At 60.8% G+C, this 51,828-nt stretch carries 46 protein-coding genes and 2 pseudogenes; 17 read left to right on the top strand and 31 right to left on the bottom strand.

The genetic code is table 11. The features are described 5' to 3' along the window. Nucleotides 1–217 precede the first annotated feature (217 nt). The 4 genes from pflB to A9G06_RS19135 all read right to left on the bottom strand — a co-directional run bounded on the left by pflB (nt 218) and on the right by A9G06_RS19135 (nt 6,648). Nucleotides 218–2,500, bottom strand: a complete 2,283-nt coding sequence (gene pflB / locus A9G06_RS19150; RefSeq protein ID WP_005352571.1) for a formate C-acetyltransferase — start codon at nt 2,498–2,500, stop codon at nt 218–220. 46 nt (nt 2,501–2,546) lie between these two features. Continuing rightward, nucleotides 2,547–3,395, bottom strand: coding sequence for a formate transporter FocA (gene focA / locus A9G06_RS19145; protein ID WP_005333620.1), 849 nt, complete (start codon nt 3,393–3,395; stop codon nt 2,547–2,549). Between the two features lie 381 nt (nt 3,396–3,776). Further along, on the bottom strand, nt 3,777–5,537 hold the full coding sequence (gene ycaO / locus A9G06_RS19140) for a 30S ribosomal protein S12 methylthiotransferase accessory factor YcaO (RefSeq protein ID WP_069556262.1): 1,761 nt from the start codon (nt 5,535–5,537) through the stop codon (nt 3,777–3,779). A 190-nt stretch (nt 5,538–5,727) separates the two neighbouring features. Then, complete coding sequence (locus tag A9G06_RS19135) at nt 5,728–6,648, bottom strand: LysR family transcriptional regulator (protein ID WP_069556263.1); 921 nt, start codon at nt 6,646–6,648, stop codon at nt 5,728–5,730. A 127-nt stretch (nt 6,649–6,775) separates the two neighbouring features. Here A9G06_RS19135 and A9G06_RS19130 point away from each other — a divergent pair, with 127 nt between their 5' ends. Then, nucleotides 6,776–7,534, top strand: coding sequence for an SDR family oxidoreductase (locus A9G06_RS19130; protein WP_069556261.1), 759 nt, complete (start codon nt 6,776–6,778; stop codon nt 7,532–7,534). A 90-nt stretch (nt 7,535–7,624) separates the two neighbouring features. Here the strand turns inward: A9G06_RS19130 and A9G06_RS19125 are convergent, their stop codons facing one another. After that, nucleotides 7,625–9,058 (bottom strand): glycoside hydrolase family 1 protein, encoded by a 1,434-nt coding sequence (locus tag A9G06_RS19125; protein ID WP_069556260.1) that lies wholly within the window; start codon nt 9,056–9,058, stop codon nt 7,625–7,627. A gap of 167 nt (nt 9,059–9,225) precedes the next feature. On the opposite strand from A9G06_RS19125, the gene A9G06_RS19120 reads away from it, so the two are divergent. Continuing rightward, nucleotides 9,226–10,089 carry a LysR family transcriptional regulator gene (locus tag A9G06_RS19120; RefSeq protein ID WP_069556259.1) on the top strand — a complete coding sequence of 288 codons (864 nt, stop codon included), beginning with the start codon at nt 9,226–9,228 and terminating at the stop codon, nt 10,087–10,089. Nucleotides 10,090–10,125: 36 nt separating this feature from the next. Here the strand turns inward: A9G06_RS19120 and A9G06_RS19115 are convergent, their stop codons facing one another. Both A9G06_RS19115 and metE read right to left on the bottom strand, forming a co-directional pair. Next, the gene (locus A9G06_RS19115; protein WP_069556258.1) at nt 10,126–10,875 is read right to left on the bottom strand and encodes an ABC transporter substrate-binding protein; all 750 of its coding nucleotides are present in this window, start codon (nt 10,873–10,875) and stop codon (nt 10,126–10,128) included. A 176-nt stretch (nt 10,876–11,051) separates the two neighbouring features. Then, a complete protein-coding gene (gene metE / locus A9G06_RS19110) occupies nt 11,052–13,316 on the bottom strand; it encodes a 5-methyltetrahydropteroyltriglutamate--homocysteine S-methyltransferase (RefSeq protein ID WP_069556257.1) in 2,265 nt (754 codons plus the stop codon). A gap of 276 nt (nt 13,317–13,592) precedes the next feature. Here metE and A9G06_RS19105 point away from each other — a divergent pair, with 276 nt between their 5' ends. After that, nucleotides 13,593–14,501, top strand: coding sequence for a LysR substrate-binding domain-containing protein (locus A9G06_RS19105; RefSeq protein WP_069556256.1), 909 nt, complete (start codon nt 13,593–13,595; stop codon nt 14,499–14,501). 6 nt (nt 14,502–14,507) lie between these two features. Here A9G06_RS19105 and A9G06_RS19100 read toward each other — a convergent pair whose 3' ends face one another. Next, a complete protein-coding gene (locus A9G06_RS19100; RefSeq protein ID WP_069556255.1) occupies nt 14,508–15,443 on the bottom strand; it encodes a LysR substrate-binding domain-containing protein in 936 nt (311 codons plus the stop codon). A gap of 192 nt (nt 15,444–15,635) precedes the next feature. Between A9G06_RS19100 and A9G06_RS19095 the strand changes: the two genes are divergently transcribed. The 4 genes from A9G06_RS19095 (at nt 15,636) to A9G06_RS19080 (ending at nt 19,591) form a co-directional block, all read left to right on the top strand. Beyond that, nucleotides 15,636–16,373, top strand: a complete 738-nt coding sequence (locus A9G06_RS19095) for an isochorismatase family protein (protein ID WP_069556254.1) — start codon at nt 15,636–15,638, stop codon at nt 16,371–16,373. 59 nt (nt 16,374–16,432) lie between these two features. Next, a complete protein-coding gene (locus A9G06_RS19090) occupies nt 16,433–17,332 on the top strand; it encodes a pirin-like C-terminal cupin domain-containing protein (RefSeq protein ID WP_069556253.1) in 900 nt (299 codons plus the stop codon). Beyond that, nucleotides 17,329–18,588 (top strand): CynX/NimT family MFS transporter, encoded by a 1,260-nt coding sequence (locus tag A9G06_RS19085; RefSeq protein WP_069556252.1) that lies wholly within the window; start codon nt 17,329–17,331, stop codon nt 18,586–18,588. The genes A9G06_RS19090 and A9G06_RS19085 overlap by 4 nt, the downstream gene beginning before the upstream one ends. 100 nt (nt 18,589–18,688) lie before the next feature. Continuing rightward, nucleotides 18,689–19,591 (top strand): LysR family transcriptional regulator, encoded by a 903-nt coding sequence (locus A9G06_RS19080; protein WP_069556251.1) that lies wholly within the window; start codon nt 18,689–18,691, stop codon nt 19,589–19,591. Nucleotides 19,592–19,715: 124 nt separating this feature from the next. Here A9G06_RS19080 and A9G06_RS19075 read toward each other — a convergent pair whose 3' ends face one another. Continuing rightward, on the bottom strand, nt 19,716–20,606 hold the full coding sequence (locus A9G06_RS19075) for a LysR family transcriptional regulator (protein ID WP_069556250.1): 891 nt from the start codon (nt 20,604–20,606) through the stop codon (nt 19,716–19,718). Nucleotides 20,607–20,707: 101 nt separating this feature from the next. Between A9G06_RS19075 and A9G06_RS19070 the strand changes: the two genes are divergently transcribed. Then, the gene (locus A9G06_RS19070; RefSeq protein WP_069556249.1) at nt 20,708–21,346 is read left to right on the top strand and encodes an NAD(P)-dependent oxidoreductase; all 639 of its coding nucleotides are present in this window, start codon (nt 20,708–20,710) and stop codon (nt 21,344–21,346) included. A gap of 54 nt (nt 21,347–21,400) precedes the next feature. On the opposite strand, the gene A9G06_RS19065 is transcribed toward A9G06_RS19070, so the two are convergent. Continuing rightward, nucleotides 21,401–21,634, bottom strand: a complete 234-nt coding sequence (locus tag A9G06_RS19065) for a hypothetical protein (protein ID WP_069556248.1) — start codon at nt 21,632–21,634, stop codon at nt 21,401–21,403. Nucleotides 21,635–21,776: 142 nt separating this feature from the next. On the opposite strand from A9G06_RS19065, the gene A9G06_RS19060 reads away from it, so the two are divergent. Together A9G06_RS19060 and A9G06_RS19055 are read left to right on the top strand one after the other, a co-directional pair. Further along, a complete protein-coding gene (locus A9G06_RS19060; RefSeq protein WP_069556247.1) occupies nt 21,777–22,820 on the top strand; it encodes a 2-oxoglutarate and iron-dependent oxygenase domain-containing protein in 1,044 nt (347 codons plus the stop codon). 133 nt (nt 22,821–22,953) lie between these two features. Next, nucleotides 22,954–24,117 (top strand): PLP-dependent aspartate aminotransferase family protein, encoded by a 1,164-nt coding sequence (locus A9G06_RS19055; RefSeq protein ID WP_042052882.1) that lies wholly within the window; start codon nt 22,954–22,956, stop codon nt 24,115–24,117. Between the two features lie 109 nt (nt 24,118–24,226). Here the strand turns inward: A9G06_RS19055 and A9G06_RS19050 are convergent, their stop codons facing one another. The 3 genes from A9G06_RS19050 to A9G06_RS19040 form a co-directional block, all read right to left on the bottom strand. Beyond that, entirely contained in the window at nt 24,227–25,891 is a 1,665-nt protein-coding gene (locus tag A9G06_RS19050; RefSeq protein ID WP_005333638.1) for an AMP-binding protein, read from the bottom strand. Nucleotides 25,892–25,989: 98 nt separating this feature from the next. Next, nucleotides 25,990–26,268, bottom strand: a complete 279-nt coding sequence (locus tag A9G06_RS19045) for a YfcL family protein (RefSeq protein ID WP_005333639.1) — start codon at nt 26,266–26,268, stop codon at nt 25,990–25,992. A 99-nt stretch (nt 26,269–26,367) separates the two neighbouring features. Continuing rightward, on the bottom strand, nt 26,368–27,483 hold the full coding sequence (locus A9G06_RS19040) for an ATP-NAD kinase family protein (protein WP_069556246.1): 1,116 nt from the start codon (nt 27,481–27,483) through the stop codon (nt 26,368–26,370). 120 nt (nt 27,484–27,603) lie between these two features. Here A9G06_RS19040 and A9G06_RS19035 point away from each other — a divergent pair, with 120 nt between their 5' ends. Next, complete coding sequence (locus tag A9G06_RS19035) at nt 27,604–28,341, top strand: TerC family protein (protein WP_005352619.1); 738 nt, start codon at nt 27,604–27,606, stop codon at nt 28,339–28,341. Between the two features lie 94 nt (nt 28,342–28,435). On the opposite strand, the gene A9G06_RS19030 is transcribed toward A9G06_RS19035, so the two are convergent. The 18 genes and pseudogenes from A9G06_RS19030 to pspA all read right to left on the bottom strand — a co-directional run bounded on the left by A9G06_RS19030 (nt 28,436) and on the right by pspA (nt 45,133). Beyond that, complete coding sequence (locus A9G06_RS19030) at nt 28,436–28,924, bottom strand: OmpA family protein (RefSeq protein WP_040069358.1); 489 nt, start codon at nt 28,922–28,924, stop codon at nt 28,436–28,438. 35 nt (nt 28,925–28,959) lie between these two features. Next, complete coding sequence (locus A9G06_RS19025; RefSeq protein WP_040069357.1) at nt 28,960–30,189, bottom strand: diguanylate cyclase; 1,230 nt, start codon at nt 30,187–30,189, stop codon at nt 28,960–28,962. Then, complete coding sequence (locus A9G06_RS19020; RefSeq protein WP_069556245.1) at nt 30,186–30,743, bottom strand: YfiR family protein; 558 nt, start codon at nt 30,741–30,743, stop codon at nt 30,186–30,188. The genes A9G06_RS19025 and A9G06_RS19020 overlap by 4 nt, the downstream gene beginning before the upstream one ends. A gap of 189 nt (nt 30,744–30,932) precedes the next feature. After that, nucleotides 30,933–32,480 (bottom strand): transcriptional regulator TyrR, encoded by a 1,548-nt coding sequence (gene tyrR / locus A9G06_RS19015; protein WP_069556244.1) that lies wholly within the window; start codon nt 32,478–32,480, stop codon nt 30,933–30,935. A 148-nt stretch (nt 32,481–32,628) separates the two neighbouring features. Next, nucleotides 32,629–32,745 (bottom strand): annotated as a pseudogene (locus A9G06_RS21710) (4a-hydroxytetrahydrobiopterin dehydratase); the annotation flags it as partial. Between the two features lie 42 nt (nt 32,746–32,787). After that, nucleotides 32,788–33,267 (bottom strand): annotated as a pseudogene (locus A9G06_RS19005) (4a-hydroxytetrahydrobiopterin dehydratase); the annotation flags it as partial. A gap of 52 nt (nt 33,268–33,319) precedes the next feature. After that, nucleotides 33,320–34,114 carry a phenylalanine 4-monooxygenase gene (gene phhA / locus A9G06_RS19000; RefSeq protein WP_069556242.1) on the bottom strand — a complete coding sequence of 265 codons (795 nt, stop codon included), beginning with the start codon at nt 34,112–34,114 and terminating at the stop codon, nt 33,320–33,322. 152 nt (nt 34,115–34,266) lie between these two features. Further along, nucleotides 34,267–35,697, bottom strand: coding sequence for a gamma-aminobutyraldehyde dehydrogenase (locus tag A9G06_RS18995; RefSeq protein ID WP_069556241.1), 1,431 nt, complete (start codon nt 35,695–35,697; stop codon nt 34,267–34,269). Between the two features lie 29 nt (nt 35,698–35,726). After that, on the bottom strand, nt 35,727–36,554 hold the full coding sequence (locus A9G06_RS18990; protein WP_005352644.1) for an ABC transporter permease: 828 nt from the start codon (nt 36,552–36,554) through the stop codon (nt 35,727–35,729). 35 nt (nt 36,555–36,589) lie between these two features. After that, the gene (locus tag A9G06_RS18985; protein WP_069556240.1) at nt 36,590–37,558 is read right to left on the bottom strand and encodes an ABC transporter permease; all 969 of its coding nucleotides are present in this window, start codon (nt 37,556–37,558) and stop codon (nt 36,590–36,592) included. Then, the gene (locus tag A9G06_RS18980) at nt 37,555–38,568 is read right to left on the bottom strand and encodes an ABC transporter ATP-binding protein (RefSeq protein ID WP_069556239.1); all 1,014 of its coding nucleotides are present in this window, start codon (nt 38,566–38,568) and stop codon (nt 37,555–37,557) included. The genes A9G06_RS18985 and A9G06_RS18980 overlap by 4 nt, the downstream gene beginning before the upstream one ends. Nucleotides 38,569–38,711: 143 nt before the next feature. Then, entirely contained in the window at nt 38,712–39,857 is a 1,146-nt protein-coding gene (locus A9G06_RS18975) for an ABC transporter substrate-binding protein (RefSeq protein ID WP_069556238.1), read from the bottom strand. Between the two features lie 197 nt (nt 39,858–40,054). Next, complete coding sequence (locus tag A9G06_RS18970; RefSeq protein WP_005346246.1) at nt 40,055–40,978, bottom strand: LysR family transcriptional regulator; 924 nt, start codon at nt 40,976–40,978, stop codon at nt 40,055–40,057. Nucleotides 40,979–41,168: 190 nt separating this feature from the next. Further along, a complete protein-coding gene (locus A9G06_RS18965) occupies nt 41,169–42,200 on the bottom strand; it encodes a YcjF family protein (protein ID WP_069556237.1) in 1,032 nt (343 codons plus the stop codon). A 53-nt stretch (nt 42,201–42,253) separates the two neighbouring features. Next, a complete protein-coding gene (locus A9G06_RS18960) occupies nt 42,254–43,660 on the bottom strand; it encodes a YcjX family protein (RefSeq protein ID WP_069556236.1) in 1,407 nt (468 codons plus the stop codon). Between the two features lie 145 nt (nt 43,661–43,805). Next, nucleotides 43,806–44,210: an envelope stress response membrane protein PspC gene (gene pspC / locus A9G06_RS18955; protein ID WP_069556235.1), complete on the bottom strand. Its 405-nt coding sequence runs from the start codon at nt 44,208–44,210 to the stop codon at nt 43,806–43,808. Beyond that, nucleotides 44,207–44,443 carry an envelope stress response membrane protein PspB gene (gene pspB / locus A9G06_RS18950; protein ID WP_005333672.1) on the bottom strand — a complete coding sequence of 79 codons (237 nt, stop codon included), beginning with the start codon at nt 44,441–44,443 and terminating at the stop codon, nt 44,207–44,209. Before pspB ends, pspC begins: the two co-directional genes overlap by 4 nt. A 3-nt stretch (nt 44,444–44,446) precedes the next feature. Further along, a complete protein-coding gene (pspA, locus tag A9G06_RS18945) occupies nt 44,447–45,133 on the bottom strand; it encodes a phage shock protein PspA (RefSeq protein ID WP_005361184.1) in 687 nt (228 codons plus the stop codon). A 196-nt stretch (nt 45,134–45,329) separates the two neighbouring features. On the opposite strand from pspA, the gene pspF reads away from it, so the two are divergent. The 6 genes from pspF (at nt 45,330) to A9G06_RS18915 (ending at nt 51,771) form a co-directional block, all read left to right on the top strand. Beyond that, nucleotides 45,330–46,358 carry a phage shock protein operon transcriptional activator gene (gene pspF, locus A9G06_RS18940; protein ID WP_069556234.1) on the top strand — a complete coding sequence of 343 codons (1,029 nt, stop codon included), beginning with the start codon at nt 45,330–45,332 and terminating at the stop codon, nt 46,356–46,358. Between the two features lie 108 nt (nt 46,359–46,466). Further along, entirely contained in the window at nt 46,467–48,062 is a 1,596-nt protein-coding gene (gene sapA / locus A9G06_RS18935; protein WP_069556233.1) for an ABC transporter substrate-binding protein SapA, read from the top strand. Nucleotides 48,063–48,064: 2 nt separating this feature from the next. Next, nucleotides 48,065–49,024, top strand: coding sequence for an ABC transporter permease subunit (locus A9G06_RS18930; RefSeq protein ID WP_069556232.1), 960 nt, complete (start codon nt 48,065–48,067; stop codon nt 49,022–49,024). A gap of 35 nt (nt 49,025–49,059) precedes the next feature. Beyond that, nucleotides 49,060–49,953: an ABC transporter permease subunit gene (locus A9G06_RS18925; RefSeq protein ID WP_005333677.1), complete on the top strand. Its 894-nt coding sequence runs from the start codon at nt 49,060–49,062 to the stop codon at nt 49,951–49,953. Next, nucleotides 49,953–50,951 (top strand): oligopeptide/dipeptide ABC transporter ATP-binding protein, encoded by a 999-nt coding sequence (locus A9G06_RS18920; protein ID WP_005333679.1) that lies wholly within the window; start codon nt 49,953–49,955, stop codon nt 50,949–50,951. Before A9G06_RS18925 ends, A9G06_RS18920 begins: the two co-directional genes overlap by 1 nt. A gap of 34 nt (nt 50,952–50,985) precedes the next feature. Continuing rightward, on the top strand, nt 50,986–51,771 hold the full coding sequence (locus A9G06_RS18915; RefSeq protein ID WP_005333681.1) for an ABC transporter ATP-binding protein: 786 nt from the start codon (nt 50,986–50,988) through the stop codon (nt 51,769–51,771). The last annotated feature ends 57 nt before the right edge of the window (nt 51,772–51,828 follow it).

Here is a 51,828-nt window from a genome sequence, read left to right as displayed (position 1 = left end):
AATCCCCGATGCGGTACATCGGGGGTGCTGAGTAGAGAAATGCTAGTTGAAAATGTGTAAACCTATTTCAGGACTAGACACCTCTTCGAATACCCAGTAACAACTGTTGTGGTTGCGATGGAACTAGAGGCGATTCACAGGGGATGATTACTCCCCCTGAATCGCACGCATAAAAAAACCGGCGCCTTGGCGCCGGTTTTTGCTCACTACGTCTCGATTACAGAGAAGCAGTGAAGGTACGGGTGATGACGTCTTGCTGTTGCTCTTTGGTCAAAGAGTTGAAGCGAACGGCATAACCGGATACGCGGATGGTCAACTGCGGATATTTCTCCGGGTTTTCCATGGCGTCCAGCAGCATTTCACGGTTCATCACGTTAACGTTCAGGTGCTGACCACCTTCTACGTTGGATTCGTGGTGGAAGTAACCGTCCATCAGGCCAGCCAGGTTGGCTTTCTGGGCTTCCATATCTTTACCCAGTGCGTTCGGAACGATGGAGAAGGTATAGGAGATACCATCTTTAGCGTAAGCGAACGGCAGCTTGGCTACGGAAGTCAGGGATGCAACAGCACCTTTCTGGTCACGACCGTGCATCGGGTTTGCACCCGGGCCGAACGGAGCACCGGCACGACGGCCATCCGGGGTGTTACCGGTCTTCTTGCCATATACCACGTTGGAAGTAATGGTCAGAACAGACTGGGTAGCAACAGCACCACGGTAGGTGTTGAGCTTCTGAATCTTCTTCATGAAGCGCTCAACCAGGTCACAGGCGATATCATCGACGCGAGCGTCGTTGTTACCGAACTGCGGGTATTCGCCTTCGATTTCGAAGTCGATGGCAACGCCATCTTCGTCACGAATCGGCTTGACCTTGGCGTACTTGATGGCAGACAGGGAGTCAGCGGCTACGGACAGACCAGCGATACCACACGCCATGGTGCGATATACGTCACGGTCGTGCAGCGCCATCAGAGAGGCTTCGTAGCTGTACTTGTCGTGCATGTAGTGGATGATGTTCAGCGCAGCAACGTATTGCTTGGCCAGCCAATCCATGAAGTGATCCAGACGATCCATTACGTCGTTGTAGTCGAGGTACTCGGACTTGACCATCTCGGTTTTCGGACCGACCTGGATCTTGAGCTTCTCGTCCATACCACCGTTGATTGCATACAGCATGGTCTTGGCCAGGTTGGCACGAGCACCGAAGAACTGCATTTGCTTACCAACGATCATCGGGGATACACAGCAAGCGATGGCGTAGTCATCGTTGTTGAAATCCGGACGCATCAGATCGTCGTTCTCGTACTGAACAGAAGAGGTCTCGATGGATACCTTGGCACAGTACTTCTTGAAACCGACCGGCAGCTTCTCGGACCACAGGATGGTCAGGTTCGGCTCAGGGGACGGGCCCATGGTGTACAGGGTGTTCAGCATACGGAAGCTGTTCTTGGTGACCAAGGTACGGCCGTCAACGCCCATACCAGCCAGGGTCTCGGTCGCCCACATCGGGTCGCCGGAGAACAGTGAATCGTATTCCGGAGTACGCAGGAAGCGAACCATACGCAGCTTCATGACCATGTGGTCCATCAGCTCCTGGGCTTCTTGCTCGGTGATCAGGCCTTTTTGCAGGTCACGCTCGATGTAGATATCCAGGAAGCTGGAGGTACGACCGAAGGACATGGCTGCACCGTTCTGGGACTTGACTGCCGCCAGGTAGGCGAAGTAGGTCCACTGGACAGCTTCTTTGGCGTTCTTGGCCGGTACGGAGATATCGCAACCGTACTTGGCAGCCATCACCTTCATCTGTGCCAGGGCACGGTGCTGCTCGGAGATCTCTTCGCGCAGACGGATGGTGGCTTCCAGGTTGACGCCGTTTTCCAGGTCAGCTTGCAGGGACTTGAACTGGGCCAGTTTGTCGGCCATCAGGAAGTCAACACCGTACAGAGCAACACGACGGTAGTCACCGATGATACGGCCACGGCCGTAGGCATCCGGCAGACCGGTGATAACACCAGACTTACGGCAGTTCAGGATGTCTTTGGTGTAAACGTCAAACACGCCCTGGTTGTGAGTCTTGCGGTACTCGGTGAAGATCTTCTCGACCATCGGGTCCAGTTGACGACCGTACACTTCGCAAGAAGTTTTAACCATCTTGATACCGCCGTTGGCGATGATGGCGCGCTTCAGCGGCTTGTCAGTCTGCAGACCAACGATCTGCTCCAGGCTCTGATCGATATAACCGGCATCGTGTGCGGTAATGGTGGAGGGCAGGTCAGTATCAAAATCAACCGGCGCATGAGTGCGGTTCTCGATTTTGATCCCTTCCATGACCTTGTCCCACAGCTTGGTGGTCGCTTCGGTCGCGCCAGCCAGGAAGGACTCGTCACCTTCATACGGGGTGTAGTTCTTCTGGATGAAGTCACGGGTGTTGACAGAGGTCTGCCATTCACCGGCCGCGAAGCCTTCCCATGCTTTTTGGAACTGTTCGTTAAGTTCTGCCATTTTTCATTACCTCACACGGTATTGATGTAGTATCCCGCAATCATCCTTAATGATGACGACGGAAGATAAACCAGTAAGTCAGACCAACCATCACGCCACCACCGATGATATTGCCGATGGTAACAGGGATGAGGTTGTGTAGGACGAAGTTGGATACGGTCAGGTCAGCAAAGGTTGCCGGATCCTGGCCGATGGCCTGCCAAAATTCCGGACTAGCCACGCTGTGGATAGCGATACCAACCGGAATCATAAACATGTTTGCGATGCTGTGCTCGAAACCTGAGGCAACGAACATGGCAACCGGCAGCAGCATAACCACTACCTTGTCAGTCGCACTGCGGGCACCGAATGCCATCCATGCAGCAAGACATACCATCAGGTTACAGAGGATACCCAGCGCCACCGCTTCGAAGAAGGTGTGGTGAATTTTGTGTTGGGCCACTTTGAGGGCGTTAAGGCCCCACTGACCGTCTGCTGCCGTGTACTCGGCAGAAACGATGATCAGCGCCACCATCAGCAGACCGCCAATCAGGTTACCGAAGTAGACCAGCCCCCAATTCTTGAGCAGCTGAGCCCAGCTGATGCGATTGGCAGCCTTGGCCACCAGCGTCAGGGTGGTGGAGGTGAACAGCTCGGCACCGAGCAGCACACAGAGAATAAGTCCGAGAGAGAAGCAGAGACCGCCCACCAGCTTGGCCATACCCCAAGGCATGGAGCCGGTTCCGGTCGTCACTGTGATGTAGAAGATAAATGCGATGGCGATGAAAGCGCCTGCGGTGATGGCCAGTGGAATGACCTTGTATGCCGGCTTGGTAGCCTTGGCATAGGTGATGTCTTCAGCCAGTGCAGCGATGGCTTCGGGCTTGAGACAATCGAATGGAGATTCAGCTTTCAATTATTTTCTACCTGAATGTTTTGCCTGTTGAAATCATAACAAAGGGCCAAATAGCCAAAATTGACATTGATCAAGTTTATCAGAGTGCGAATGTAATTTTACTACAACTATTTTAGTGCGATGGCTACGCCACTTTACACCAGGTATCAGCTGAAACAGAAATATCACATTTTTAATGCAATGATTTTAAAGAATTTATTCTAGAGCATGGAAATGTGGCATTGGCAAGATATCTTTGCAGATCGACAGCACATCCCCTGCCCTACCATCAACCCCCTTAGGGGTATTTTTTGTTTTTTATTTCATCTTTGAATAACAATCCCGTGCCTTGCCGCACCATAAACAGAAGGGGCCACACGGCCCCTTCCTTTACAGCAACGATCACGCCCAGTGATGGGCTCGCTTGGCCTTCTGCAGCTTCTCGTAGGCCGCCAGCAGTTTTTGGTGCAGCGGGAACTGGGAGAGCGACAGATCGGCCGCCTCCAGCCCGTGGAAGCGTGCTTCGCCAGTGGCGTTGGCCCATGCCTGTGCCAGCGTCTCTTCGCCATACATGCGAGTGAAGACGGCGCGATACTGCTCCGGATCCCGCTCCTCGTCGAGGAACAACTCGACGCAGGCACGCAAAGCGCGGTAGTAGCTGGCACGCTCGGCAGTGAACACCGACTGGTTGAACTCCATGGTCCAATCGATGAGATCGAGAGCAGTCTCCAGCTCACCGGCGGCCAGCGCCAGCATGGCTTTCAGCTCGCCAACGCGCAGGGTGTGCAGCGCGGTACCCTTGGCAGCGGCGATGCCCAGCAGCTCGCGTACACGGGTACGCTCGTCGTGCCCCTCATCATCCAGTTGATCAAACAACGCCATGTACTGCTCGGCATCCCAATCAAGTGATGGCAGCGCCAGGATCACTTCGCGCAGGTTGGCGCCCATGTTGTTGTTGGCCAGCAGCAGATCTTCGGCCGGATAGATGTCGGACATGCCCGGCACCAGAATGCGGCAGGCGTAGACACCCAGATGCTCGTAGTCGGCGATATAGACCGGCTGCTCCAGCTCATGGAAGATGCCGATCAGGTGATCGAACTCCTCCTGCGAGGTACCACGGAAGTCCCAATCGGCAAACTCGAAGTCCGCATCCTGCTTGAACAGATCCCAACTGATGAGGCCCGAGGAGTCGATGAAGTGGGTCTCGAGGTTGTGGTGATCCGCTACCTGCTCGTTGTCGAATGACGGCGGCACAAACACGTCGAGATCCTTGAGACCGCGGCCCTGCAGCAGCTCGGTGACGGTCCGCTCGAAGGCCACTTCGAAGCGCGGGTGGGCACCGAAGGAGGCAAAGCAGGTGCCGTTGCTCGGGTTGAGCAGCACCACACAGATGACCGGATAGCGGCCACCCAGTGAAGCATCGAAGCTGTAAATGGGGAAGCCTTCCGCTTCCAGCGCCGCGATGGAGGCGGCAATCCCCGGATAACGGGCAATCACCTCGTCCGGGATCAACGGCAGACTAATGGCCTCGGCGATGATCTTGTTCTTCACGTGGCGCTCGAACACTTCGGAGAGCGCCTGGGTGCGCGCTTCGGTCTTGGTGTTGCCAGCGCTCATGCCGTTGGAGACATAGAGGTTGCCGATGATGTTCATCGGGATGTAGACGGTCTCGTGATCGGACTGGCGCTCGAACGGCAGGGCGACGATACCGCGCTCCTCGTTGTTTGACTGCAGATCCACCAGCATGTCGGCGGTCACTTCACCGTCCGGGTTGTAGAACTTGCGGGTGAAGCTGTCGAGCAGACCGGCCGGGAACTGGTCACCCTCGATGGGGAACCACTTTTCGTTCGGGTAGTGAACGAAATCGCCGTTGGCGACCTGCTCGCCCAGATAGAAGTCGGCGAAGAAGTAGTTGGTGGAGAGACGCTCGAAATATTCGCCAAGGGCAGACGCGAGGGCCGCCTTCTTGCTGGCACCTTTGCCGTTGGTGAAGCAGAGGGCGCACTCTTTGTCGCGAATATGCACCGACCAGACGTTCGGCACGGGGTTGAGCCAGGAGGCCTCTTCAATATCAAAGCCCAAGGCTTGCAGCTTGGTCTGGAAGCGTTCGATGGAGTCTTCCAGCGCCGCGTCCTTGCCGGGAATAAAAGTGTGGTCAGTCATCACGATATCCTGATTTTTATTGGCTCATGTTCGGCCGCAGATAATAGCAGGGGTCGCCGACTTTGGCAGGACAAAATCGAGTCAATGAGTTCTCCAGAAAAATGAAGTCATCGCGTGAATGACAACGACCACCGAGATCCTGCCGGCACCTTGCATCGCAGACAAAACTGATCCAGTGATCCACACTGGCTCACAAAACCTCCATCGAGCCCTCGTCGATCGCCGTATTTAGCACGCCTCCCAACCAGTGAATGAACGCCAGAACCCTAGGTGAGAGCTGGCGACGATGCGCATAGAGCGCATGAACGGGCAAGGGAGGTGCCTGCCACTGGGGCAGCACCATGACCAGTTTTCCACTGGCGAGCAGCTCTTCTACCCCGATTCGCGGCATCTGGATGATCCCTAACCCCGCCAGTGCAGCTGCCAGATAGGTTTCACTGTCGTTTACCGTGAGCGCTCCGGTCATCGCCAGTACGGCGCGGGAACCATCGCTCTGCTGGTACTCAAAACCGGCTTCGCGGCCACCTGACACGGAGCCATAGTGGATCAACCGGTGCCCAGCCAGATCGGTCAACGTTTCTGGTACACCATAACGAGTCAGGTAAGCCGCGCTGGCACAATTGATTTGACGATACTGGCCCAGTAGACGAGCTACCAGGCTGGAGGATTCCAGCGCCCCCATCCGCACCACACAGTCGAAGCCTTCGCGCACCAGATCGACCCGCCGATCTGTACTGCTCAGCATCAGCTGCAAGTCAGGGTGGTCCGCCAGAAAAGCAGGCAATGCCGGTATGACCAAATGGCGTGCCATCCGGCTCGGCATATCCACCCGCAGCTGGCCACTCAGCCGTCCCCCGTGCCGAAACAGCCCATGAAACTCCTCCATATCGGCCAGCAACTCCTGACAACGGGCATAACAGAGCTGCCCATCAGTGGTCAGTTGTACCCGCCTGGTAGTGCGATGGAGCAAACGAGTTCCCATCTGTTCCTCCAACCGCCGAATCGCTGCGGAAAGCGTTGCCTTGGGGATACCCAGTTGCTCGGCGCTGCGGGTGAAGCTCTCAAGCTCAGCCACCCGTATAAACAATCTCATCGCATCAAGTTGATCCATGGCGTCATTGTCAATATAAACGGAACAGTGCATTCATTATTACCAGCTTTATCCATCACACAAGCACTAATAGAGTGATAACACATGCTCAGACCGAGCCCTCCCCACTCTTGATAGGAGTTGAACCATGACCCTTCCCATCGCTCTCATTACTGGTGCCAGCCGCGGCCTCGGTAAGCACTCGGCACTGGCCCTCGCAGCCAAAGGCGTCGACCTCATTCTCACTTACCGCAGTCAGGCTGAAGAGGCGGCAGCCGTGGTGGCACAAGCCAATGCACTCGGCGTAAAGGCTCATGCCCTACCGCTCGATGTGGCCGACTGTGCCTCCTTTGCAGCCTTCGCCGTTGAAGTACATCAACTGTTGCAACGGGAGTGGCAACGCGAACAGTTCGATTTTCTGGTCAACAATGCCGGGATCGGCATCCACGCCAGCTTTGATCAGACCACTGAGGAGCAGTTCGATACCCTTGTGAACATTCAGCTTAAGGGTACTTTCTTTGTAACCCAGCAGCTGTTACCTCTGATCCGCGATGGTGGCCGGATCATCAATATTTCAACCGGCCTAACCCGTTTTGCCCTACCGGGCTACGCCGCTTACGCGGCCATGAAGGGAGGAGTAGAAGTGCTGACCCGCTATCTGGCCAAGGAGCTTGGTCCACGGAGGATCGCCGTCAACGTGGTGGCCCCTGGTGCTATCGAGACCGATTTTGGCGGCGGTGTAGTGCGGGACAATCAGGCAGTCAACGACTTCATTGCCAGCCAAACAGCACTTGGACGAGTCGGCCAGCCCGATGACATCGGCGGGGTGATTGCAGCCCTGCTCTCGGATGACAATCGTTGGATCAATGCCCAGCGCATTGAAGCTTCGGGAGGAATGTTCCTCTAGCATCCCACGGCCAGTGCAGGTCAAAACATGCCATGCAAAAGGCCCTGACAGGAGCCAGGGCCTTTTCGTATGACAAGCCAAGGAGATATGTTAAAGCACCTTGCCGCCTGAAGTGATGACCGCCTGATACCAGTGGAAACTCGCCTTCTTGATCCGGCGAAGGGAGCCCCCCTGCTCGTCACGATCCACATAGACGAAGCCGTAGCGCTTCTGATAGCCATTGAGCCAGCTCAGGATGTCGGTGAACGACCAGGCGCAGTAGCCAAGCAACTCCACCCCATCCTGCATCGCCTCCTGGCACGCCTTGACGTGGCTGCGCAGGTAATCGATGCGATACTCATCGTTCACCTTGTCGCCCGCTTCCAGCTTGTCGAACTCGCCAAGACCGTTCTCGGTGATCATCAGCGGCAGACCATAGCGGGAAGAGAGGCGACGCAGGGCGATACGCATCCCGGTCGGGTCGATGGCCCAGTCCCAGTTGCTGGTCTCAAGGTGCGGATTGGGCGCCGTCTTGTAGAGGCCGGGGATGCCGCTCGATGGCGTAGTCCCCTTCTTGCCGGTGGTGTTGATCCGCTGCAGGGTCTGACCGCCCAAGGGGTTATCGGTGTAGGTCAGGGTGTAGTAGTAGTTGACGCCGATGTAGTCGGGCGTCCCCTCGCGCAGCAACTCCATATCGCCCGGCAGGATCTCCGGCGCCTCGCCGTTTTCTCGCAAGTAAGCGAGCGCCGCCTGCGGATAGCGGCCAAAGCAGTAGGCATCCAGCCACCAGAGGTTGTTGAACTCCTCGGCGTTCTCATAGGCCAGCATATCTTTCGGATCGCACGACGCTGGATAGGCAGGGGAGTAGGCAAAGCTCGGACCAATCAAGCCATTTGGCACATGCTGGCGAAACGCCTTGATCACTCGGGCATTGGCCAGAAACGCGATGTGGTTGGCGGCAAAGAAGCGCTTGCGATCCTGCACTGCGGGCGGATGGGTGCCGAGCTGATAGGCATTGGTCAGGTTGTAGTTCTGCTCGTTAAGCGACACCCAGTACTTCACCTTGCCGGCAAAGCGCTGATAGAGGGTCACGCAGTAGCGCTCGAAATCCTCGATGATACGTCGATCTTCCCAACCACCGTATTCATCTTGTAGCGCCTGCGGCAGATCCCAGTGATAGAGGGTCAGTACCGGCTCGATCTTGTGGGTCAAGAGGGTGTCAATCAGCTTCTCGTAAAAAGCCAGACCCGCCTCGTTCACCTCCCCCCGCCCGGTGGGATAAATGCGCGGCCAGCTCACCGAGAAGCGGTAAGCCTTGAGCCCCATCTCGGCCATCAGCGCGACGTCCTCCTCCATGCGGTGGTAGTGATCCACCGCCACATCGCCGTTGCTCCCCTCAAAGGTCTTGCCCGGCAACTTGGTGAAGAGATCCCACACCGAGGGCCCCTTGCCATCGGCATTCCAGCCCCCCTCCACCTGATAGGCGGCGGAGGCGGCGCCCCACAGAAAATCGCTCGGGAAGTCGTTGAACTTGTGGTGATGCATCTGGTGTTGCTCCTTCTGCGCTGATGGTGTCAGCCATCTCTGATAACTCGGCGCCCCCGTGCCGGGGCATCCGAAATGAATTGGCATAAGCATCCATCACTTCTAAAATTCCGTCCAATGACAAATTTGACCACTCAACATTCCCAACAGGAATGAAAGGAGCCCTGATGGAGCTACGGGATCTGAAAGCTTTCGTCACTCTGGGGGAAGTGCTGCACTTCGGCCAAGCAGCGGTACGTCAGCATGTTACCCAGTCGGCCCTGAGCAAACAGATCAGGCGGCTTGAGGAGGAGCTGGGCGGCGAGCTGTTCGAGCGCAACGCCAATACCACTCGCCTCACCGGACTGGGCAGGGCGCTGTATGAGGATGCCCGCGCTGTGGTCATCCAGAGCGAGCAGCTCTCGCGCACCGCCCGCGACGTGCTGGCGGGCAATGTCGGCACCCTGCGCATCGGCTTTGGCGTGGCAACCAAAATCCTGGTGCCCGCCGCCATTGCCCGTTTTCGCGCCGAGCGACCACAGGTGACCATAGAGCTCAACGATCTCTCCACCCACCACCAGTTGCTGGCTCTGAGCGAGGGCAAGTTGGACCTCGGTTTTTGCCGCCTGCCCGCCCCCAAGGGATGGCACGCCCTGCCAGTGGTCGAAGCCCACTTTGTCGCCGTGCTGCCCGCCAGCTACCGCGATGTGAGGGAGTTGGCGGATCTGGTGGACAAGCCGCTGGCGATCCTGTGTCGGGACAAGGCGCCGTCGTTTTACGATCACCTGATGAACTATCTGGCCCAGAGCGGGCTGCGTTTTCGCGATATCCAGTACGTCAACGACTTCGCCGCAGGCGTCGCCACCGCGGCGGCAGAGATCGCCTGGACCCTGGTCCCCTCCTCCACCACCATAGAGCACCCGGATGTACTCACCCTCCCCCTTAGAGATGGGGAAGCCTGCTGGACCATTGGCCTTATCCATCCGCCCCACAGCAAGGGGCCCTTGATCGACGCCTTCTGGGCAACCATCGCCGATATGACGCCAAAATAGACACGCCGTTGGCAAACAGCAGATGGCGGCCGCGCATCAACGATAGCGTTCGACGATACGCGCCAACTCGCCGCTTTGCCGCAGATGTTGCAGGGCTCGGTTGAACCCGGTTATCCGGGTATTGAAGCGGGAGTGCTTGCCGATGCAGAGATTGAACGGGGTAGAGGCAAGCTGCAGCGGCACCTCGACCACCTGCCCGGACAATCCCAGCTGGTTGAGTTTGAAACGTGCCACCAGTGGGTCGGTCACCATCAGATCCCCCCGCCCCGCCGCCAGCATTTTGAAAACGTTATCAACATTGATGGTGTGATGAACGGTGAAGCCCGCTAGGTTCTCCTTGCCCCAGCCGTTACCGAAATAGTCGAGAAAGGTAAGCGATTTGAAGTCGCTCAAGCGGCTGGCTCGCTGAAACTCCGCCATGTGGGGATGGGCGCGCTGGGTAAAAATGGTTAGCACTGTGGTGGTAACCGGCTCTTCCACAATCAGGGTATAGCTGCGCCGCTCCCGGGTAGCGATGGTGACAAAACCATCGGCCTGCGCCATCCGCACCATTTTTTGCGCCCGTTGCCACGGATAACCTTCATGGCGCACCCGCAGCCCCATGTGCGCTGCCACCCGCTCCATCACGTCGATCATCAGCCCGCGCATCTTGCCCTGTTCGTCACGCCACGAATATGGGGCAAAGTCGTCAAAGTAGACCAGCTTCAACTCGGCCGCTGGCGCCGCCCAGACACTCTGCCACATCAGCAATCCCCACAAGATTGCGCTCCCCAGACTGACTCTCATGGCCGCGACTCCATCCACTTCTGCCACCTCTGAGCCTAGTGCAAAGCGGGCTGCGGCAAAGTTCAGGATCCAGTGGAAAAAGTGGCCAACGAAAAAAGAGAGAGGAAGCAGTGGCTTCCCCTCTCTTGTTCGTTTGTCAGCACGCCACCTTACCGATGGCGGTCACGGCTTGCCGGTTACGCCAGCTCGGCACGCAGTGCCTTGGTGGCATCGACCATCACCTTGAGAGCGGCCTCCGTCTCTTCCCAGCCGCGGGTCTTGAGGCCGCAATCCGGGTTGACCCAGAGCCGCTCGGCCGGGATCTGTTTGGCGGCCTTGCGCAGCAACCCCTCAATCCAGCTCTGGCTCGGCACGTTCGGCGAGTGGATGTCGTAGACGCCCGGGCCAATCTCGTTGGGGTAGTTGAAGCGTTCGAACGCTTCGAGCAGCTGCATCTGGCTGCGGCTGGTCTCGATGGTGATCACGTCCGCATCCAGCGCTGCCACCGCCTCGATGATGAGGTTGAAGTCGCTGTAACACATGTGGGTGTGGATCTGGGTGCTGTCCGCCACCGGGCTTGCGCTCAGACGGAAGGCCCGCACCGCCCAGTCGAGATAAGCCTGATGATCCTGCTTGCGCAGGGGCAAGCCTTCGCGGATCGCCGGTTCGTCGATCTGTATGATCTTGATGCCAGCGGCTTCCAGATCTGCCACTTCGTCACGAATGGCCAGCCCGATTTGCAGTGCGGACTGCTCGCGGCTCACATCTTCCCGCGGGAAGGACCAGCAGAGGATGGTCACGGGGCCGGTCAGCATGCCCTTGACCGGCTTGTCGGTCAGGCTCTGGGCAAATCGGGTCCATTCGAGCGTCATGGGGGTCGGGCGGTCGATATCGCGGGTGATCACCGGCGGCTTGACGCAGCGTGAGCCATAGCTCTGTACCCAACCGAAGCGGGTGATGGCAAAGCCATCCAGCAGCTCACCAAAATACTCCACCATGTCGTTGCGCTCGGCCTCACCATGAACCAGCACGTCCAGGCCGATGGCCTCCTGACGCGCGATGGCATCGCGGATCTCGGCCTTAATGCCCGCCTCGTAGGCGCTGTCATCAATGCGACCGGCGCGCCAATCCTGCCGCAATACCCGGATCTGCGAGGTCTGCGGGAAGGAGCCGATGGTGGTGGTGGGCAGCAGCGGCAGCTTGAGATCCGAGCGCTGCAGCTCGGCCCTGACCGGATAGGGGCTGTGGCGATCAAAATCGCCGTTGGTGAGGCTGGCGAGCCGTGACTGCACCGCCTTCTTGTGCACCCGGCTGTCAGACTCCCGATCGACGATGGGCTGGCTGTAGGCGGTGATTTTGTCGAGCTCGCCCCCATCCAGATACTCTCTGAGCAGTCCCAACTCGAAGCATTTTTGCAGGGCAAAGGCGAACCAGCTGCGGGTCTGGGGATCCAGCTCCTGCTCCAGGGTCAAATCCACCGGGCTATGCAGCAATGAGCAGGATGAGGCCACCCAGAGCCGCTCGCCGAGTTTGGCTTTCAGTGCCTTCAGAGTCGGCGCCAGCTTGGCCAAATTGGCACGCCAGACGTTGCGGCCGTTGATCACCCCGGCGGAGATGACCCACTGGGCGGGCAGATGCGGCACCAGGGTCTCCAGTTGCTCGGGGGCGGCCACCAGATCCAGATGCAGGCCATCCACCTTGAGGCTGGTGATGATGTCGCGCTGATGAGCCACCGAGCCGAAATAGGTGGTGAGCAGCAGCTTGCAGGGGCCCGCGAGGCGCTCGTAAGCGTTGAGATAGGCCAGCCTCCACTCGTCCGGCAAGTCCAGCGTCAGCGCAGGTTCATCGATCTGTACCCACTCCACCCCTTGGGCGGCCAACTTGGCCAGGATCTCCTGATAGACGATGAGCAGGCGATCGAGCAGTTCAAGGCGGGAGAAGCCGCTCTCTTTCTCCTTGCCGAGCCACAGATAAGAGACTGGTCCCAGCAGCACCGCCTTGACCGGCAGCCCCAGTGCTTTAGCCTCTTCCACCTCGTCAAACAGCTGGCTCCAGCCCAGTTTGAAACGCTGATCACGGCTGAACTCCGGCACCAGATAGTGATAGTTGGTGTTGAACCATTTGGTCATCTCGGCGGCCGCCGCCACAGGGCCGGTCGGCGCACGGCCGCGGGCCACCCGGAACAGGGTGTCGAGATCGGTCTCGCCATGACGGTGGCGGGCAGGCACCGCGTCCACCAGCAAACTGGTGCCGAGCACCTGATCGTACCAGGCGAAGTCGCCCACCGGCAGCAGATTGACCCCGGCGCCGTGCTGGGCCTGCCAGTGGCGCTCACGCAGCGTCTTGCCCACGGCAACAAGTTCGGCCTGAGTGGTCTCGCCACGCCAGTAGGATTCGAGGGCAAATTTCAGCTCGCGCTTGGCGCCGATACGGGGGAAGCCCAGGGTGTGTGCTCGTGTCATAGGTTCATTTCCTTATGCTCATTCATCTGATGGGAAACTGGATGATTTAGCCATCCAGATGTTTACACATCCAAAATGACAAGATAAGGTGACGCTGGCTATTGAATCCTCTTCAAGTGGCTCTCAAATAATCCTCAACTGACCGCCAATCAGGTTCACCGCGAGGATACAGAGGCCGATGTTTACAGGTGCAAGAGGTGCCGGAGTCAAGAAGCGCAGCAGGCCACCGCCGACCGTAACCTCAGCGCCATACGCAATCTCACAAGGAGCCATCTTATGGCAGTGCCAAGCAATGCAGGGATAGAGATCAAACACTTGAAAACATTGACCGCGCTGGCCGAGCAGGGCTCGCTGGCCGGTGCGGCGCTGACCCTCAACCTTACCCAGTCCGCCCTCTCCCACCAGCTCAAAGAGCTGGAGACCCGCCTCAATCTGGAGCTCTACCTGCGCAAAAGCCGCCCGCTGGTGCTGACCGCAGCGGGCAGCCAGCTGCTCGCCCTCGCCCGTCAGGTGTTGCCCGCCCTGGCCCAGACCGAGAAACAGTTGCAGGCCTTGCAGAGCGGCGATGCGGGCAGGCTGCATCTGGCGCTTGATTGCCACAGCTGCATCCAGTGGCTACTGCCGCTGTTGCCGGAATTTCGCCGCCAGTGGCCGGGAGTGGATCTGGAAGTGGAGTCGGTGCTGGGCTTTGATGCCATCAATGCCCTGCTCGGCGGCCAGCTCGACCTGCTGCTCACCTCGGATGTGCAGGCGCGCGGCGATCTCCACTTCGAGCCACTGTTTGCCTTCGATCTGACTCTGGTGATGGCGCCGGATCACCCCCTCTGCCACCAGAGCCGCATCGAGCCGGGCGATCTGGGGCCAGAGGTACTGTTGGTCTACCCGGTGGAGCGAAGTCGCATGGATATCTTCAGCCGCTTTTTGCAACCCGCCGGGGTGGAGCCCGCCCGCTGCAAGCCGGTGGACAACACTTCTGTGATGCTGCAGATGGCCGCCGCCGGCCTCGGGGTCGCAGCCCTGCCGCGCTGGGCCAGCGACGAATTTGTCAGACAGGGGATGCTCTGCGCCCGCCCCCTCGGCAGCGGTATTCGTCGCCATATGTACGGCGCGGTGCGGGCCGCCGATCGGGATCAAGCCTGTCTGCAGAGCCTGTTCGAGCGCATTCGCCGCAAGATGGAGGGATAGCCCTCCTCAGCGTGGCTGACCGACCTCTGCCAGCAGTGCAGGCAACTGCACCTTGATAAAGTCGATGAGGGCCCTGACCGCCGGTGACAGACCGCGCCGCGCGGGATAGAGCATCACCAGCTTGCCATCTTTGGGACGCCACTCTGGCAGCAGTTGTTGCAGCCGCCCATCCGCCAGCTCATTCACGCAGGCGTAAAGTGGCAAGCCCACCATTCCTAGCCCCGCCAGCGCCGCCAGTTTGAGGGTTTGCACATTGTCGCTGCGCAGCAGCACATTGACTGCCACCTCCTCACTCTCCCCGCTATCGTGCCGCAGCCGCAACAGATCGGCCTGACGCTCCTGCGAGCTGAAGAGCAGGGCATCCTCTCCTTCCAGCTGGCGTGGATGCGCCAGCGCATTGTGGCGGGAGAGCCACGCCGGGGTCGCCAGCACGCCCCACTGCACCGTACAGAGCGGCACCTGCACCAGACTGGAGGGGGGCTGCTCGAAGGCCACCCCGCGGATCACCACATCCAGCCCCTCCTCCAGCAGATCCACCTGCCGATTGCTGGCTTGCACGGCGAGCCTCACCTTGGGGTATTGCGCCATAAAAGCGGGCAGCAAACGGGCAAGCAGCGCATCGGCCATGGTAATGGGCACGCTGATGCGCACCAGACCGCTCGGCTCCTGCTGCCGTTGCCGCACAGCCGCCTCTCCCGCCTGCGCCTCAGCCAGCATCGCCTGACAGTGGCGATAGAGCACCTCACCGGCATCGGTCAGGCTGAGTTGGCGCGAGGTACGTTGCAGCAGCCGGGTATCCAGCCGCTCCTCCAGCAGCCGGATCCGGCGCGAGATCCGCGACTTGGGCACGCCAAGCGCCCGCGCGGCGGCAGTGAATCCCTGTCGCTGCACCACATGGGTGAAGAGATAGAGATCATTCAAATCAAGTTCCAGTGGTGTCATCGGGCAGCCTTGGTCAGGGTGAGGTGCATTCACATCGTTCCACCAATAGAACGATAAGAACCCATTTCACCAGATTGTCGCCATTTTTGCAGCCATCATAATGGCCCTGTCCCCATCAGACGGTTGCTGCGCGGGCAATCCGCCCCACCAGCAAGGGCCGTTTGACTGTTCCAATATCACAAGGAGTTCACCATGAAACTGCGACAAATCTGCTCTGCCACCCTGCTCGGTCTGGCGACCCTGACCGCCACGCTGGCCACCACAGTGACACCGGCCATGGCCGCCGAGGCTACCAGCCATCCGACCGTATCACCCAACCGCTATCTGGAGATGCTCTCCCGAGACAATGCGGTACTGCTGCTGGTCGACCATCAGGTCGGCTTGCTGAGCGGCGTGCGCGACACCACGGTGGGCGAGCTCAAGCACAACGTGGTGGCGCTGGCCAACGCCGCCCGCGCCCTCGGCGTGCCGGTGATCGTGACCGCTACCATGCCCGATGGCATGTGGGGCCCTACCATGCCCGAACTGACCAGTGCCCTGCCGGATGTAAAGGTGATTAACCGCACCGTCATCAACGCCTGGGACGATCCCGCCGTGCGCGCCGCCATTGAGAAGACCGGCCGCAAACAGCTGATCATCGCCGGGGTTTCCCTCGAGATCTGCGCCAGCTTCCCGGCCCTCTCTGCCAAGGCTGCCGGCTATGATGCCCGGGTGGTGCTCGATGCTTCCGGCACCTTCAACGAAGCCAAGCGCACCACTGGGCTGCAACGCTTGCTGGGGGCCGGTATCCCGGTCACCGACTACGCCTCCGCCGCGGTCGAGATGCTGCGCAGTAACGTCGACCCCAAGGCACACAATGTCTACAGCGCCCTCGACATGCCTTTCGCCACCCTGGTGTGGCAGATGCAAGAGGGTGCCAAGAAGTCGTAACTCGCCCCGCCTTCGGTCAGATGACCGAAGGCTTCTTTTGTCTTCAAGAGGTTATATCGATGACCAGACGCCTGACTCTCTCCGCCCCCGTCAAGGGCCAACCGCTGCGCATTGGCAGCGGCTTTGAAGCACATCATTTTGGCGAACATTTTTTCAACGGTCTGATAGACCCCGTGGTGATGGTGGATCACTTCCAGATGACCGCCCCCACCTTCGAGCCCCACCCCCATGCCGGGATCTCTGCCGTCACCTATCTGTTCGAGGATTCGACGAGCCCCCACGTCAACTACGACTCCCTCGGCAATCAGGGCCCCATCGAACCGGGAGCGCTCCACTGGCTGGCGGCCGGGCGCGGGGCCGTGCATACCGAGCAGCCGGAGGGGGCATCGCCCTATGTCCACGCCCTGCAGATCTTCGTCAACCTGCCTGCCCGTCAGAAGATGGCGTCGCCTTTTGCCGTCCACGCAGCCGCTGCCACCATCCCCGAATTTCATGGCGAAGGGGTGCGAGTACGGGTGGTCGCAGGCCACAGCAACGGGATAACGGCGCCACACTCGGGAGCACTGCCCCAACCCTTTACCCTGCTCGATGGCAATAGCGAGCCAGGTAGCCACTTTACCCATCTGCTGGCGGCAAGCTGGAATGCGATGATCTATCCCCTGACCGGGTCGCTGACTTTGCAGTCTGAGGGAGAGCGGCACCTCATCCCGGCAGGTCACGGGATGGGAGCCAGCCTCCCTGCCGATGGCGGCGAGGCGGTGGCTCTGCAGCTTGAGGCCACCGAGCCCTGCCACTTCGTGCTGCTCTCAGGCCAGGCGCTCAATGAACCCCTGGTTAAACATGGCCCCTTCGTGATGAACAGCCACGACGCCATTGCAGATCGGCTGCATGCCTATCAGCGCGGCGAATTTGGTCAGCTCAACGATGAGTGGCTGCGCAACGGCCAATATCGGCCATGAGCACGCTCATTAGCCACCAGCCACAAAGCACGCGCTGGCCTCTGGTCTTCCTCGCCATTTTTGCCGGTGCCAGCGGCGCCCTCTGCCTTGGCAAAGTGCCCGCCGTACTCGGCATACTGCGCAACGAGCTGGGGCTGACACTGGTCGAAGCCAGCTATCTCGCCTCGGCTTTCAATACGCTGGCGATCCTCTTCAGCCTCTTTCTCGGCCTGTTGCTGACCCGCTGGAGTGGGCGGCAAACCGGGGTTGTCGGGCTTTTGGTTATCGTCACAGGCGGTGCGTTGGCGCTGCCCGCCACCGGGCTGGCCATGATGCTGCTGTCGCGCATTGTCGAGGGGATTGGCTTTTTGCTGGTCTCGGTGGCCATGCCCGCCTTTATCGTGGCGGTGACCCGGGAGGAGGATAAGCGACTGGCCTTGAGCCTGTGGGCGGTCAACCTGCCCCTTGGTGCGGCGGCCGGCATGCTGCTCACCCCCTGGCTCACGGTGCAAGGTGGCTGGCGACTGGCCTGGCTGATCCTGATGGCTCTGCAACTCTCGGCCCTGCTGCTTCTGCTGGCCAGTCGTTCGGCAGACAAGTTGCGGGTCGGGGCCCCCCAAAACTCGATCAACTCGGGCCACCCGCTGCGCCAACTCACGGTGCTCCGGCAGAAGGCACTCTGGCGCTACGGGTTGGCGTTCACGCTCTACAGCCTGATGCTATGGGCGCTCTTTGTCTGGCTGCCGACCATGTTGCAAGGCACTCCCGGGATTGGCCAAAGCCAGATCGCCCTGCTCTCGGCGCTGGCGGTGGTCGCCAATATTCCCGGCAACCTGATGGGGGCATGGCTGCTGCGCCGGAGCGTGGCGCGAGATCGGCTCATCAGCTGGGCACTGAGCCTGATGGCGCTGTGCGGCATGCTCGCCTTCTGGCCCGGCCTGTCGCCGTGGTGGGCCTATGGATTGTGCCTCGTCCTCTCCCTTTCGGGTGGCATGGCGCCGCCGGCGATCCTATCGTCTGCGCAGGGGGTGAGTCAGGGGCCGGTGCAACTGGCCATCGTGCAGGGCTTTTTTGTCCAGCTCGCCAACCTCGGTCAGCTGCTTGGCCCCCTGTTGCTGGCGGCCCTGATGACGGACAGCGGCCATTGGGGAAGCGCTCGCTGGCTCTTTCTGGGCGGCTTGCTGCTGGTCGCGCTGCTCTATGCCGCGAGCCACCTGCCGGACTCAAGCATGACTGCAAAACAGGCTCGATCGCATTCGCGGCAAGATGGAAGATGACGAATAGAGAGGGAAACATCACAGTTATCGCAGGGAATGCTGGCCGGACAAGAGGCAGTTCAGTATGTTAACTGTTTAATCTTGCTTAACGGTAGCCACCATGTCTCAAGTCGATCTCAATCTCTTTCGCGTCCTCGATGCGGTGATCCGCTATGGTGGTGTCACCACGGCCGCCGAGATGATGGAGATGACCCCCTCGGCCATCAGTCAGGCCATCAGCCGCCTGACCACCCTGGTGGGTGAGCCGCTGTTTGTCCGCCAGGGACGCGGCATCACCCCCACGGCGCGAGCGCTCAGTCTGCACCACGAGATCATGGTGCCGCTGCACGACATGGAGCGCAGCCTGCAGCGTACCGATCTCTTTGATCCCCAGACCAGTCGGCGCACCTTTCGCATCGCGGGGGTGCCCGATATCGATATCTTCTTCCTGCCGGAGCTCAACAACCTGCTGCAGACCCAAGCCCCCAACTCTCAGCTGGAGTGGAACACCCAGGTGCAGGACGAAGCCCTGCGCCAGAACAGCCTCTATCTGCACAGCGTGGATCTGGTGCTGGCCACCAAGCCGATGGCGGAGCAGGGGATCGAAAACGAGCAGATCATGTCCCAGGCCCTACGCATCGCCTGCCGCAAGGATCACCCCAGGATCCGCCAAGCCCCCGACATGGCCACCTTCTTCAACGAAAAGCACGTGGTATTGCAAACCAGGCGGCTCGACAGCTTGCTGCTCAACACCCTGACCAAGGCGCCGCTGCCGCCGCGCCAGATTGCCTACGAGAGCGACTCCCTGCTCACCGCCCTTCATCTAGTGAGTCGTACCGACTGGCTCTGCGTCGCCAGCCAGTGGCATATGGAGAAGCTGGGGCAGGCGCTGGATCTGGCCAGCTATCCCCTCCCCTGGCTCTCGGAGGATTGCCCCGTCTACATGAGTTGGCACAAGAGCTCCGGTCAGGATACCGGGCTTAATTGGCTCAAAGATCAGGTGCGGGCCGTCAGTTCGTTTTAAGTATGCTTAACAGTCAAGCATGCCCATCTCCTCATCCGGGCTATCGCTCTTCTCGACAAACCGCCTTATGGATAATCCCCCTTCAGGATAATCGGGCGCCTTTTCTCAACCATTAAGGCGCAGCTCATGACGACATCGTCGTGCCGAAGTAGCTGCGCAGCGCCTCCACCACCCGTCGCACCTTCTCCGGGATCTCCCGCTGCGGCGTGATGGCGTGGATCTCCATCGGCGCCACCCGAAAACCGGGCAGCAGTTCGAGCAGACGCCCCTGCGCCAGATCCTCGCCAATTTCTCCCTCCGGTTGCAGCGAGATCCCCTGCCCCGCCAGCGCAAACTGGCGCAGGGGCAACACGTTATTGCAGAGCACCTTGGCCTTGAACCTCACCCTGTGCTCGCCCCCCTTTTCATCCTGCAGCAGCAAACCGTTGCCCAGCATGTCGCCGCAGAGCCAGTCGTGGGTGGCCAGATCGTCGGGCGTGCGCGGCGTCCCCTTGCGCGCCAGATAGGCGGGGGCGGCGCAGAGCAGCATCCGGGTTTGCCCCAGTTTACGGGCCACCAGGGTCGAGTCGGGCAAGGTGCCGACCCGCAGTGCCACGTCGATCCGCTCGGCAATCAGATCCCGCTTCTCGTCGTCGGCGATGATCTGGATGGTGAGGCCGGGGTGGGCCTGCAGCAGCGGCGAGAGGGCCAGCGCCAGCGGCTGGCCCGCCATCCCCACCGGGGCAGTGATCCGCACTTCCCCGAGCAGGGCGTCGCGCACCTCCGAGAGGCGCAGCTCGGTCTCGCTCAGAGTCTGCTGCAACGCCCGGCACCCTTGCCACACCACCTCTCCCGCCTCGGTCAGACTGAGACGACGGGTGGAGCGATGGAGCAGGGGCAGTCCGAGCAGGCTCTCCAGCTGACTGATATGCTGACTGACGGCGGAGGGGGTCATGCCAAGGGATTTGGCCGCCCCTGTCATGCTGCCCGCTTCCACCACGGCGGCGAAGATGGCGTAACGTCTGATCAGTTCCATTATTAAATCCAGCTTATAAGTGAATACATTTTTGAGGTGATTATTAAATCATAAATGGTGGCGTAGGATAGCCCCATTCCAACAGTGAAGGAGAGTTCCCCATGAAGATTGCCCTGATCGGTGCCAGCGGTTTTGTCGGTTCAGCCATCCTGAACGAGGCCATCAGCCGCGGCCATCACGTCACCGCCATCGTCCGCGATGTCAGCAAGGTGGCCGCCCATCCGCAGGTCACCGCCGTGGCGGTGGATGCCCAAAACCCGCAGGCATTGGCCGAGGTGCTCAAGGGGCACGATCGGGTGATCAGCGCCTACAACCCGGGCTGGACCACACCGGATATCTACGACCAGTACCTCAAGGGCGCCAACGCGATCGTCGCTGCAGCCAAAGCGGCCAACAGCTGGCTGCTGGTAGTAGGTGGCGCTGGCAGTCTGGAGGTTGCCCCCGGCGTGCAACTGGTGGATACCCCGGAGTTCCCGGCTGAGTGGAAACAGGGGGCACTGGCGGCCCGCGACGGTCTCACCGCCCTGCGTCGTGAAACTACCCTCGACTGGCGCTTTGTCTCTCCCCCGGTGTTCCTCGAACCGGGCAAGAAGCGCGGCGGCTATCGGATTGGTGGCGATCAGGTGCTCTTTAGCGGCGAACAGCCTGCCGGGATCACCGCCGGTGATCTGGCCGATGGCGTGCTGAACGAGGTGGAAAAACCGGCTCACCAGCGCCAGCGCTTTACCCTGGGTTACTGAAAGCACGTAGGTTGTTCAGGCCAGACATGCACGGTCATTCGCCTGCACTTCCGGTCAGGTGAACACCCGCGCAAGCAGAAGGGAGGCATCCGCCTCCCTTCTGTTTTGGTCATTTTTACCGCGGGCAGCTTGCCTCTGGTTATCACTCTCCTTCCCATCATTTCCCATTCCGCCCTTAATGGCTGCGCAAAAAACAGCCACCCCATTACACACCGAATTCCATTTCGAATTTTGTGTATAACTAAGAATAATTTGTTGTTTCCTTCTTATAACACCGAACAGTAGCATCCCCTTCATTCCAGATGGCGCCACACCGCTGCGCATACCGCCACACTGTCACGCCATCCCGTTTGCCGCTTATCAGGTCTGCCAACAGCGGAGGCAGTGCAAGAGATGGCGCCAGAGATAACGAAAGAGTGAGGAGGTGCACATGGAACATTCACCACTGCCGATCATCGATCTGGCTGCCCTCAACGGGGCACCCGACCTGCGTCGCCCTATGTTGGCCAGGCTGGCCGCAGCCGCCCGCGATGTGGGCTTTTTCTATCTGGTCGGCCACGGCTTGAGCAAGGTTGAGATGCTAGAGATTCTGGCGCTGGCAGAGCGCTTCTTTGCTCTGCCGGAGCAGGAGAAGCTGGCGGTGCAGATGGTCAACAGCCCCCACTTTCGCGGCTACAACCGGGTCGGTGCCGAGCTGACCCGAGCGCGGCCGGATCTGCGGGAGCAGTTCGATATCATGAATGAGGCGCAAGCCCTGCCTGCGGCCCTGATCCGTGAACCATGGCATCGGCTGATCGGCCCCAACCAGTGGCCAACCGCCCTGCCAGAGATGAAAGCCCATCTGCTGGCGTGGCAGGAGCGGCTGAGCGATATCACCCTCACCCTGCTCGCAGCCTTCGCCGAGGTGCTGGAGCAACCGGCCAACGTGTTTGACGACAGTATTCGCGGCGCCCCCTACCAACACATGAAGCTGATTCATTACCCGGGGCAAAAGGCGGGCGGCAGCAGTCAGGGGGTCGGCGCCCACAAGGATCCCGGCTACCTGACGCTGGTGATGCAGGACAATCATTCGGGGCTTGAGGTCGAGACGGCCAACGGCTGGATCTCCGCGCCGCCCCTGCCGGGAGCGCTGGTGGTCAATATCGGCGAGCTGCTGGAACTGGCCTCCAACGGCTATCTCAAGGCGACCCTGCATCGAGGGGTAAGCCCGCCGCCTGGCGTCTCGCGTCTCTCCTGCGCCTTCTTTATGGCGGCGCGGCTTGATGCCACCGCGCCACTGCTCAGCCTCTCCCCCGCGCTGGCAGCGCAGGCGCAAGGGCCGGAGAGTGACCCGACCAACCCGCTCTTTAATCAGGTGGGGGAGAACGTGCTCAAGGGGCGGCTGCGCTCCCACCCAGATGTGGCGGTGCGTCACTATGAGCCGGTGGAACCCGCTCGCCTCCCTCGCACTGAAAGCGAAGCGATAACGGCCTAAGCAGCGTAAAGATCCCTAGGCGGGTATATGCATAAGCCATAAGCCGCATGCACATACCCGCGCTGACAAAAACAACATGTAACGAACAACAAAACAAGTCATGGCCAGAGCCTGGCCATCACGGAGCAACACGATGAAATTCAAGACCATGAGCGTACACAGCGGCCAGAGGATCGACCCCCAGACCGGCGCCCTCACCACCCCGCTCTACCAGAGCAGCACCTTCAGCTACTTCAACGCCCAGGCGGGCAAGGAGCGTTTCGCGGGTCAAGCCCCCGGCTTTATCTACAGCCGCTTTGGCAACCCCACCACCGCCGAGCTGGAGCAGAAACTGGCAGCCCTCGAAGGGGCCGACGAGGCACTGGTGGTGGCGAGCGGCATGGCGGCGGTGAGCGCCATCATGTATGCGTTGGCCGACAGCGGCGATGAGGTGGCCTATATCGGCCCGCTCTACGGCGGCACCGATGCCTTCCTCAAGCAAACCTTCAGCCGAGCCGGCATCAAGGTCACCGCCTACGAGAGTGACCGGGATCTGCTGGCCAATATCCGCCCCGCCACCAAGGTGGTACTGTTCGAAACCCTGACCAACCCCACCCTCAAGGTGGTGGATCCGCGACTGGTGGTGGAAGCGGCCCGCAAGGTGGGCGCCATCACGGTGTGTGACAACACCTTCCTTACCCCCTACCTGCTGCGCCCGCTGGAGCTCGGGGTCGATGTAGTGATGCACAGCGGCACCAAATATCTGGGCGGCCACGGCGACATCATCGCCGGGGTGGTGGCGGGCTCTCACGCCCTGATGAAATCGATCCGCACCGTGGCCCTCAAGCATATCGGCTCCCCCATAGGCCCGCAGGAGGCCTACCTGCTGCAGCGCGGGGTCAAAACCCTGCCGCTGCGGATGGATGCCCACCTGCACAATGCCCAGAAAGTGGCCGAGTTTCTGGCCGCCCATCCGGCGGTGAAGAAGGTGATCTACCCGGGCCTTGCCAACCATCCGGGCCACGATGCCCTAGGCGCCTTCGCCAGCGGCTTTGGCGGCATGGTGAGCATTGAGCTGGAGGGCGGGTTTGAGCGCTGCGCTACCCTGCTCGATAACCTGCAACTGTTCGTGCAGGCGGTGAGTCTGGGGGATCTCGAGAGTCTCGCTTGCCATCCGGCCAGTACCACCCACGCCGCCATGGACGAGGCGAGCCGCCTCGCCGCTGGAGTCAATGACGACCTCATCCGCTTCAGCATCGGGGTGGAAGATGCCGACGATCTGATCGCCGATCTGGCAGCCGCGCTGGCGCAGATCTAACCGGGCGCACTTTTACTCGCCGACAAAACAGCGGCGAGTGATATGCCTCAAACACAACAACGGCCCATCAAGGGCCGTTGTTGTTTGTCGCGCTATGGAAAAATGGGATTTACTCCTCCCACACCACCACTTGGGATGAGGGCCAGCGATCCCCGACCTGGGCGTACTTTTGCTCCAGCAGGTGACGCTTGATCTTCATGGTGGGGGTCAGCACGCCGTTCTCGATATTCCAGGGGGTCTTCACTACCAGAATGCCGCGAATTTTGGCATGAGATTCCAGCTGATCGTTGACCCGCACCCGCGCCGCTTCCAGTCTGGCGTTGACCTCCTCCCGATTGCCCTTCATGGCGCTCTCGGCCAGCTGCACCAGCGCAATGGGCTGCGGCATGCCGTAACCAATAACGCAGAGCTGTTCGATGATGGGCTCCTGCCCCAGCAGTCCCTCGATGGGCACCGGCGCCACATACTTGCCCTTGGCGGTCTTGAACACATCCTTCATCCGGCCGGTGATGGTGAGATAACCCTCCTTGTCCAGCTTGCCCATGTCGCCAGTGTGCAGCCACCCCTCGGCATCGATGGCCTCGGCGCTGTGCTCGGGATCCTTGTAGTAACCCAGCATCATCCCTTCGCAGCGGCAGAGGATCTCCCCCTCGTCGGAGATCTTGATGGTCACCCCGATCCCCGCCTTGCCGACGGTGCCGATCTTGTCGGCGCGGAACGGGTAGTTGATGGTGGAGTAGGCGTGGTTCTCGGTCATACCCCAGGCTTCAGTCACCTTGAGGCCTATGCTCAGATACCACTCAAGCAGCGCAGGGGAGACAGGCGCGGAGCCGCAGCCGAGTACCCGGGCCTGATCCAGCCCCAATCCCTTTTGCAGCTTGCGTTTGATAAGGCCGGAGATGAGCGGGATCTTGAGCAGCAACGCCAGTTTGTTCTGGGGCAGCTTCTCGTGGATCTTGATGCGGAACATGGCCCACAGTCGTGGCACCGAGATAAAGACGGTGGGACGGCAGCGTTTGACATCTTCGATAAAGGTGTCGAGGGATTCAGGGAACGCGATAGTAGCGCCGCCATAGAGGCTGCCGCCATAGATGTAGACTCGCTCGGTAATATGGGCCAGCGGCAGGTAGGAGAAGCCCCGATCGGCCTGGCTCAGGCTCACCGTCTCCACCAGCTTCTCGCACGACCAGGCGTAGCGCTCGACGCTCAGCATGGCCCCTTTCGGCTTGCCGGTGCTGCCGGAGGTGTAGACCAGACTCAGCAGGGAGTCAGGGGCCTGCACCGGGCTGTCAGGGATCGGCTCGTGCGCCTCCAGCAGATCGTCCCACTGGTGGCTGGCCGGCATGGTGTCATAGGGGAAGGCGATGCGCAGCAGATCGGCGGGTACCCCCGCCTCCTGACTTTTCCAGTCATCCAGCTTGCCGACGAAGATCGCCTTGGCCTCGCTGTGGCGCAGCACATATTCGATGGTGTCGACGTTGGCAGTCGGGTAGATGGGCACGCTCACATACTGCCCCATCTGCATCGCCAGATCGGCGATAAACCACTGGGCGCAGTTCTTGGAGAGCAGCGCCACCTTGTCACCGGCCACCAGACCGAGGTGACGCAAGGCCGTCACCATCCGCCGCGCTTCATCGGCCACTTCACCCCAGGTGAAATCGACATATTCGCGGTTGATGGTTTGACGCAGGTAGGTTCGATCAGGACACTGCCGCTCCCAGTGATAGAGCATCTCGAGCGGCAGTTTATTGGCAATGCGTGAGGAGGAGGCCATAGTTTAATCCCTGAAACAAAAGGCGAAACTTATTATTAACCTTTCACTAACTTCAGGGGAAGGATAAACTCAAACTTCAGTTTGAATTGTGTATCCGATCAAGCTTCTGCGTCTTGTTGCAAACGACTCCACATCGCCTGCACCAGTTTTTCATCCTCTTCAGAAAGCTCACCTTGCAAGATCGCCTCGTTGAGGCTGCGCAGCACATAGCTCTTGACGTCCCGCACCAGGGTCTTGCCTTCCAGCTCGGCCCGGGCAACGGCCAATGAGATATGACCTCGCAGGTAACCCCCCGCAAACAACTCATCGTCGGTCGCGGTGGCAACCATGCTGTCGATCAGTCCCAACAACTTGTGCTCAAAATCGTGAATCGTCATGTAACGCAGCCTCATTTGCGGCAAAAAATTCGGGGGTATGGAACCGCAATCCGGTTGATTGCAGCTCTCTGGCGCCAGGCCAGCAGCGTCCTTGGCGTCCTATTCCGGGTTGGCCACCGGGTAGATGACCTGATCCTTGTATCCCGTGGTTATTCGCAGATAACCACGCAACGCCCGGTTTAATTCGGGATCATCGGTATCCACCAGCAGCGGCCTGCCCGCAAGGGCGGCAAGCTTGGCTTTGGTTGCCAGCACCTGGATATTCTCCAGCCCGACACACCGAATCACCTCAGGACTCAATTGCTGATTTCCGCGCCCGAACAGATGTCCCTGTCCGCCTATCAGGGTAATGATCAGTCGGCAGCGACGGCCGCGGATCCGGGTCAGGATCTCGGCGGCGCTGAGATCCTGCCCGATAAGTCGGCCATTTTCCACCAGATCCACACCGAGCAAAGTATTTTCCAGACCAAGCTCAGCCATACAGGCTGCCACCGTGCTGCCGGAGCCCATCAGATAGAGGGTATCGGGCTCCATCTGCTCCACCACACCGGCGGCGAGATCCGCCAACACCAGCTCTTCGGACTCCTTTCCCCCCTGCTTGACCGCCTGTACGTAACGCAGATCGCCGGGCACCTTCAGCTGGCCGTAGTGGCGGGCCCGCACCTTGCCCGCGCGAAACGCCTCCTCGTCGATGTCGCGCACCTCGGCATCGATCAGGCTGAGCAGTTCCCCTGCGATCATCCGCGCCACTACCCGCCCGCTGGCGGCAGGCGTCACCCCGTAGACGCCGGAGTGGATCTTGCACCCCGCGGGAATGCCGAGCACATGGCAAGACTCCCCCACCGCGGCGCAGATATCCCGCGCCGTGCCATCGCCACCGGCAAACAGCAGCAGATCGACCCCGGCTTCGCGCATCAGCCCGGCGGCGTGGCGGGTATCGTCAGCCGAGGTGCTCTCCCCGGCCGGTTGATAGATGACCCGACAGGGTAGTCCCAGAGATCGGGCTACCGTCTCTCCCATCTCTCCCGCCACCGTCAGCAGTTCGAACGGGACATTCAGCTCGCACAGTGGCAACAGAGCTTGCCGCGCCCGCTCCTGCGCTTTGGGCACAGCGCCACGGGCCAGCGCCTCGGCCACCACACCGTCACTGCCCTTGAGCCCCACTGCGCCGCCAATCCCGGCGACCGGATTAATGATGAACCCTAATCGAAACATGCCTGCCTCCCTTGCGATGGCCACCATTTTTATCTTTTCCCCCCTCTGGGACAAGCAGTGGCGCCCCTGCTAGAATGCGCTGCTTCAATTTTCCAACCAATTTTCAACCAAGGTTCAATCATGCTGGAATGGGTTCTTGATCCCTCTGCCTGGGTCGCACTCGCCACCCTTACCCTGCTCGAGATCGTGCTGGGCATCGACAACATCATCTTTATCTCCATCCTGGTCGGTCGCCTGCCGGAGGCGCAGCGTCAAAAAGCGCGCATTCTGGGTCTGGGGCTCGCCATGGGTACCCGGATCCTGCTGCTGCTCTCGCTGGCCTGGGTGATGCGCCTCACCGATCCGCTCTTCACCGTGCTGGGTGAAGCCATCTCCGGCCGCGATCTGATCCTGCTGCTGGGGGGCCTGTTCCTCATCGGCAAGAGTGCCCACGAGATCCACGTCACCCTGGAAGGGGCGGCCGAGCCGGAAAGCGTCAGCAAAGCGGCCTCGGGCTTTATCAGCACCCTGATCCAGATCGCCATCCTCGATATCGTGTTCAGCCTCGACTCGGTGATCACCGCGGTCGGCATGGCCGATCACGTGCCGGTGATGGTGCTGGCCATCATGATCGCCGTCTTCATCATGATGTTTGCCGCCAAATCCATCGGTGATTTCGTCGATGCCCACCCCACCATCAAGATGCTGGCCCTCTCCTTCCTCACCCTGGTGGGTTTCGCCCTGATGGCCGAGGGGATGGACCTGCATATTCCGAAGGGCTACATCTACTTCGCCATGGCCTTCTCGCTGGTGGTGGAGATGATCAACATCCGCCTGCGCAGCCATCACGACAATAACGGGCAAAATAGCGCGCAGTAACCCTGCCCCACATGCCCCCGCGACCCCAGCTGTCGCGATCAAAAAGAGCGCCGATCGGGCGCTCTTTTTTATGGGTAACGAAACGATGAAAAGGTTATTGATCGCTGATGACGATGGCAACCCGGCGGTTGGCGGCCCGGCCCTCTCTGGTCTTGTTATCCGCCAGCGGCATGGTCTCGCCACGGCCATGGATCTCCAGATTGGCTGGCTTCATGCCGACCGAGACCAGCACATCGGCCACCGACTGGGCCCGCTTCAGGGAGAGCTGCTGGTTGTAGCTGCTCTCGCCGGTATTATCGGTGTGGCCATCCACCCGCGCCTTGTCCAACCCTACGCCAAGCAGTGTTTTACCGAGTTTTTCAACGGATTGGCGAGTCTGGGGATTGAGCTCCCCCACGTTGTTGGCAAACAGCACCCGGTTGGCCAGATCCAGCGTCCACCCCTCATCGGTCAGATAAAAGCCCTGCTCCTTGAGCACGGCGATTTGCTCCGGGGTCAACCCCTTGGGCGCGCTCTGGCAACCGGCCAGCAGCGACAACATCAACCCCAGCAGGGTCACTTTCAACAGGTGGGTGATCTTCATGGTTTGCTCCTTGTTTATGTTGTTATTCTTGCCAGTCAGGCGATGGTTTGCTGTTCACTGCGGCGCGCCCGTTTCGCCAGATACATGGCTGCATCGGCCTGATCACACAGCACGCTGGCACTCATGCCCGCCTGATAGACGGCGAAGCCGACACTCACCCCGGCCACCAGCTGACGACCGTCACGCAGCGCCACCGGTTCGCTCATCGCCTGCTGGATGCGGCCAATCACCTCTTCCACCTCATGCTGTCGCTGGAGTGGGCCAACCAGCACCGCAAACTCGTCACCACCGAGGCGAAACACCAGATCATCCGGACGCAGCTGATGCTGCACCCGTCTTGAGAGCGCGATCAGCACATCGTCACCGGCGTTATGCCCCAGCGTGTCATTAATTTGCTTGAAGCGATCGCAGTCGAGATAGAGCAGCGCAAACCCCTCTTGCTCGCCGAGGGAGATGGCCTGCGCGAGCCGCGCTTCAAACAGGGCGCGATTGGGCAGTCCGGTGAGAGCATCGTGAGTCGCCTGATGGAGCAGGCTGGCATTTTCGCGGGCCTGCTGGGCCTGCCAGGCTTGCAGCTCGTCCAGCAGGGAGTTGAAGTCATCCCCCAGCTCGTTAATCTCGACGATATCGGCCGGTGGCGCCCGCATCCCCAGGGTGCGCTGTCGGCGTACCGAGTGGGCGACAAGTGCCAGTTTGCGCAGCGGTGCGGTGATGGAGACCTGCATCCGGTCAGCCACATAGAGTGCCACCATGGCGCTCAGCATCAGGCAAACAACCATCACCAGCAGCGCCGAGAGCAAAAACAACAACAGGTATTCACCGTGGCCGCGCAGCTCGATGGTGGCGATCTGCTCACCCCCCCGCAGCATGGGGAGTTTGACAGGCCCCGGCATCAGCAGTTGGGCCAGATAGTCTTCGAGCGTCACCAGCGGGTTGCTTCTGGGGCGCTCCCAACTGGCGAGCAGCTGACCATTGGTCAGTACGATAGTGGCTTCGGCCACCTCTTCCTTGGCAACGATACCACTGAGCGCCTCGCTCGCCGCCTCCTCATCATGGAACACCACCGCCGCCTCGGCGCTGTAGCTGATGGCGCGGGCTACCAGCTCCAGATTGTGGTCGGCGTAAAAACGCACTACCAGCAGGGCCACCAGAGTAAAAAAGAGTCCCGCCACACTGACGGCTGTGATGGCGGCCACCAGATGGGTTCGCCCCAGGCTCTGACGCAGGGTCAGACGGCGGGGAGCCGCGCTCACCTGTCGTCTCATGGAACCCCCTTGTCGGCATGGGCCAGCTTGAGCACGGCGGGATGCACCCGCACGCCGCTCAGGGCCAGGGCATCGAGGTTCACTTTAAACCGCACCCGCACGCTGTCCGGCGAGGTCTGCAGGCAAAACACCGAGCTGGTGGAGCAGTCGTGGTTGTATTCGCTGATGCTGAGCACTGGGTGTCCCTGCAGGCGGGCAAACAGCGCAATCCGGGTCGGCTCGTCGAGCACTCCCAGATAGAGCACATCGCAGTGATCGCTGATGGCCGGATCGCTCGCCTCGTAACGATGGACCTGCACGGTGCGGCCATTGGCCTGACGATCGATGGTAAAGAGGGCGCCGGCATATTCGGTCGGCGCCGCCACACACATGCGCAGCACCGCAGGCTCGGTGGGCCAGCGGGTGTAACTCATGATATCGAGCACCAGCTCCCTGACCGCCGTCGCCCGGCTCTCTGCGGCCGTTTCCGCCAGCGCGCGGGGCAACAGCAGGCCAAACGCAACCAACAGGAGCGCCAGACGAGCAGTGAAACGGGGGGAAAAGAGTAACAGCATGATCGGGAGGTGGTCGCCTTGACAATACCGCTGCTATGGCATTGCGGTTCGGGTAGATGAACCCAGATAGTAAGTTGGCTGACACTGACCTGACAAGTCTCACCCCGCCATCATCGACAGAGTTCGTGTAAAGAAAACGGAGAGCCCGTCTGGTAACGGGCTCTCTGGTGGCAGGCAGCAAGGCGGAAATCACTTCTTGCTGATGCCGTATTCCCGCAGCTTGTTGGCGATGGCGGTATGCGACACGCCCAGGCGTTTGGCCAGCTGGCGCGTCGACGGGAAGGCGGGATAGAGCCGGGCCAGCAGCTGGCTCTCGAAGCGCTTCACCGCATCGTCGAGATTCCCCTCAAACCACTCGTCGATCAGCGGCATGGTATCGGCCGCCACCGGCAGGTCGATCTGCTCGGGCCCCAGCTCATCCCCTTCCAGCAGGGTCATGGCACGGTAGAGACAGTTGCGCAGCTGACGCACGTTGCCCGGCCAGCGGTAGGCGGTCAGGTAATCGGCCATGTTGCGGGTAAAGCGCGGACGGGGTCGCTGCAACTCGCTGGCAAAGCGAGAGACAAACTGCTGGGCCAGCACCATGATGTCTGCCTTGCGCTCGCGCAGGGGGGGCAGCGCCAGACTGAGCACGTTGAGACGGTAGTAGAGATCCTCGCGGAAGGTTCCTTCGTGCACCAGATCCAGCAACTGTTTTTGGGTGGTGCAGATGAAACGCACGTTGACCTTCACCTCCTGCTCGTCACCAACCCGGCGGAACACCCCATCCTGCAACACCCGCAAAAATTTGGTCTGCAGATGGGGAGACATATCGCCGATCTCGTCCAGCATCAGGGTGCCGCCGCTCGCCAGCTCCAGCACGCCGCGCTTGCCCTCGGTGTTGTTGCCAAAGGCACCGGGGGCATAACCAAACAGCTCGCTCTCGGCCACGTTATCGGGCATGGCGGCGCAGTTGAGGGCCATAAAGGGGTGGCTGGAGCGCAGGCTGGCACCGTGACATGCTCGGGCCAGCAGCTCCTTGCCGGTGCCGGTCTCACCGACAATCAGCAGCGGCGCGTCCTGCATCGCCAGTTTGCGCGCATGCGACAGCACCTCTTTCATCTTGGGGCTCTCGGCCTGCAGATGCTCGAAGCCCCCCACTTCCACCGCATGGAGCGCGCTGAAGTGCAGGCCGACCCGACGGGCAGATTTGAGCACCACCACGGCCCCAGCCAGCGCCTGCTTGCCGCGGGCTTCTGCCACGAACAGCGGCATCAGATCTGCCAGATACTCTTCGCCATTGAAACTGAGCTTGCAGGTCTGCGGCTTGATCTCGCTCGCCTCCAGCCAGCGGGTGAAGGAGAAACCCTTCACCAGCGAACCGAGCGCCACGCCGCGCACCTCCTCCACCGGCAAGCCGAGGGTGGTGAGGGCCGACTGGTTGGCCTGGGTCACCTTGCCCTTGCTGTCGAGGGAGAAGACCAGATCCGGCAGCGCCTTGAGCAGCGCCTCGATTTCGTGGTGCTCTCGCTCGGAAGGCATGTAGGGGATGGTCTTGACGTCGTAGACGCCGGGAATACGGCGGATCTCCGGCATCAGGTGCTGAAAATCACTGAACTCCAGCTCGGGAAAGTTGAGATAGATGATGCCTGAGGTATCGATTTCGATGCCGCGCAGATCGATATTGTGCTCCACCAGGCGGTCGAGCAGTTCCCGGGTCAGGCCCAGGCGGTCTTCACAGCTGACTTCAAGACGCATTCGGGACACACTTCCTAGCTAACTCTATGAATGAGCGGATAATACAGTCTCGATCCCCCCAGTGCGAGCGCCAGCCCATAAAAATGCGGGCCCGCCCCGCTTTCGCAGGCAGGCCCGGGTCAACCGATGACGCTGGTGTGGGGTGCGATTACCGAAGCAACTGATCGGTGCGCGCCGCCATGATGAAGTCGTTGCGATGCAAACCGCCGATCTTATGCATCCACCAGCTGACGGTCACCTTCCCCCATTCGGTCAGAAATGCAGGAAGGGGGATACTCCGCCTCAACCTGTTCTCAGATTATCTGGGCAATTGGTCTGTACGCGCAGCCATGATGAAGTCGTTGCGGTGTAATCCGCCGATCTTGTGGGTCCACCAGCTGACGGTCACCTTCCCCCATTCGGTCAGAAATACAGGAAGGGGGATACTCCGCCTCAACCTGTTCTCAGATTATCTGGGCAATTGGTCTGTACGCGCAGCCATGATGAAGTCGTTGCGGTGTAATCCGCCGATCTTGTGGGTCCACCAGCTGACGGTCACCTTCCCCCACTCGGTCAGGATGGCCGGATGATGGAACTCCGCTTCCGCCAGCTCCCCCAGGCGGTTGGTAAAGGCCAGCGCCTCCTTGAAGTTGCGAAACGTAAATTCCCGCCGCAGTTGCAGCGCTCCCTCCTTCACCAGCGGCTGCCAGTCGGGAATAAGCTGCATCAGCTCGCGCAGCTCCTCATCGCTCACCTTGGGGGCATCGGCGCGACACGCTTCACACTGCTGGCTGGCCAATTCGGACATGGGTTACTCCTGCTTGAATTAATGAAAATGAAATAGGGTTGTTTGCTTTTGGTCAGCTCGCCTGTTTGCCAACGGGAACCTCAAAGCGCGGCGGATAGAGGCCAAGCCGACTGGCCTCCGCCAGAGCAGCCATGATCTCCTCCCCGGTCAACCGGTAGAGATGATCGAGACTCGGCAGCACAAAATAGGTGGGCTGCATGATGTCGATGCGATACGGGGTGCGCAGTACAGTCAGCAGATCGAAGGGTTGCAGCAGCGGCTGGCCGGAGAGGGCATAGGCGGTCTCGCCGATGGAGGAGAGAATGCCGCCGCCGTAGATACGCAGCCTGTCAGGTGTCGCCAGCAGGCCAAACTCCACGGTGAACCAGTAGAGCCGCGCCAGAAAAACCCGCTGCTCCTTGCTCGCCTGCTGCCCCAACTGACCGTAGAGGTGGGTAAAGTGAGCAAAGGCCGGATTGGTCAACATGGCGCAGTGGCCGAAGATCTCGTGAAAGATATCGGGCTCTTGCAGGTAGTCGAGCTCATCACGGCGCCGGATAAAGGTGGCCACCGGAAACTGGCGGTTGGCCAGCAGGGCGAAGAAGCGATCGAACGAGATAAGCGCAGGCACCGCCGCCACCGACCAGCCGGTCGCAGGCTGCAAGACGGCGTTGATCTCTGCCAGCTGGGGGATGCGATCACGGGGCAATCCCAGTCTGGCGAGACCAGCCAGATACTCGTCACACGCAGTGCCTGCCAACGCAGCATACTGGCGTTCAATCAGGATCTGCCAGGTGCCATGCTCCTCGTTGCTGTAGTGGATCATCCCGTCAGCATCCGGCTGGTGGGCGGTATAGAAGGTTGCCATAGCGGTTCCATCCTCTGGCGCCACATCAGGCGCCTTGCCGTTTCATCACGGCTTCACTGTAACGAAATGGCAATAAAAAAAGCAGCCGACCCATGAGTCGGCTGCCTGAAACAGTTGTAAATAAATTGTGACAACCCGCTAACCAATCCCCACTACAGCTTGACCATGATATGGCGCGGCACAGTGTAATCCTCCAGCGCATAGAGGGAGAGATCCTTGCCGTAACCCGACATTTTCATGCCGCCATGAGGCATCTCGGAGGTGAGCATGAAGTGGGTGTTGATCCAGGTGCAACCATATTGCAGGTGGCTGGCCACCTTGCTGGCGAGGCTCAGATCCTTGGTCCAGACCGACGAGGCGAGGCCATAGTCCGAGTCGTTGGCCCACTGCACCACCTGCTCGGCATCGTTGAAACGGGTCACCGACACCACAGGGCCAAATACCTCGCGGCGCACGATCTCATCCTCCTGACGGGCCCCGACAATCAGGGTCGGCTCGAAGAAGAAGCCGTTGCCGGGACGGATCTTGCCCCCCGCCGTCACCTCCACATGACCGCTGCTCTGGGCCCGCTCGACAAAGCTGGCGACCCGGTTGCGCTGTCTGTCCGAGATAAGCGGCCCCATCTCCACCCCCTCCTCGTACTGGCTTCCCACCTTGATGGAGGCCACCGCCTCGGTCATGGCGGCGACGAACTTGTCGTAGATCTTGCCCTGGGCATAGATACGGCAGGCGGCGGTGCAATCTTGCCCTGCGTTGTAGAAACCGAAGGTGCGAATACCCGCCACTACGGCCTCCAGATCCGCATCGTCGAAGATGATCACCGGCGCCTTGCCCCCCAGTTCAAGGTGGGTGCGCTTCATGGTGCGGGCGGCGCTCTGCAGGATCTTCTGACCGGTGGCGATATCGCCGGTGAGCGACACCATCCGCACCAGCGGGTGCTCCACCAGCGGCGCCCCCACGCTTTCCCCCCGCCCACAGATGACGTTGATAACGCCGCGGGGAAAGATCTCGCTGGCCAGCTCCGCCAAACGCAGCGCGGTGAGCGGGGTCTGTTCGGAGGGTTTGAGCACCACCGTATTGCCCGCTGCCAGCACCGGCGCCATCTTCCAGGCCGCCATCATCAGCGGGTAGTTCCAGGGGGCGATACTGCCCACAACACCTATGGGGTCGCGGCGGATCATGCTGGTATGCCCCTCGAGATACTCCCCCGCCAGCGGCCCTTGCAGGCAGCGGGCCGCCCCGGCAAAGAAGCGGAAGCAGTCCACCACTGCGGGCAGCTCGTCGTTGAGCACGGCCAGATAGGGTTTGCCGCAGTTGAGGGATTCGAGCGCCGCGAACTCCTCGGCGTGGCGTTCGACGAGATCCGCCAGACGCAGCAGCAGGTTGCTGCGCTGGGCAGGGGTAGTGCGGCTCCACTGGGCGAAGGCGCGCTGGGCACCGTTCACCGCCCGGTTCACCTGTTCGAACGAGGCTTCGGGCACGGCGGCGATCTGTTCGCCGTTAGCCGGGTTGAGAATGGGTTCGGCCTGCCCCTCGCCGGTCACAAACTGGCCATCAATCAAGAGTTGGGTAGAGAGTTTCATGGTTGCATCCTTGCGCACGCGTTGAGTCATCATTTGCCACTGCCAGCGACATCATGGGTGTCGCGAGTAAGGTAGTAGGCAAGCAAAATGGGGATAGTGGTGAAGGCCACTATGATGAGGGCCACCACGTTGGTGACCGGCCTGTCTCGGGGACGGATCAGCTCCTGATACATCCAGATGGGCAGGGTGGTCTGCTGGCCCGCCGTGAAGGTAGTAACGATCACTTCGTCAAAACTCAGGGCAAAGGCCAGCATGCCCCCCGCCAGCAGCGCCGTTGCCAGATTGGGCAGGATCACGTAGCGCAGGGTCTGGAAGCCGTCGGCCCCGAGATCCATCGACGCCTCGATGAGGCTCTGGTTGGTGCGGCGAAAACGGGCCAGCGCATTGTTGTAGACCACCACCACACAGAAGGTGGCGTGGCCGATAACGATGGTCCAGAAGCTGAACGGGATCTCCATCAGGCCGTAGGCCGAGCGCAGCGCGATACCGGTGACGATGCCGGGCAGCGCGATGGGCAGCACCAGCAAGAGCGACACCACCTCCTGACCGAAGAAGCGGCTGCGGGCAATGGCCCCTGCCGCCAAGGTGCCGAGGATCATGGCTGCCAGCGTCGCCAGCCCAGCAACCTCCAGCGACAGCTGGATGGCACGCCACACATCGGGACGATTGAGGGTCACCTCGAACCACTTGAGGGTGAGCCCGGGAGGCGGAAACTGGTAACTCTTGCTCTCGCTGGTGAAGGCGTAGAGGAAGATAAACAGAATGGGAAAGTGCAGGAACAAGAGTCCACCGATGGCGGCGTACTTGAGCAGGCCCGAAGGGCGCTCTCCCTGACGGCTCACTGAGCTAGCTGACATGAAGGCCTCCTTGCTGCCGGTTCAAAGCGATAGGGTCAAAGCGCATCAAAAGCCCCCAGTCGTTTCGCAATCGCCAGATAGATGGCGATGATAAGGATCGGCACCAGCGAGAAGGCTGCGGCAAAGGGCAGGTTGCCCGCCGTTCCCTGCTGCATGTAGACCACCTGACCGATATACATGGTCGAGTTGCCGATGATGCCGGGGATGATGTAATCACCGAGGGTCAGCGAGAAGGTGAAAATGGAGCCCGCCACCACACCGGGCAACGTCAGCGGCAGGATCAGGTTGCGAAAGGTCTGGGCGGGTGTCGCCCCCAGATCGCTGCTCGCCTCCAGCAGGGATCGCGGTATACGCTCCACCGCTGCCTGAATGGGCAGGATCATGAAGGGCAGCCAGACATAGACGAACACGATAAAGGTGCCGAGCCGCGAAAAAGAGAGCGACGGGCCACCTATCACCGGCAGGGAGAGGATGGCATCGAGCAGCCACTCCAGCCCCATGCTGTCGGCCAGCCAGCTCACTACCCCCTCCTTGGCCAAAATCAGCTTCCAGGCATAGACCCGCACCAGATAGCTGGACCAGAGCGGCAGCATGATCCCCACATAGAACAGCGCCCGGGTCTTGCCACTGGTGTAGCGTGCCATGTAGTAGGCAACCGGAAAACCGAGCAGGGCGCAGGCCAGGGTCACCAGCAACGACATGCCGACGGTGCGGCCGATCACATCCAGATTCTCCGGCCGCAGCAGGGCGACGAAGTTTTGCAGCCCCAGCTCGTGGCGCACCTGACCGCTGAACTCGTCCAGCCCGAACAGAGAGTTGGAGAGCAGCATCAGCAAGGAGCCGACATAGATGATGCCGAGCCACAGCAGCGGCGGCCCCAGCAGGATCGCCAGCAGCAGGCCGGGCCGACCATAGAGCAGGGTCGAGAGGCGCCGCAGCGGCCTGAAACGGGCAGGTTCGGGCTGATGGTTCATGGCAAGACTCGCACTGTGAGGGGCACTCATGGCTGCGCCCCCTGATGGGCGCAGCTCAGGCGATGGATAGCCTGCTCCGGCCAGCTGAGGCTGACCCTGCTGCCACGCGCCAGACGGGCCTGCCCCTCATTGGGGTGGTTGACGATGATCTCGAGCTGCTCCCCGAGATCAACCCGATAACGGACGAAGGGGCCCAGATACTCCACCTCGCGGATCTCTCCCGACCAGCCCGGCGCACCCGCCTCAGCGAGCCGGATCCGCTCCGGGCGCACCATCATCTGGCTGCCGTCACCGCACAGCCGTCTGGCCTGCTCCCCTTCGAACAGATTGACGGTGCCAACGAAGCGGGCCACAAACGGCGTCGCCGGAGCATCGTAGATGGTATCTGGCGCAGCGATCTGCTCGATCTTGCCCTGGCTGAAGATGCAGATCCGGTCGCTCATGGAGAGCGCCTCCTGCTGATCGTGGGTGACGAAGATAAAGGTGATGCCCAACTGGCGTTGCAACGCCTTTAGCTCAAGCTGCATCTGCTCGCGCAACTTGAGATCGAGGGCCCCCAGCGGCTCGTCCAGCAGCAGGATGCGTGGCTGGTTGATAAGCGCCCGGGCGATGGCGATGCGCTGGCGCTGGCCGCCGGAGAGCTGGCTTGGGCGGCGCTTGCCGACCCCGGGCAGTCGTACCAGTTCCAGCATCTCGTCCACCTTGCGGTAACGCTCCGCCTTGGCGACCCCCTTGAGCATCAGGCCATAGCCGATGTTGTCGCGCACATCCATGTTGGGAAACAGGGCATAGTCCTGAAACACGGTGTTGAGGTTGCGATCGTAGGGGGGCACGGTGGAGCAGGGTTCGCCAAACAGGCGGATCTCCCCGTCGCTCGGGTACTCGAAGCCCGCGATCATCCGCAGGCAAGTAGTCTTGCCGGAACCGCTCGGCCCCAGCAGGGTAAAGAATTCCCCGGAGGGGATCTGGAAAGAGATGTCGTCGACCGCCTTCACATCGCCATAGTGGCGACTGACCCGGTCAAATTGTACGGCGTTCATGGGGCGTCCTTGTCTGTACTGGGATGGGCCGGACTCCTGTCCGGCCCGCTTGATTATCCGCTCTCGGCAGTCGTGCAGAGGAGGCGCAGCGCCCCTGCCGTTGGCAAGGTGGCAGCGGTTCCGACCACCTTGCTCACCCCGCCTTAGCGGCCGCCCAGAATGGCGATATAGTCGGAAACCCAGCGGTAATAGGGCACGCAAGTTCCCTGGCTCTTGCACTGGGAGACCGGAGTGCGCCAGAAGCGAACCCGATCGAAGTTGTCGATACCGTTGGTTTTGCACCCGGTCGGGCCCAGCAGGGCATTGCCCTCACAGGCGGCAGGTACCACAGGCACCGAGCCAAACCAGGCGGCGAGATCCCCCTGCAGCTTGTTGCTCAGGGAGTGCTCCAGCCACTTGTAAGCGCAGGTGAGGTTCTTGGCATCGCTGTGCACCATGCTGGTATCGGCCCAACCGGTCACTCCCTCTTTCGGCACAGTGGTGGCGATGGGCTGCTTGTCGGCAATCAGGGCATTGGCCTGGAACGGCCAGGAGCCTGACGCGATCACCCCTTCGTTCTTGAAGTCATCGATCTGGACGAAGGCATCATGCCAGTAGCGTCCCACCAGCTGGCGCTGCTTGCGCAGCAGATCGAGGGAGGCCTTGTACTGATCCTCGTTCAGCTCGTAAGGATCCTTGATGCCCAGTGCGGGCTGATGGGTCATCAGATAGAGGGCGGCATCGGCGATGTGGATCGGGCCGTCAAAGGCCTGCACCCGCCCCTTGTTGGACTTGCCATCCGCCAGGGTCTGTTCCTCGAATACCACGTTCCAGGAGTCCGGTGCCTTGGGGAACACCTTGGTGTTGTACATCAGGATATTGCCGCCCCACTGGTAGGGCACGCCGTAGTGCTTGCCATCCACAGTGTGCCAGGGGGCATTTTGCAGCCGGGGATCAATCTTGCTGTAGCTCGGGATGAGTGCCAGATTGAGCGCCTGCACCTTGCCACCGGCAATCAGACGCAGACTGGCATCGCCGGAGGCGGTCACCAGATCGAAGCCCCCCTCGTTCATCAAGGCCACCATCTCGTCCGAGGTGGCCGCCGTCTTGACGTTCACCTTGCAGCCGGTCTCTTTCTCGAATCCGGTCACCCAGTCGTAGTTCTTGTCGGTCTCGCCACGCTCAACGTAGCCAGCCCAGGCCACGATATTGAGCTGGCCTTCACCCTTGCCGAGCTCGGTCGGGGCAGCCTGGGTCTGGCCTACCAGCAGCGCCGGAACAAGAGCCAGCATCAGAGGGGTCAATTTCATCATGCACTCCTTGCATTGTGTTGACTTGCATCAGGTGAAGGAACGCCACCATGGGCGTTAACATCCTGTTAACCAGCAATGAGCTTAGGGGAGTGGCAATACGATGAATATTTCAATTTTTGGTGGCTCAGGTATCAGCTAAATCGATATCGAGTGCAGATGAATCTGATTTTTGGTGGCTACCCCGCAAGAGATGGCTAACGAGGGAGCGCCTGACGGGCCCGCAACCGGCTCTGATCCCGCGCAATATCGATAAATTCCCGCGCCGTCCAATCCAGCCGAGAACCACGGCGCCACACCAGCCCGATATCGATGGCGGGAATGGGCTCCTTGATGGGGCGCGCCTCGACCCGCTCCTGCTCCAGCGACCAGGGGCGATAGGCAAAATCGGGCAACAGGGCGACCCCGAGCTGGCTGGCGACCAGACTGCGCACCGCCTCCACCGATGCGGTGCGCAGTACGATGCGGGGGGAGATGCCGTAACGACGCAGGCCGCCACCGATGATCTGATCGAGCTGATCGGCGGTCAGCGAGATCATCGGCTCCTCCCCCAGCGCGGTGAGCGAGAGGGTCGACTCGGCGCAGAGCGGGTGGTTGGCGGCCAGCCAGAGCCGCAGCGGCGAACGGGTCAGCAATTCGGTATCAAACGCCTCTTGCCGGATGGTGCGGTTGGTCATCAGGATTCCCACATCCACCTCACCGTTGACGATCTGGTGCTCAAGGAAGGGCTGTTCATCCTCCTTCACCTCGATCTGTACCGCCGGAAAGGCGCGGCGAAAACGGCCGAGCGCCTCTGAAAGGTAGTAACCCGCCACCAATGTGGTCACGCCGATGGTGAGTCGTCCCTGATCCTGCTGGGCCACCGCTTTGAGTGAGTGGCTCGCCTCGGTCATGGCGCCGAGAATACGGCGGGCGTGGAGCAAAAACTGGTGGCCCTGGGTGGTGAGGGTGACGCCGCGCGGGTTGCGCTCGAATAGCGGGGCGCCCAGCTCGGTCTCCAGCTCGCGAATGGCGCTGGTGACCGCCGACTGGGAGATATGCAGCTCGGCGGCGGCGCGACTCACTGAAAAGCTGTCGGCCACGGCCACGAAATAACGGATCTGGCGAAAGGTAAAGTTCATCGGGCATCCTTGCCGATTGGTACGATTGGTGTGATTGGTACGATTGAGTGCCAGCTTAACCGTAAACGGGCGCCTCGCAAAAGTCGGGCACTGCTGCCAACTCAATGATCTGCCGATTAAAACCATGCCCCTGCGGCTTGGCGAGCACGACAGGGGCATGGGTCATCGCAGCAAGGTGCAGATAGGGCTATCAGGATTTGTTGAGATACCCCGCCAGCTGGCCGATCAGCCGCTTGCGCAGCTCGCCGAGTTTCGGTTTCTCGTCCGCACACCAGGGCAGCGGGCGGCACGCCTCTATGGTGCGCAGGCCAAGGCGAGCGGTGAGCAGCCCAGCCCCCACCCCTTGCGCCGCGCGGGCAGAGAGCTTGGCGGCAAACTCGGCGCCCAGCAAGTCCATCCCCACCTCGGTCACCAGCTCGGTGGCACCGGCGTAGAGCATGTTGCGAAACACCTGACGGATGAGGCGTATGCGGCTCCAGTAGCCAAGCTCGATGGCGTAGACATCGGCGATATCTTCGATCATCCGCAGGTTACGCCACAGCATAAGCATCATGTCGACGGTGGCGAGCGGGCTGAGCGCCACCAGCACGGCGGCCTCCCCCGACCATTTGGCCACCCGCGCCTGCGCCAGCTTGTCGCGTTCGCCGAGTACCAGCTGACTGTAAAGGGTCAGCACCTCCCGATCGCTGTGGCTCTCGTCGAGCTGGGCCAGCCAGGCTTGATACCCTTCGCGCCCCTTGTCGCCACTTTTGACCGCCAACCCTTCGCAAAAGGCCTGCCCCTGCCCGACTCCCTGATGAGCAAGCAGATCTTCTGCGCGCGAGCGCACATCCTGACGCCGCTTGAGGGTCCGCAGTCGCAGCCACTCGCGCCCCACCACGCTGGCGGTCCCCGCCGCCACCAGCGCCGAGGCTGCCAGCCAGGCGCTGCCCCAGAGCGGGGTGGTGAGGAATTGATCGTAAAGGAAGGAGCCATATTGGCCCAACGAGAGCAGACCGACCGCCCCCAGCCCCCAGGCCAAGAGCCGATGACGGCGGCGCGGCTTGATGACGAGGGCGCTCTCCACCTCGGTGAACTCGTCCAGCTCGTCGAGGCACTCGAAACTCGCCTCCTCCAGCCGCTGGGCCGGTGCGGGCGGTCGCTCGTCACTGGCCACCGTCAAGGCAGGCTCAAGGATCACCTTGCCCTGCAGCGGAGGCCGCTCTTTTATCTGATCGTTCATCGCATTGTTCTCCTGTGCGCAGCCTTCGGCTCAGGTGCCAAGACCGCACACCGTTATTCGAGGTGATCCCCGAGCAGAAACTCCAACGCCGCATCGAGCCGGATATGGGGCAGCGCCTGATGCGGACTCATGGGCATGGGGCGAAACGCCTGAAAATCAAAACCCTGACTGTTCCACCACTGTGCGGGGGGAATATGAGGCGGCACCTCCCCGGGGAAGAGCAGCAGCGGCTCACCGCTCAGGCTGGTGCCGCGGATGGCGGGGAACTCGCGGCCATTGGCCACCCCCTTGCCCACCTCGGTCGCCTTGATGGCGGCGAGCGCCAGACACTCGGTGGTGATCCCCTCAAAACGGGCCTGGCCACGGCCACTGCGCACCAGATGCTGGAGCAGGGAGACCATGGGCGCATGCTGTTCGGGGGTAACGTGATCGGCCTTGCTCGCCACAAACAGCAGCTTGTCGATACGGGGCGAGAAGAGTCGCCGCCACCAGTTGCTCTTGCCGTAGGCAAAGCTCTCCATGATGCGGGCGATGGCCTGCTGCATGTCGCCAAAGCTGGCTGCCCCGGCGTTGAGGGGCTGCAGGCAGTCCACCAGCACGATTTGGCGATCGAAGCCGGCAAAGTGCTGCTCATAAAAACCCTGCACCAGATGCTGTTTGTACTGCTCGAAGCGCTGTTTGAGGGTGGCGTAGAGGGTGCCATCGGCAGGCTCGCCGACGGGCATCTCCCACACCCAGGGGACAAATTGCAGCATGGGGGCTCCGGCATACTCCCCCGGCAAGACGAAGCGGCCGGGCTGGATCAGGTGCAATCCCAGCTCCTGTTTGCAGGCGTGCAGATAGGCGGTGTAGCGCTCGGCCAGCTCAGCCACCGGCCGCTCTTCGAAGCGCTGATCGGCCTGCCACCCGGGTGTCAGCCAGCTGGCGGCAAGTGCCTGCAGCTCTGGGCGACGAAGCTGTTCGCGCACCTGTTCGCTCCACAGCTCGTAGTTCATCTCAAGGAGCGGCAAGTCGAGCAGCCACTCCCCGGGGTAGTCCACCAGATCCACGTAGAGGGTGGAGATCTCCCCCAGATGCTTGCGCAGGGGGTGACGGGTGCGATAGCGAATTTCGAGGCGCACTTCGGCCACGCCGCGGGTGGGCTCGGGCCAGGCCGGTGGATCGCCAAACAGGGAGTCGAGGCCACGCTCGTAGGCAAAGGTGGGGATGTGGGCATTGAGCTGCGGCACTCGGCGGGCGCCGAGGATGCGCCCCTGACGCAGGGCATCCCACAACGGCAAACGGCCATCGATGGCCGCGTGTTCCAGCTGGTTGACCAGCGCCGTGATAAAGGCGGTTTTGCCGCTGCGAGATAGGCCGGTCACCGCCAGCCGGATATGGCGATCCCGCACCCGGTTCACCACGTCGTTCGCCTTGCTCTGCAGGCGAGTCAACTTCTGTTCCAGTTTATTGAGTATCAAGGCTTGACCCGTTCTCCCTTGGTGGTTGCATCCGGCGTGTTTGGCCGTGCGAGAGGTCGACCGTTTATCCACGTCTGGATAGTTGGCGTCGATGGTGGCGCATCACAGAAGACGCCGCCATCGACATTCGGTGCTTTGGCAAGCACTATAGCTTGCGAAATTCCCGCTGCAGGGTGAACTCCCTGGAGGTCACCAGCTTCTCGATCCGCTGAACTCTCGGCTCCAGCGCGTCAAGTTCCTGCGCGATGCGGCCCAGCGCCTGATGAGGGGTGATCCCCGCCTGCCAGCTGCGCGCCTTCATCCGCACCTCGGCAAAGTCGGCATCCTCGTGGGAATAGAGGGTGACCGGCTTTTTATCGAGCAAGAACCAGGCGGCGATATAGGCTGTGAAGGTGATGAAACCGGCGAAGATAAGGCCACTGATGGCGAGCAGCCGCACGATCCAGGTCTCCACCCCGAAATACTCTGCCAGACCGGCACAGATCCCGGCTATCTTGCCGCGCTGGGGATCGCGATAAAGGTTACGCCCTTCACGACTGACACTGTTCATACCTTGTTCCTCCAACCGGGTACTTCTGCATCCAGAATCGACTCCAGCGCGCCCACTCGCTCCTGCATCTTCTCGGTGCGAGCCAGCAGCCCTTGCAGCTGTTCCCGCTCGCTATCGGCAAGACCGGCGCCAATCCGCCCCTTGGCACGATAGTGCAGCACCAGCCAGATGGGGGCTACCACCACCATGAAGACCACCATGGGAACCATCAATACGCCCAGCAGATCTTCCATCTGTTACTCCCCCTGTTTACCTTCGCTTTTGCTGTCGCCCTGGCCCAGCTTTTGGCGCATGGCTTCCAGCTCGCGACTTATCTGATCGTCCACTTCCAGCTCGGCAAACTGCTGCGCCAGCGCCTTGTCGGACTGACCCAGATCGGCGCGGGCTTCCATTTCGTCGATGCGACGCTCCATCCGCTCGAACTTGCTCACCACCGCCTGGCTCTCGCCACGGGCTACCTGACTCTGCACGTTGAGACGGCTGCTGGCCGCTTCGGTGCGAATGGCCATCGCCTTTTGACGGGCGCGGGCATCTTCCAGCTTGGCCTCGAGCTGTCGGATCTCTTCACCCAGCTTCTCGATGCCGCTGTCGACCGCCTGCTGCTCGCGGTAGAGGGTCTCCGACAACTCGGTCTGCTTTTTCTTCTCGATAAGGGCGGCGCGGGCCAGATCTTCACGTCCCTTGGTCAGGGCCAGCTCGGCCTTGGCTTGCCACTCGTCGACCCGCTCCTGATGGCGGGCGACCTGACGGCCAATCTCTTTCTGGCTGGCGAGGAAGCGGGCCAGATTGGAACGCTCCTTGACCAGCTCGTCTTCCATCTCCTGGATGATCAGACGCACCATCTTCTGGGGATCTTCTGCCTTGTCGAGCAGGGCCGTCAGGTTGGAATTGATGATGTCGGCCAGACGGGAAAAAATACTCATGATTGCACTCCTGTTATTGGCATGGCGTTGTTTCTCCATTGACAATGGCAACTTGTGTGCCAATCTGGAACAAAATTTAACTTGTTGATTTATATGGGGCAGAATAGCCGGATTGCAAGATGCCTCGCGCAAGTGATGATTAAAATCACCAACTTTTGGTAAGATTGACCAGCTTTTACAACTGACAGGGATCACTATGACCACGGCCACGGAAAGCCTGCTGGGGGAATCCAACGCATTTCTCGAGATCATTGAGCAGGCCTCACGGCTCGCCCCGCTGCGCAAACCCGTGCTGATCATCGGTGAGCGGGGGACGGGCAAGGAGCTGATCGCCCACCGCCTACATTATCTCTCGGCGCGCTGGGATCAAAGCTTTGTCACCATCAACTGCGCCACCCTGAGCGAGAGTCTGCTGGAGACCGAGCTGTTCGGTCACGAAGCGGGATCGTTTACCGGCGCGGCCAAGCGCCATCAGGGCCGCTTCGAGCGGGCCGATGGCGGCACCCTCTTCCTCGACGAGCTGGCCACCACCAGCGCCAGGGTGCAGGAGAAGCTGCTGCGGGTCATCGAGTATGGCGAGTTCGAGCGAGTGGGTGGGGCCAAGCCCCTCAAGGTGGATGTGCGACTGGTCTGCGCCACCAACGAGGATCTCCCTGCGCTGGCCGACAAGGGGCAGTTTCGCCACGATCTGCTCGATCGGCTCGCGTTTGATGTGATCACCCTCCCCCCCTTGCGGGAGCGGCGGGAAGATATCCTGATGCTGGCGGAGCACTTCGCCCACAGCATGACCCGGGAGCTGGGCTATCCACTGTTTGCCGGTTTCTCGCGCAAGGCAACCCAGCTGCTGCTGGATTACCACTGGCCGGGCAACGTACGGGAGCTGAAGAACGTGGTGGAGCGCAGCATCTATCGCCAGGGCAATCCCCAGCTGCCGCTCTCGACCCTGGTGCTCAACCCGTTTGATTCCCCCTGGCGACCACAGGTCACGCAACCTGCGCAAGAGGCCCGAAGCGAGGTACAATCTGCATCCCCCCTCACCTTGCCGCTCGATCTCAAGCAGGCTGTGGCGGAGTACGAGATTAATTTACTCAAGCAAGCGATGCAGCAATCCCAGTATAATCAGCGCAAAGCCGCTCAACTGCTGGCCTTAAGCTATCACCAGTTCCGTGGCATGCTACGCAAATATCAGCTGCTGGATGGCGATAACGATGCAGAACAAGAGTGAAGGAGCGCGGTTGATGCCGACGCCAGCAACACGCCAGCCTTCGCGCTGGCACATTTGTATCAAAACGTGCGTACAAAACCCCTATAAGAACATGGTTCAACAATGAGAATGCTCACACCCTTGCTGCTGGGTCTGCTGGTGCTGGTCACCGGCTGCCAGAAGCAACCCGAGGCCTCCAAAACCGGACTCATCTATTGTGCTGAGGGATCCCCCCTCTCCTTCAATCCCCATGTTTCCAACTCCGGGGTGACACTGGATGCCAGTGCCCGTCCGCTCTACGACCGCCTGCTGGAGGTGAACCCCAACACCCTGGCGCTGGAACCGGCGCTCGCCACCAACTGGCATGTCAGCGAGGATGGCCTCACCTATACCCTGACCCTGCGCAAGGGGGTGACGTTTCACCATACCCCCTGGTTCAAGCCCACCCGCACTTTCAATGCCGATGACGTGGTCTTTACCTATGCCCGCCAGCTGGACGAGCAGCACCCCTATCACAATGTCTCCGGCGGCGATTACCCCTACTTCTACAGCCTGGGGCAAGATCTGCTGATCAAGCGGGTGAGCAAGAAGGGGCCGCAGACGGTAGTGTTCGAGCTGAACCAGCCGAACGCCTCCTTCCTCGCCACTCTGGCCAGCGACTATGCGGTGATCCTCTCCGCCGAATACGCCGAGCAGATGTTGCAGGCGGGCACCCCAGCCCTGCTGGATAGCCGCCCTATCGGCACCGGACCGTTCAGCTTCAAGGAGTATCGCCACAACGAGTTCATTCGCTATCTGCGCCATCCCGGCTACTGGGGCGGCGATGCCAAGATTGAACACCTGGTCTACGACATCACCCCCAAATCCGCCAAACGGCTGGCCAAGCTGCTGACCGGCGAGTGCGACGTGATGAGCACCCCTTCCGCCAGCCAGCTCTCGGTGATCAAGCAAAATCCGGCGCTGAGCCTCTCGGTCCAGTCGGGGATGAACGTCGCCTTTTTGGCCCTCAATACCCGCAAGCCGCCGTTCAACAACGTCAAGGTACGGCAGGCCATTGCCAGCGCCATCAATATCGACAACCTGTTGCAGGCGGTCTATTTCGATACCGGCCTGTCCGCCAACAGCCTGCTGCCGACCCTCTCATGGGGTTACAACCCCAGCCTGCCCGAGCGCAAACCCGATCTGAAACGGGCGCGCCAGCTGCTCAAGGAGGCGGGTCTGGAGAAAGGGTTCGAGATGCAGGTGCTGGTACAACCGGACGCCCGCCCCTACAACCCGGATGCGGTCAAGACCGCCCAGCTGATCCGCAGCGATCTGGCAAAGGTCGGGATCAAGCTCAAGATCGTGCAACTGGAGTGGCCGGTGATCGAAGGCCGTCTCACCAAGGGGCAGTACGACAGCTTGCTCTCCGGCTGGATTGCCGACAACGCCGACCCGGACAACTTCTTCCGCCAGCTGCTGAGCTGCTCGGCGGTGGAGCGCGGCAACAACTACAGCCGCTGGTGTAGCCCGGCCTTCGATCAGTTGCTGGATGATGCGGTCACCACGCCCCAACTCTCGTTCCGGCTGCGCAACTACTACTATGCCCAGACCCTGCTTAACGAACAGCTGCCGCTGATCCCGCTGGCACACGCCTTGCGTACCCAGGTCAGCCGTAGCGACATCGAGGGGCTGACGCTGATGCCCTTTGGCGGCACCTCCTTCAACCAGGCTCACAGGGAGTAAGCATGCTTCTATACACCTTGCGCCGCATCAACCTGCTGCTTATCACTCTGCTGGCGCTGACCTTTGTCGCCTACCTGCTGGACTATCGGCTGATCGGCCATCAGCTCAGCTTCTGGAGCGGCTATCCCGATTTCCTGCGCCGAATTTTTGCAGGCGACCTGGGGCTCTCCAGCGTCTCCGGGATACCGGTGCTGGACGAGATCCGCCACTACTTCCCGGCAACCCTGATCCTCTGTCTGGCGGCGTTCGCCATCTCGCTGCTGGTGGGGATTCCTCTCGGTACCCTGGCGGCCCTGTCCCAGGGCAAGACGCTGGATCTCTCCATCATGACTGCCGGTCTTATCGGCTATGCGGTGCCGGTGTTCTGGCTGGCACTGCTGGTGGTGATGCTCTTCTCTCTCGATCTCGGCTGGCTGCCGGCGTCGGGCCAGATCAGCCTGCTCTACGATGTGCCCCCCATTACCGGCATCGCGGTGATCGATGTGCTGCTCAGCAACGAGCCCTGGCGGCAAGCGGCGCTGCACGATGCCCTGCGCCACCTCATTCTCCCGTCACTGGTGCTGGCGGTGGTACCCACCACCGAGGTGATCCGCCATGTGCGCAGCTCCCTCATCGACGTGATGAAGCAGAACTACATCAAGGCGGCGGCAAGCCGGGGCCTTTCCAAAGCGCAGATCGTCTGGCGCCATGGTCTGAAGAACGCCCTGCCGCCGGTACTGCCGCTGCTGGGCCTGCAACTGGGTAGCGTGCTCACCTCCGCCATGATCACCGAGGTGGTGTTCGAGTGGCACGGGATCGGCCGCTGGCTCATCAGCAGCATCGCCCTGCAGGATTACGCCGCCATTCGCGGCGCGACCCTGGTAGTGGCCAGTTTCGTGATCCTGACCAGCGTCAGCACCGAGTTGCTGACCACCCTTATCTATCCGGCACGGCGCAAAGAGTTGTATGCCAAACAAGATTGAACGCGCTCATGGCGTGACCAGGAGCCAGGTATCCTATGCAAGATAAATCGAACATCTATCCCGAGCTCAAGATCCTCTCACCCCTTGAGCAGACGTGGGCCTCCTACAGCCGCAATCCGTTGGCGATGGCGGGGCTCTGGTGCTTTTTGCTGTTGCTGCTCATCACGCTGGTGGGGCCGCTGGTCGTCCCCTACGGCATCGATGAACAGCACACCGACAAGCTGCTGCTGGCCCCCTCGTGGGCGGCGACCGGCAACATCGACTACTTCCTCGGCACCGACGATCTGGGGCGCGACATGCTCTCCCGGCTGGTGGTGGGGGCGCGTCTCACTTTCGGCTATGCGCTGGTCGTGGTGGTGATCGCCATGGTGGTGGGCTCCGCCATCGGTATCCTCGGCGGCATGAGCAAGGGGCTTAAATCGAGCGTGCTGCACCACCTGCTCGATACCCTGCTCTCCATCCCCTCCCTGCTGATGGCCATCATCATGGTCGCCATCATGGGGCCGGGTTTTGGCAATACCCTGATAGCCATTACCCTGGCGTTGATCCCGCCCTTTATCCGGGCCACCTACAACGCAGTACATGCCGAGATGCAGAAGGAGTACATCACCGCCAGCCGCCTCGATGGCTCGCCCCCCTTCCGGATCATGCGGCTGGCTATTTTGCCCAACATTGTCGAGACCCTGGTGGCCCAGACCACCCGCACCTTGTCGGCGGCCATTCTCGATATCTCGGCGGTCGGTTTTCTTGGCCTCGGCGCCCAATCACCCCAACCGGAGTGGGGCACCATGCTGGCCGATTCGAGCGACCTCATCTATCTCGCCCCCTGGACCGTCACCCTGCCCGGCATCGCCATCCTGTTCAGCGTGCTGGTGACCAATTTAGTTGGTGAAGGCATTCGTGAAGCACTCAAAGAGGGGAATGACTGATGCCGCTGCTCGACATACGCAATCTCACCATCGAGATCGACACCCCGCAAGGCAAGGTCAAGGCGGTGGACAAGGTGAGCCTGACCCTGACCGAGGGGGAGATCCGCGGTCTGGTGGGTGAATCCGGCTCCGGTAAAAGTCTGATCGCCAAAGTGATCGTCGGCATCGAGAAGGACAACTGGACAGTACGTGCCGACCGGATGCGCTTCAACGACATGGATCTGCTGACCATGGCCCCCAAGGAGCGCCGTCGCATCATGGGTCGCGAGATCGCCATGATCTTCCAGGACCCCATCAGCTGTCTCGACCCCTCCGAGGAGATCGGCACCCAGCTGGAAGAGGCGATCCCGACCGATTCGTTCGAGGGACAATTCTGGCAGCGCTTCCAGTGGCGCAAGAAGAAGGCCATCGCCCTGCTGCACCGGGTAGGCGTCAAGGATCACCGCAAGGTGATGCGCGCCTATCCCCATGAGCTGTCGGATGGCATGTGCCAGAAGGTGATGATCGCCATGGCCATTGCCAACCAGCCGCGTCTGCTGGTAGCCGACGAGCCCACCAGCGCCATGGAGTCCACCACCCACTCCCAGATCCTGCGACTGCTGGACAAGATGAACAAGCTGGGTAATACCACCATCCTGATCATCAGTAACGATATCGCCGCCATCGCCAATCTGACCGATACCATCAACGTGATGTACTGCGGCCAGATGGTGGAAGTGGGCACACGGGAGCAGATCCTCGAGACCCCGCATCACCCCTATACCGATGCCCTGCTCAAATCGATCCCCGACTTTGACAAGCTGGTGCGCCACAAGTCGCGCCTCGAGACCCTGCCCGGCGTCATCCCGCCGCTGCAACACCTGCCCATCGGCTGCCGTCTGGGGCCGCGCTGCCCCTACGCCCAGAAGCAGTGCGTGCAAACTCCGTTGATGAACAAGATCAAGGGCCATCAGTTCAGCTGCCACTTCCCGCTGAACATGGAGGAGCCAAAAAAATGATGACCGTTAATGCCCCCGTGAAGGAGCCCCGCTTGTGATCGAGCCATCCCTGTTGCAGGTCAGAGGCCTTAGCAAAACCTACCAGAACCGCACCGGTCTATTCCGTCGTCAGGCGGTGGAGGCAATCAAGCCCCTCTCGTTCGATCTCGAAGTGGGTCAGACCCTCGCCATCGTCGGCGAAGCTGGCTCCGGCAAGAGTACCCTCGCCCGCATTCTGGCTGGCATGATCGAACCCACCAGCGGCGACATCGCCATCGACGGCCAGCTGATGGTGCACGGCGATTACCAGACTCGCTGCAAACTGCTGCGGATGATTTTTCAAGATCCCAACACCTCGCTGAACCGCAAGATCCGGGTCGGCCAGATCCTGGAAACCCCGCTGCGTCTCAACACCGAGATGACCGAGGAGGAGCGCCGCGAGAAGGTGGTGCAGACCCTGCGCATGGTGGGCATGTTGCCGGATCACGCCCTCTTCTACCCACAAATGCTCTCCTCCGGTCAGCAGCAGCGGGTTGCGCTGGCGCGGGCGCTGATCCTCAACCCCAAGATCGTGGTGGCCGATGAGGCACTCTCCACGCTGGATATTTCGGTACGCTCCCAGATCATCAATCTGCTGCTGGAGATGCAGGAGACCATGGGGCTGAGCTATGTGCTGGTAGCCAACGATCTGGGCATCGTCAGCCATATCAGCGACGAGGTGCTTGTGATGCACGAAGGTCGGGTGGTGGAGCGCGGCAAGACCCTCAAAGTGTTTGCCGATCCCCAACATGAGGTGACTCGCCGTCTCATCCAGAACTACAACAACGAATACCGCAAATAGAGAGGCGCCGGCCGCCTCTCTTGCCGCTGTTTTCGCCGAGCTCACACGGCGTGTCTA

This window comes from Aeromonas sp. DNP9 (assembly GCF_001728955.1).
In the GTDB taxonomy this organism is placed as follows: Bacteria; Pseudomonadota; Gammaproteobacteria; order Enterobacterales; family Aeromonadaceae; genus Aeromonas; species Aeromonas veronii.
This window is presented reverse-complemented; position numbering and strand designations above follow the sequence as displayed.

What these genes read in the sequence shown, in the direction of transcription:
- A9G06_RS19045 (WP_005333639.1), bottom strand. Translation starts at nt 26,268, where the DNA reads ATGACGATTCACGATTTTGAGCACAAGTTGTTGGGACTGATCGACAGC.
- A9G06_RS19075 (WP_069556250.1), bottom strand. Translation starts at nt 20,606, where the DNA reads ATGGAACTGATCAGACGTTACGCCATCTTCGCCGCCGTGGTGGAAGCG.
- A9G06_RS19065 (WP_069556248.1), bottom strand. Translation starts at nt 21,634, where the DNA reads ATGCTACTGTTCGGTGTTATAAGAAGGAAACAACAAATTATTCTTAGT.
- A9G06_RS19100 (WP_069556255.1), bottom strand. Translation starts at nt 15,443, where the DNA reads ATGACACCACTGGAACTTGATTTGAATGATCTCTATCTCTTCACCCAT.
- pflB (WP_005352571.1), bottom strand. Translation starts at nt 2,500, where the DNA reads ATGGCAGAACTTAACGAACAGTTCCAAAAAGCATGGGAAGGCTTCGCG.
- pspA (WP_005361184.1), bottom strand. Translation starts at nt 45,133, where the DNA reads ATGAGTATTTTTTCCCGTCTGGCCGACATCATCAATTCCAACCTGACG.
- A9G06_RS18920 (WP_005333679.1), top strand. Translation starts at nt 49,953, where the DNA reads ATGCCGCTGCTCGACATACGCAATCTCACCATCGAGATCGACACCCCG.
- A9G06_RS19025 (WP_040069357.1), bottom strand. Translation starts at nt 30,189, where the DNA reads ATGAGACGACAGGTGAGCGCGGCTCCCCGCCGTCTGACCCTGCGTCAG.
- metE (WP_069556257.1), bottom strand. Translation starts at nt 13,316, where the DNA reads ATGACACGAGCACACACCCTGGGCTTCCCCCGTATCGGCGCCAAGCGC.
- pspC (WP_069556235.1), bottom strand. Translation starts at nt 44,210, where the DNA reads ATGAACAGTGTCAGTCGTGAAGGGCGTAACCTTTATCGCGATCCCCAG.
- phhA (WP_069556242.1), bottom strand. Translation starts at nt 34,114, where the DNA reads ATGGCAACCTTCTATACCGCCCACCAGCCGGATGCTGACGGGATGATC.
- A9G06_RS19050 (WP_005333638.1), bottom strand. Translation starts at nt 25,891, where the DNA reads ATGGCCTCCTCCTCACGCATTGCCAATAAACTGCCGCTCGAGATGCTC.
- A9G06_RS19080 (WP_069556251.1), top strand. Translation starts at nt 18,689, where the DNA reads ATGTCTCAAGTCGATCTCAATCTCTTTCGCGTCCTCGATGCGGTGATC.
- pspB (WP_005333672.1), bottom strand. Translation starts at nt 44,443, where the DNA reads ATGGAAGATCTGCTGGGCGTATTGATGGTTCCCATGGTGGTCTTCATG.
- sapA (WP_069556233.1), top strand. Translation starts at nt 46,467, where the DNA reads ATGCTCACACCCTTGCTGCTGGGTCTGCTGGTGCTGGTCACCGGCTGC.
- A9G06_RS18995 (WP_069556241.1), bottom strand. Translation starts at nt 35,697, where the DNA reads ATGAAACTCTCTACCCAACTCTTGATTGATGGCCAGTTTGTGACCGGC.
- A9G06_RS18930 (WP_069556232.1), top strand. Translation starts at nt 48,065, where the DNA reads ATGCTTCTATACACCTTGCGCCGCATCAACCTGCTGCTTATCACTCTG.
- A9G06_RS18975 (WP_069556238.1), bottom strand. Translation starts at nt 39,857, where the DNA reads ATGAAATTGACCCCTCTGATGCTGGCTCTTGTTCCGGCGCTGCTGGTA.
- A9G06_RS19060 (WP_069556247.1), top strand. Translation starts at nt 21,777, where the DNA reads ATGGAACATTCACCACTGCCGATCATCGATCTGGCTGCCCTCAACGGG.
- A9G06_RS19095 (WP_069556254.1), top strand. Translation starts at nt 15,636, where the DNA reads ATGAAACTGCGACAAATCTGCTCTGCCACCCTGCTCGGTCTGGCGACC.
- A9G06_RS19030 (WP_040069358.1), bottom strand. Translation starts at nt 28,924, where the DNA reads ATGAAGATCACCCACCTGTTGAAAGTGACCCTGCTGGGGTTGATGTTG.
- tyrR (WP_069556244.1), bottom strand. Translation starts at nt 32,480, where the DNA reads ATGCGTCTTGAAGTCAGCTGTGAAGACCGCCTGGGCCTGACCCGGGAA.
- A9G06_RS19125 (WP_069556260.1), bottom strand. Translation starts at nt 9,058, where the DNA reads ATGCATCACCACAAGTTCAACGACTTCCCGAGCGATTTTCTGTGGGGC.
- A9G06_RS19035 (WP_005352619.1), top strand. Translation starts at nt 27,604, where the DNA reads ATGCTGGAATGGGTTCTTGATCCCTCTGCCTGGGTCGCACTCGCCACC.
- A9G06_RS18965 (WP_069556237.1), bottom strand. Translation starts at nt 42,200, where the DNA reads ATGAACGATCAGATAAAAGAGCGGCCTCCGCTGCAGGGCAAGGTGATC.
- A9G06_RS19040 (WP_069556246.1), bottom strand. Translation starts at nt 27,483, where the DNA reads ATGTTTCGATTAGGGTTCATCATTAATCCGGTCGCCGGGATTGGCGGC.
- A9G06_RS19135 (WP_069556263.1), bottom strand. Translation starts at nt 6,648, where the DNA reads ATGGATCAACTTGATGCGATGAGATTGTTTATACGGGTGGCTGAGCTT.
- pspF (WP_069556234.1), top strand. Translation starts at nt 45,330, where the DNA reads ATGACCACGGCCACGGAAAGCCTGCTGGGGGAATCCAACGCATTTCTC.
- A9G06_RS19070 (WP_069556249.1), top strand. Translation starts at nt 20,708, where the DNA reads ATGAAGATTGCCCTGATCGGTGCCAGCGGTTTTGTCGGTTCAGCCATC.
- A9G06_RS18980 (WP_069556239.1), bottom strand. Translation starts at nt 38,568, where the DNA reads ATGAACGCCGTACAATTTGACCGGGTCAGTCGCCACTATGGCGATGTG.
- A9G06_RS18970 (WP_005346246.1), bottom strand. Translation starts at nt 40,978, where the DNA reads ATGAACTTTACCTTTCGCCAGATCCGTTATTTCGTGGCCGTGGCCGAC.
- ycaO (WP_069556262.1), bottom strand. Translation starts at nt 5,537, where the DNA reads ATGACTGACCACACTTTTATTCCCGGCAAGGACGCGGCGCTGGAAGAC.
- A9G06_RS18990 (WP_005352644.1), bottom strand. Translation starts at nt 36,554, where the DNA reads ATGTCAGCTAGCTCAGTGAGCCGTCAGGGAGAGCGCCCTTCGGGCCTG.
- A9G06_RS19055 (WP_042052882.1), top strand. Translation starts at nt 22,954, where the DNA reads ATGAAATTCAAGACCATGAGCGTACACAGCGGCCAGAGGATCGACCCC.
- A9G06_RS19115 (WP_069556258.1), bottom strand. Translation starts at nt 10,875, where the DNA reads ATGAGAGTCAGTCTGGGGAGCGCAATCTTGTGGGGATTGCTGATGTGG.
- A9G06_RS19020 (WP_069556245.1), bottom strand. Translation starts at nt 30,743, where the DNA reads ATGCTGTTACTCTTTTCCCCCCGTTTCACTGCTCGTCTGGCGCTCCTG.
- A9G06_RS19105 (WP_069556256.1), top strand. Translation starts at nt 13,593, where the DNA reads ATGGCAGTGCCAAGCAATGCAGGGATAGAGATCAAACACTTGAAAACA.
- A9G06_RS19120 (WP_069556259.1), top strand. Translation starts at nt 9,226, where the DNA reads ATGGAGCTACGGGATCTGAAAGCTTTCGTCACTCTGGGGGAAGTGCTG.
- A9G06_RS19130 (WP_069556261.1), top strand. Translation starts at nt 6,776, where the DNA reads ATGACCCTTCCCATCGCTCTCATTACTGGTGCCAGCCGCGGCCTCGGT.
- A9G06_RS18925 (WP_005333677.1), top strand. Translation starts at nt 49,060, where the DNA reads ATGCAAGATAAATCGAACATCTATCCCGAGCTCAAGATCCTCTCACCC.
- A9G06_RS19085 (WP_069556252.1), top strand. Translation starts at nt 17,329, where the DNA reads ATGAGCACGCTCATTAGCCACCAGCCACAAAGCACGCGCTGGCCTCTG.
- A9G06_RS18985 (WP_069556240.1), bottom strand. Translation starts at nt 37,558, where the DNA reads ATGAGTGCCCCTCACAGTGCGAGTCTTGCCATGAACCATCAGCCCGAA.
- A9G06_RS19090 (WP_069556253.1), top strand. Translation starts at nt 16,433, where the DNA reads ATGACCAGACGCCTGACTCTCTCCGCCCCCGTCAAGGGCCAACCGCTG.